Raw genomic sequence first — 57671 nt, 5'->3', positions numbered from 1 at the left:
GCAACTGCGCGCCGAACTGGAAGCAAGCATGGCCGACGTGCTGGAAGTGCGCGGCATCGGCTATGAACAGACTGACGACGACCTGCTCGCGCATGAAATCGGCCACTACCTGACGAAATTACAGGAGAAATTCATGCCGCATGGCCTGCATGTATTCGGCAAGGATTGGTCGGAAGAGTCGCTGGCACTGATGCTGGACTCCATGGCTCGCGGCCATGAGCAAGGTGTCAGCGTAGAGACCCGCGACAAGCTGGCGGCTTCACCACGCCTGGAAATGCAGAGCCTGCTGCATGCGCTCGACGGTGGCTTCGTACCGCCCGGCAAAGGCAACGACCCCTTGCGCTCACCTGATTCGCTGCCCACAGGACGCAACTTCCATGCACTGGACGGTGACGTGTTGCCGACCCGTCTCGGCTTCCAGATCGGGGAGAAAATGGCGGCCAAAGTGCGCGAGCGCGACAGCGTGCAGGATAGCGAAGGCGTGATTCTCTGGGCCTCGGATGCCGTGCGCGACGAGGGCGTGATGGTGAGCTTCATCCTCAGCCTGATGGGCATAGAGCCGGAATGGAACGCACGCGGCATCGTACAACGCATGCAGCTCAAGCCAGGAATTGCACGACATGACGTAATCGTCACCACCTCCGGCCTGTTCCGTGACCTCTACCCCAACCTCATGCAATGGATAGACACTGGCGGTCGCCTCGCGCTCGCCGCCTCCGCCAAGACCATCCGGGCGCAATATCCTGCCCTGCAGCCTGCATTGGATGAAGCCCTGTTGCCGTTGGGCGCAAGCCTGGAAGAAGGCAGCGAAGTGCTGACAGAGAATGGTGTCGCCATGCAATGGATACGCCGCACTCAATCCATCCGGCAACAGGGCCAGCCACTGCCACAAGCAGGTCGAGAAGCCGCCTGGCGCATTTTTGGCGATGCACCAGGCGCTTACGGCACCGGCGTCAACCGCCTCACGGAGCGTTCAGGCACCTGGAAGGACCGCAACGAACTAGGCCAGGCCTACCTCACGCGCATGGGGCATGCCTACGGGCTGGATGCCCAGGGCCAGCCTGCGCAGGCTATATTCAGGACTGCGCTCACCAGCATCGCCAACACCTATCACGGCCGAGCTTCCAATCTCTATGGCCTGATGGACAACAACGATGCCTTTGATTACCTTGGCGGCCTGTCGCTTGCGACGGAAACTGTGACTGGCAAGCGGCCCACTGCACGCATCCTCAACCACACCGACCCGGATAACCTCAGCGACGATCCACTGGAAACCGCACTGCTGATGGAACTGCGCGGACGCTACCTGAACCCGGCATGGATACGCCCGCTGATGCAGCATGGCTATGCAGGCGCGCGCACCATGGGACAGGAATTCATGGAAAACCTCTGGGGCTGGCAAGTCACCCGCCCCGACATCATCAAGGATTGGGCCTGGGATGAAGTGAAAAAGGTTTACATGGACGACAGCCTGCAACTGGGCCTCAAACCCTTCCTTGAGCACCAACACAATGCCCAGGTGAAGGCGCACATGCTCGCCATCATGATGGTGGCGGCGGAAAAAGGCTTCTGGCATACGGATGAGCAGACCCTGCACCAACTGGGCGGCGATCTGGCAAAGCTGGTCAACAAGAACGGCCTGCCCGGCAGCGGACATACCTCGCCCAACCATCCGATGTGGCAATGGCTGGGCCAATACCTCGACGACGACTCCGCCGCCGCATTGCAGCAAACACTGGCCAAGGCACGTGGCGATGCAACGCCAGACTATGCTGCTGTCGATGCTGTGGAACAAACTGCTATCGAGAGAGAAGAGGCAACACCTGCGCCGGAAGAAACTGCTCCAGCACAACAAGCCAGACCTGTTGCACAGCCTGAACCAAAACCCGAGCCTGCCCAGCCACAGGCAGCACCAAGCACCGTGCCGCAGCGCGCCTTTGAGGTCGCCATCAAGTCGGTGCAGGAATACTGGTATTGGTGGCTGGCATTGCTGCCAATATTCGCTGCCGGGCTTTGGTTCGGCACACGCAAGCCCAAGCTCTAACCTGACACAGGACGGAATATCATCATGTCATTTGAACTCGACACCCTGCATCACGCGATCACCTGGTTATTGAAGCCTGTCATCATCATCCTGGCGGTCTCCGTCATCCTTGCCGTGCTGGAAGCCGGTCTGGCTGTGGGGGAGCGTCTGTTCGGCCTCAGGGCCATGCGCAATTCGGGCAATGCCGATGCCGTAGTCAAACTGGCCCGCCACCGGCTGGAACGTGCCGACCTGCTTTCGCGCATTCCTCCCATGCTCGGCCTGATGGCCACCATCATCCCGCTCGGGCCGGGGCTGGCTGCACTCGGGCAGGGCAATCCTGCGCAATTGGCGCAAGCCGTCACTACTGCGTTCGACGCCACGGTGCTGGGGTTGATCGCCGGTATCTTCGGCCTGGTAATCGGCAAGCTGCGCCGCCGCTGGTATGAAGATGTACTGGAAACGCTGGAAGACCAGTCGCTGGGAACCCAATCATGAGCAAGCTGCGCCTCAAAAGCCGCTTCGACCACGAGGATGAAGACCCACGCGCCAGCCTGGTCAACCTAGTGGACGTAATGCTGGTATTCGCCTGCGGCCTGCTCGCTGCCTTGAGCGCCGGGGGACAAGCCATGCTGGTCGAACCCAAGGAGATCAAGCAAGGCAAGGAAATCGAGGCGCCGGAAACCACCAGCAACAATGCCACCGGCAGCGGCTACCAGGCTGTCGGGCAGGTTTACCGTGACCCCAAAACCGGCAAACTGATCCTGATCGAACAACAACCTTCTGCTCGCCCATAAAAACCTGCACCAACTCTGGTTGATAGAGATAGGCAATCCTCTTCTTTCATGCCGGATTTGATCCGATTATCCTCTAGTACTCCCGTATCACTGATGCTATCCCGGCCCGAAGGTTGGGATGAACAAAGCATTTGATTCCATATTGGGTTTGAGCAGGATTTGACGTAATTCAGGCTATAATGCGCAGCAATTGTCAGGTGCCCGACCACACACTGAAAAGTCTGTGTACAAGGTGAAACTGGGAAGCAGGTGCGCTTTCAATATTGAAGCAATGCCTGCGCTGCCCCCGCAACGGTAAGCGAGTAATATCTGCCATGATGCCACTGTGATGAATCCCGATTCATCATGGGAAGGCGGCAAATATCTGAGCTATCTCAACTCGTAAGCCCGGAGACCGGCCTGACAAAAAGCTGGAAAACCGCGGGGTGACGGTCTTTAATTCCTGGCAATTCCACTGCCTGGCATCATCGTCATCTCATGATTTGGTTTCCCTTAATTTTGTCCTGCATGCGGGGTCGCATGCAATTCAAGGAAACACCATGAAACAACTCACCATCGCGAGCCTGGTCAGTCTCGCTTTTCCTGCCATGGTATGGGCAGAACCTCTGATCACACTGGATGACGATGTCGTCGTCACTGCCAGCCGCATTCCACAAGAACGTAAAACCGTGATTGGCGATGTCAGCGTAATCGAAACCGCCGATATCGAGCGTGCCGGCCAGAGCACGTTGCTGGAGCTACTGCAAACTCAGCCAGGCATTGAAGTCATGCATAACGGCGGTGCTGGCAAGACCAGTGCCTTGTTCATGCGCGGAACCAATTCCAACCACATCATCGTGCTGGTTGATGGCATGCGCGTCAACTCGGAAACCACGGGCACCACTGCCTTTGAAAATATCCCTACGGCCCAGATCGAACGCGTGGAAATCCTGCGAGGCCCTTCCACCAGCCTGTATGGCCAGGATGCCATTGGCGGTGTAATCCAGATATTCACCAAAAAGGGGAAAGATGGCGCACCGCGCTTTCATGCCTCGGCAGGCTATGGCAGTTATAACACCAGAACAGCAGATGCTGGCATCAGCGGCAGCGTAGGCGATACCAGCTTCTCGCTGAACGCTTCCAGCTACGCGACTGATGGTTTCTCCGCGGTTCGCACTCATAACCGGCTGTACAAGGATGATGACGGTTACCGCAACCTTTCCGTGAGCGGCTCGCTGATTCACCAGATCGTGCCCGGCCATAGTGTAGGCATCCAGTTCTTCTCCAGCGAAGGCCATAACCGCTATGACAATAGCAGTAATGCCACGGACTTCTCCAACCACAACATGGCGCGGCAATTCAGCTATTCGATTTTCAGCCGTAACCAGATCACCGAAAACTGGCACTCAACCATCCGTATCGGCGAAGGTCGCGATGACAGCACGGACTACGCAGAAACCAGCATGTGGTCGCCAGTTTCACGCTCCTATTTCGATACCAAGCAGCGCCAGCTCTCCTGGCAGAATGACATTACTCTGCCTGTCGGCACCTTGACCCTGTTGTATGACAGGCTGGAACAACGCGTGAGTTCCTCGACGCAATATGACAAAACCAGCCGCAACAACGATGGCTATGCCGCGATCTACTCGCTCACCCATGGCGCGCACTCAGCCCAGCTCAGCTATCGCAGCGACCATAACTCACAATATGGCACCAACGACACCGGCAATATCGGCTATGGCTACCAGATCAATGATGCCTGGCAAGTGACTGCCAGCTACGGCAGTGCTTTCCGCGCCCCGACATTCAACCAGCTGTACTACCCAGGCTATAGCACGCCTGACCTGGAGCCGGAGAAGTCAGACAACGTGGAAGCCAGTGTGCGCTATCACAACCAGCAGACCAGCCTGTCTGCCACCGTGTATGAAAACAGGGTGCGCAACCTGATTTCCAGTGACCCAATTACCTGGCTCCCCATCAATGTCAACCGCGCCAAGATTCAAGGCCTGACATTGGCAGGCAGCCAGCAATGGGATGCCTGGACCTTACGCGGCAACGTGGATATTCAATCCCCGCGCAGCGATGACCAAGATGACAATCTGCTGCCTTTACGCGCCAACCGCCATGGCAGCCTGAACCTGGCTTACCAGTGGAACAAGCTGCGCATTGCCGGAGAAATGGTCGGCTCCTCCGCGCGTTATGCCGAACTGGCAAATACCAACCGCATGGGTGGCTATACCTTATTCAACATGGTGGCGGAATACCAGATCACTCCTGAATGGAAACTGCTGGGCCGCGCCAACAATATCTTCGACAAGAAGTACGCCCTGGCCAGGGATTATTCGGGTGAATACTACAACACCGCTGGTTCCAACGTATTCTTCAGCGTCAGCTACTCACCGCAACCTTAACACCTGCGAAACCTGAATCAAGGTTTATCCTGACAGCCTGTCCAGCCTCTGCTGGCAGGCTGTTTTTGTATCCAGCCTGACATTGGCTGTCATCCCGGCCCACACACCGTGATCTTGTGAAGATGCCGAAATGTCACGAGATGCCTGTTAAAGCCTGATATGGCAGATTGTGAAGAGCCTTGACTGGCCGTGTGCCGTCGCCCGTGAAGGTTAGAGCAAGTCGCGTCAGCCTTGAAGTTGCCGGCTCAGGAAGAGATAGAGGGCGGAACCTGATATAACTATCAGAGGCTTCACCAGATACGTTTTACCGCTAGCCTGAAGATCATGGCCGCCTGCTCAGTGTTATCATCACTGCTTTCCAGCCATTTGGATTCTCACCATGAATGTCCAACCCAACCAACATTCCCTGCTGCAACAGAGCGGCATTGCCATCCTGCTGCTTTTTTTCATGCTGCTCACCCGCAGTAGCCATGCGCTGACCAGCGTGGCCTTGCCGGACGCCAGCCTTGCCGTATTCTTGCTGGGCGGCATCCTGCTGCGCCGTGCAGCCTGGTTTGTGCTCTTCTTCCTGGTCGCAGCCACCATTGATTTCGGTGCTGCCGCGTGGAACTCCTACTTTGCCTTCTGCCTGACGGATGCGTATTGGGGCCTGGTCCCGGCTTATGGCGTGATGTGGTTGGGCGGGCGTTGGCTCGCACGGCAGGCTGATGCCTTTGCCCTATCCCGCTACCTGCCGGTCACCCTGCTCACGACATTCCTGGCATTTGTGATTTCCACCCAGACCTATTACCTGTTTTCGGGCCGCTTCCCCAATAATGGCCTGCACGAGACTATCCAGCACGGCTGGAACTATCTGCCAGTCTCCCTGGGTTATCCCATGATGTATTTCGCCATGATCTGGCTGGTAGCGCAGGGTTATCGCCACGTGCGGTCATTGCGCTCCGCCAACTCCTGATAACCTTGGTATCCAGCCTGATATGAACAGGGAGTTTGCCTTTACCGATTGTGAGATTGCCGGCGTCTACCGTGCCATCCAGCAACGGCGCGACATGCGGCATTTCAAGCCAGGCAAGATAGAGCCAGAAATCCTGCATCAACTGCTGGATGCAGCTCATCACGCGCCCAGTGTCGGCCTGATGCAGCCCTGGCGCTTCATCCGCATCACCAGCGACCAGCTCCGGCACGCCATCCATGACCTGGTGCAGGAAGAGCGCATGCAGACAGCCCATGCCCTGGGAGAGCGTGAATCAGAGTTCCTGCGCCTCAAGGTGGAAGGTATCCTGCAATGCGGCGAGTTACTGGTTGCGGGTTTGTGCGACCACCGTGAGCGTTTTATCTTTGGCCGCCGCACACTCCCAGAAATGGATCTGGCTTCCGTGGCCTGCGCCATCCAGAACTTGTGGCTAGCCGCCCGGGCTGAAGGACTGGGCATGGGCTGGGTCTCCATTTTCGACCCGGTCAAGCTGGCTTCCCTGCTTGGCATGCCTGAAGGAGCCAAGCCTGTTGCCATTCTTTGCCTGGGATATGTAGAGGAATTCTACAAACACCCGATGTTGGTAGAAGAAGGCTGGGCAAAAGAACGCCCCTTGTCGGAACTGATGATGGAAAACAGCTGGAGCGCCACTGAGTGAAAGGTCCGCAACGTATTGCCTGCCTGACTGCGGAAACCACAGAAGTGCTTTACCTGCTGGGAGAACAGGAACGCATTGCAGGTATTTCAGGCTTCACCACGCGCCCGGCAATTGCCCGCAAAGCACACCCCAAGATTTCGGGATTCAGCACCGCCAAGGTTGAAAAAATTCTTGCGGTAAAACCAGACCTGGTGTTGGCGTTTTCCAACCTACAGGCAGATATTGCCGCGGAACTGATCCGTGCGGGAGTGGAGGTGCATGTGTTCAACCAGCGTTCAGTGCAGGGCATCCTCGACATGATAGCCACGTTGGGAGCACTCACTTACGCCACAGAGAGTGCGGAAATACTGATTATGGATTTGCGCAACCACATGCAGCGAGCAACTGAAATGGCGAGTCATCTATCGTCCCGGCCCAAGGTATATTTCGAGGAATGGAACGATCCGCTCATCAGTGGCATTCAATGGGTGGCCGAACTGATAGAAATCGCTGGCGGCGTGGATTGCTTTTCCGAACTGTCCATCTGCAAATCAGCCAAAGACCGCATCATTGCGCCAGATGAAGTCATCCGGCGCCAGCCTGACATCATCATCGGCTCATGGTGCGGCAAGAAATTCCAGCCGGAACAAGTACTGGCCCGACCGGAATGGCATACCATTCCTGCCGTGCAATCAGGACAAGTACATGAAATCAAGTCCGCCGACATCCTGCAACCCGGCCCCGCCGCCATCACGCACGGTCTGAAGCAGTTGCAGACAATCATACAACGCTGGGGCGTCCAACAGGCACACAGCAAACATTGGAGTTGAACATGAACGCACACGACCATCACCTGATCCTCGGCGGCGCGCGCTCGGGCAAGAGTGCCCATGCGGAACAGCTCGCCAGCGAAAGCGGACTGGAGGTCGTCTATATCGCCACCGCGCAGGTATATGACAGCGAGTTCGGCCAACGTGTGAGCCACCACCAGCAACGCCGCCCGGCACACTGGCGGACCGTGGAAGTACCGCACAAACTGGCTGATACACTGCGGTCAGAAGCCAGGCCCGGACGCTGCCTGCTCGTGGATTGCCTGACCTTATGGCTGGCGCAATGCATCTGCCCGGAATGCGCACCGCCAGAAGGCGTGGATTGGCAGGCGGAACGCAGCGCCTTGCTGGAAGCATTGCCTGCCCTGCCTGGGAAAATACTGTTCGTGAGCAACGAAGTCGGCATGGGCATCGTGCCGCTGGGGGAAATCAACCGCCAGTTCCAGGATGAAGCCGGACGGCTCAACCAGGCAGTGGCTGCGCTCTGCAACAAAGTCAGCTTTATTGCTGCTGGCTTGCCGTTGGCATTGAAAGAATAAGGCGATGTTTGCCGCCACCTTCATTTTCGAGAAAAAACAATTTGATGAGCGCTTTCATCGGCTGGATGAGGAAATAGCTGCTTTTGCGCGGCAAACCACGAGCTATGTCGGAGAAGAAGCCTGGGAAAACCCGCAGAATGGGCGTATCTGCACCGTATATTACTGGACGGATATGAGCGGGTTGCATGAACTCATGCAGCACCCCAAACACCTTGAAGCCAAAGCCGCGCAGGGCGATTGGCTCAATGGCTACCAGGTGGTTATTGCCCAAGTCCTGCATGCCTACAACGACAACATATTGGAGCACCCACTCAGGGACTGGAGCGCTGATTGACTCAATCAGCGGCGGGAATCTACCCTCCTTCTGCCATGACTTCTTGAATCAACGGCACCAAGGCTTGCGGTAGTTTCACCTGCGTCAGCAAGGCCTGATGCCCTGTAGGTGAGACCTTGCGCAAGGTTTTGCGCAGGATGTCCTTCCATTTCGGCACATCATATTCAGGATGTTGACCGACGAATTCTTCCAGGTAGTGTTCGACAAACACCATCACGATCACATCTTCCAGCATCTGCATCTCGGCATCTGCCAGCGGCGCATCCTTGCTGACCAATGCTGCTACCCTATCCATGGTGTCAGCATCGTAGCCAACTTGCTGCATGATCTCGCGTGCCACCTGGGCGTGGTATTCCTTGAGCTTGCGCCGCCATTGGTGATAACCAGGCTTGGTCATCGGGTAAGCATCACGCGGCAAGGTCCAGCGCTCGATATGCTGGCAACGCGCAGCCAGTTGCACCGCAACTGACGCTTGCGGAGCATAGCGTTGCAGCATCTCCGTCATGCGCCGGGCATAGGCCAGCTCCTTGGGTACCGCAACACCATCGACCAGCGTATGGTTGGAATCTTGCGCATTGCGTGCGTCAAATGCGGCGATTACCTGCGAAAAACGTGATACTGCTTGTGAGAGTTCTTGCATGCCACACACCTTGCATCAATGAATTGGATAATATTTTACGCGAAACCAGGCCCGAGCTCGTTTCTTGACCGAGTAAAACATGGTCTAATCGCAGGCATTCAATCATCACCGGGATCAACCATGGAATTCACGCTGTGCGGCGACTATATCGAGCTTTGCAACCTGCTCAAACTTGTGGGTATTGCCGACTCCGGCGGCCAGGGTAAGACCATGGTGGCCGAAGGGTTAGTGCAAGTGGATGGTCAGCCGGAAATACGCAAGACCGCCAAGATCCGCGCTGGGCAGGTGGTGGAATGCATGGGGCAGACTGTCACGGTGCAGGCACAGGAATGATACGCCACAATCCACAATGGCAATCTGCCCTGCTGACCAGGACATAGAAGCCTACTCGCGCCTAGCCGCGATATTGCTGCAATCCCCTGCAATCAATGGAGTATTGCCGGAGCCTGGCCGGAGCATTACTCCGCTGCTCACGCCATTGGAAGCCACGCAGGCCTGGAACCCCACGCGCGTACTGCGCGGGGTTGCCGTATTGACCAGCACTTCGCGCTGCTCCTCGGTCAAGATCAACGGACCGCGCTCGGAAAGTAACTTGCCATAAGAGGGATAGACACCATATTCCTGATGGAACATTTCCAGTTTGGCCTGTAGCTCTTCCGCAATGCGGTCAGTATCCACATTGCCTTCGGCCCGCTCTTCTTTCTGCTGTTGCAGGATCAGTGTCTCCAAGGCATCCTCTTGCTTGCGTTGCTCCAAGGCTGCCTTGGAAACATAAAAAATACTCACAAGGAAAAACAGCAGCAGCACGGTATAGATCAGGTTGATGATGATAGCCAGAATGGCAAACAAATTGCTGTGTCCCGCGGAACGGGACTTGAAAAAGGCAAGGATACCGACCACGACGCCCATCAAGGGCACACAAAACACTGAAAGCAACAAGGCAATGATGCCAAGTTTCTTGCCTGGGTCTTCATTCTGCACGCTGCTGGTCATTGGAGCTCCTTGATATTGGGTCTGATGCAATTCCGGATTATAACTTGTCCGGCATGGATAAAAAAAAGCACTCCCGAGAGAGTGCTTACATCTGCGATGCCTGCGTTACAGGAATATCAATACTTCCAGCGCAGCATCAACATTGCGTAAACTCACCATCGGTATTGGTGACTATGCTGCCGTGCAGCCTGCGCAGCGCTTGCTGCCGGCAATCAAGTCTCAGGCTAAATATGCAATCAGGCTGCAGTTGCCTCCCGCACTACGGTAGTCCGGCGCCCAGACCATATGCTGTCGGCCGGGCCATGCTGTACACGCCGCGCAGTAGTCCGTGCCATCCAGGCCAGCGCCAGCACACCGAAAAATGCTGTCACATCTACGCCCAGAGCTGTACTGTCGACCCACAGGCTCAGCCCCGGCAGGCATAAGGCCAGCAATGAAGTCAGGGGAATCGCTGCGGTACTCGCAGCTGCCAGCCACAGCAACGGCACGATAGTGCGTGCAGCCCCGCGTATGAATGCCCAGAAAATGCTACCGAAGAAAACCGCGTAATAAATACCCATATGCCATGTGGCCATATCGTCCACCCGGCCGGGCAACCATTTACCTGCGGCAATGGTCAGCGATATCCCGGCCACACAACCCAGGCACACACCGATACTGGCAGATGCCATCAGTGATGTATCGCGGCGCTGTACTGGCATCTCTCCGCCTTTCCGCTGAGCCTTGCGTCGTGATTCCACCCACAGCAGGTTGCCGCTATAAAACAGCCAGGCCCCTGCCAGCCCCAGCAGGAAGTATAACCAGTGCACAGATGTGCCACCAAAAGAAGCCATGTGCAGTGCAAAGAAACTGCTGATGAACAGATTGGCCGTATCCTGCTGGCCAGGCATGAAATCAGTAGTCAGTATTTTTCCACTATAAGGATCAATGGCAGCAAAACCACCTAATGCACGCGGTGAAACAGCTGCCGGGTCCTTGCCCCAGACACGTACCGTAGGCCGCGCGCCTGTCACTTGCACATACTGCAATCCACCAGGAACGAACCCCGGTGCCACATCTTTCGCGATCTTTACCAGTTGTGCAGGCGGCAGCATATCCGCAGGATTGCGCGCAGGCATGTCATCCGGCTTTCCCTGCTGACGACAGCCAGTGACAATGCCAGACCGAGCAACAGCCCGGCCAGCGTTTTGGAGGTCCAATCCGGCCTGACAGGATCTGGCTTCTTGCGCCTGGTAACTTCAGGGGCAGGCATCTCAGCGGGTACGGCGGACATGTAGCAGTGCTCCAAGATAAGGCAATAACACGAATACCAGCATCAGCGTGGTCATGAAAACAAATGCGGCCGTCAATCGCTGCATATCCTGCGCCAGTGCCAACCAGGCCAGCAGCAGCAAGCCAGTCCCTGCAATACGGGCCGGCCACTGCGGCCAGGGTTCAGACCACCAGCGCTGATTGGGCGATGCAGCATAAATGCTGAGGCAACCCAATATGATGGCGGCCAGGCCACCCAAGGTAAAAATCGGCATGAAATAACACTCGCTCCATAAAACAACAAACCCGACCGGACACATACATCCGGCCGGGCAATTCAATCAGGTGCCATTAAAAATCCACTGTTACCGAAGCGGATACAGTGCGTGGCGCGCCAATTGTAGCAATTGCCGCCCCTTCCCTGAAGACACCTGAATAGTAATCCCGGTCAAACAAATTGTAGACATTCAAACGCAGCATGACATTGCGCCCTTGCAGCTTAGTCGCATAGCAAGCGCCCACATCCATCACTCCCCATCCTGGCAGCTTCAACGTATTGTCACTGGTCAGGTACTGGCTGGAGCTGGTCTGGACCCGGCTGATCAGGGTCAGGCCATTGCTGCCTGGCACATCCCACTCCACTCCCAGGTTGCCCTGCCAGCGCGGTGCGCCAGGTGCTGCCAACCCGTTATAGGTACCGTTCTGGGTCTTGGTCTGCTCGCTCTTGGCATAAGCCACACCACCCAACACACGCACACTGTCGCTCAACTCGCCGAAAATATTCCACTCCAGGCCGCGTACGCGCTTTTCCCCATCATCGGTCGCATCCATGCCCGCGCCTGAGGCAAAGGAGATCAGCGTCGGCTGCTCGATTTCATACAGCGCCAGTGTATTGGTAAAGGTGCCCGCATTCCACTTGATGCCGCCTTCCTTCTGTTCGGTCTTATATGGTGCAAACACGTGATTGCGGACATAGCCATTGTCCATGCGGATGCTATTCCCCTGGCTCAAACCCTGCACATAGCTGGCATACAAGGAAATATCCGGACCCCATGGTTTATAGACTACAGCCAATGCAGGCGTCACTGCGTGCTCATCATAGTCAACCTCGCCGCCAACCGCTATGCCTGCTGCCGTAGGATCAACCTTGAAACTTTGGTGGCGCAGGCCCAGCGTCAGGCGCAGGCTGTCATCCAGCATGGACAAGGTATCCACCAGCGCAAGACTGTCGAATGTCTTGTCAGACCATTTGAGCGCCGAGCCAGCCAGGGCAGGCATCGCCACGTTCACTGGGTCGTAGATATTGATGATACCGCTGCTCGAAGTAGCATCATAGCCGTAATCCATTTTCAGGCGCGATACCTGGAGCGTCATTTCATGGCCAACAGTACCGGTCATGAAATTCAGGCGCAGCCCTGCTTCAGTGTTCACATTGTCTTCGTACATGCGTTGACCGGACATGGAAAGCGATGCAGTACCATCAGCTGCCGAGACCCGCGCCCATGACCCGGTGAAAAATCCTGCCACTTTGCCGTGACGTGCACCAATGTTGGCAAAAGCGGTCACATTATCATTAAACGCATATTCAGCACTGAGAAGAGCCGCCTTGTTTTCTGACTCGCCATAGGCATCACGGAACAGGTTTGAGCTGGCATCCGGCGTTTTCAGCACACCCACAGCATTACTGAAGAGAATACCCGCAGGCGTGCCTCCCCTGAATTTCTCCTTACTGTAATAAGTATCAAGCGAAGCCTTGAAGCCATCATTGCGGTAATCCAATGCTGCCGAGAGAAACTGACGTTGTTTGGACTGACCATCCAGCTCGGTATCGCCATCACTGAACGAACCATTCAGGCGTATCCCCCATGCCTTGTCCTCTCCAAAACGGCGGCTCAGATCGAAGCGAGTACCAAACTGCCCTTCTGAAATATAGTCCAGCGTCACGCGGTTGAGCGGCTCCTCACCTGCACGCTTGGGTACCAGGCTGATGGTTCCGCCCAACGCGCCAGCCGGTGCCATACCGGCGAATAAAGCACTCGGGCCACGCAGCAGTTCAACTCGTTCGAACATCTCGATCGGCGTATGGCCATAAGGCGCCAGCCCGTACAGACCATTAATCGTCATTTCGTTCTGGTTGACGGCAAAATTGCGGATGCGGAAATTCTCGAACGGATGACCATCCGATGTGGCATAGCGTACCGAAACATCATTTTTCAACACATCAGCCACAGTACGCGCGCCCTGGTCTTCAATCGTCTTGACCGTGTAGCTGGTGACACTGAATGGCGTGTCCATCACCTCAACATTCCCCATCAGCCCCAGTCGCGCACCCTTGGCAACCTGCCACCCGCATACGCTGAGGGTAAGACTCCAGGCCCTGCCTTCGCCGTTACTTGCACTTCTGGCAGGGTATCAGCACTGCCTGACATCTTCGCCACCGGCCGCAACACATAGCCACCGGTATCCAGCGCCACTGCTTCCAGCCCTGTACCTGACAACAAAGCAGACAAGGCAGCGGGCAAGGTGTATTGACCGGCAATACCAGCCGTTGTTTTTCCCGCGGTCTGCGCATCTGTGAAGGTCAGCAGCACATTGGCACTACTTGCCAGGCTACGCAGCGCAGGCGCCAATTGTCCTGCAGCAATGTCGTAGTGCTGCACGTGCCCAGTTGGACTGGCTTCTGTTGTCGCCCCTGCATACGCAGATGCTGGCAAATAGAAATAACTACCTGCGGACAGCAACATGGCAACCGCATACGCCACAGATTGCCTGCTTATTGTTTCTGATCGTACTGACTGCTCGAGATGGCGTTTCCAGCCTGACATATCGTTTCCCTTGTAATGAATGAATGAATGAAAAATCAACTCTCTTACAAGGTAAGTGCCGCGAAACAAAAAATCGGGCAGACATTTTGCTGAAATAGTTAAGCTGCAATCTCCACACTGACCCAATAACGCGTGCGTGACCGTACACGCACTGGCAGAACCCTGGGTAGCGCGGTCAGGATGCCCGGTATGTCATTCAATGGAAAAACACCGGAGAATCTCAGGTCTGCCGCTTCCGGCTCACAACGCGCAATACCGGGAAGATAACGTGCAAGTTCCGCCATGAAATCCCCGAGCCGCATATTGTCTGCAATGATCTGGCCCTTGAACCAGGCCAGCTGCTGTTCTTCCATGGGTGCAGGCTCGCCAGCAACATCACGGCTGGTAAACAGCAGAGACTGCCCCTGCTTGACGATGATATGCGTCATCGGGCTTTGGGCAGGCACAACCTCTACCGCACTTTGCAAGACCGCCACAGTGGTATGTCCCTGCCACTGCCGTACGCTAAAATGCGTACCCAGCGACTGGATACTTCCCTCCGCAGTCTGCACATACAGTGGTCGCGGATCACTGGTTTGTCCCGCAACATCATGCCTGGTCATCAATGCAATTTCGCCAGATAGCAAATGCACGACCCTGGCATATTCATCAAAGCGCACATCAATGGCAGAAGCCGTGTTCAACGTCACCACGGTGCCATCATCCAAAGTCATGCTGCGTTGCTCCCCCGCTGCAGTCCTGTAATCAGCCGTTGCCAGCTTCCACATATTGCTCCGGCTGGCCAGAGCACCGCTACCCAGCAGCACAACCGCACCAGAAAGTAAGGCTATCGTCTTGCGGCGTCCTGTCGAAATTGGGGCTTTTGATTGCGCATAAGGAGAAAGTGCACCATATGTCACTTGCGCTGGCATATTCCCCAGCCATCCTGTGACAGACTCAATGTGTTGCCAGGCACATTCATTATCTGGGTCAGCTTCGCGCCATTGCTGCCATCGCAACTTGTCTTCCGGCGTTGCCTCCCCAGACATCAGCAAGGTCAGCCACTCGGCAGCCTGGTCTGCGGCTGCAGCGCTGATATGCCTGCCACCAATTAACAGCGAATGTTGGGAATAATGTGTGGATACTGGGATCGACATAAGAACGTCATGCCACCATCAATGCAAACAAGCATTGGCGATTGGCTTTTGTGAGATATTGTTTGACCGAGCTGGCAGACACCTGGAGGCGCTCGGCAATAGCCGCATAGCTCAACCCTTCGAGATGGGCCAGGAGAAAGGCTTCCCTGACTGCTGGCGGCAAACCGTCCAATGCCCGGTCAATCTGCTGCAGCGCTTCCAGCGCCATCAAACGCGCCTCAGGCGCTGGCACCATGGCCTCTGGCAGACCGGCCAGCATTTCAAGATAACTGGTTTCGAGCAATTGCCGACGGTAGCGATGCGCCATCAGGCGACGAGCAATTGTCACCAGGAATGGTCGCGGCTCGCGGATTTCCTGCACTTTATCCGCAGCCATGATGCTAACGAAAGTGTCCTGGGCAAGGTCATCTGCGACAAAAGAATCGCCCAGCTTGCGCCGCAACCAGTCATGCAGCCAGCGATGATGGTGAAGATACAAGCGATGCACTGATTGCGAAGAGTCCATAGCCATGGCACACATTAAAATAAGAATTGTTCTCATTTTAATGTAAATTAAATCAGTATGCATCCCTCCAATAGATGAAATCTCTTTGATTTAACTGATGAATGCCTGGAGCCTGCCCCAATCCAGATGTTCTTCTACCGCATCTGCCAGTCGATCCAGGCTGGATTCTCTCAGCGCAACATAATCGTAATGTGCGATTTCCTCCTGGGTTTGCGCCATCTGGTTGTATCCAGCCCAATCCAGCCATGCCTGGGTTGCTTGCGCATGATCAAATACACCATGAAGGTAAGTACCCGCTATCTGTTTATCCTCTGACATAGCGCCTTCTGCCTGAGTACCTATATACAGCACAGGCCGTTTCAAGGCAGGACCATGGCTCACACCCATATGAATTTCATAACCCGTCACCGTGACATCGGTGAAAGCAAGCCTGCCTTCAACTTCCTTGAGGTGCTTCTTCTTGGTCAATTTGGTTTCCATCTCCAGCCAACCGAAACCATCGCTGGAGCCCGGCTCCCCTTCTACCCCATGAGGATCATGGATTTTCTGCCCCAGCATCTGGAAACCACCGCAGATACCCAGCACCTTGCCGCCATAACGCAAGTGCCGTGCAATCTTTTCCTGCCAGCCATGCGACTTGAGTGCGGCAAGGTCATTACGTACATTCTTGCTGCCAGGCAACACAATCAGGTCCGCTGGCGGCATTGCCTCATTCAGCTCAATGAACTGGAAATCCACATGAGGGTGCATGCGCAATGCATCCATATCCGTGTGATTGCTGACATGCGGCAACACTGGGGCAATAACACGCAGCCAGGTCTGTGGCTTGTCCGGGACTTCATGGATGATGGAATCCTCGGCTTCGAGATGCAGATTGCGCAAATAGGGCAGTACGCCGATCACAGGCTTGCCGGTTTCCTTCTCCAGCCACTCCAGGCCAGGTTGTAACAGGGCAATATCTCCACGGAAGCGATTGATGACAAAACCGACAATACGCTTTCTCTCAGACTCGGACAGCAAGGCCAGTGTGCCAACAATATGCGCGAACACGCCTCCGCGGTCGATATCCGCGATCAGGATAACGGGGCAATCTGCAGCTTCGGCAAACCCCATATTGGCAATATCATTCTGGCGCAGATTGATTTCCGCCGGACTGCCAGCACCCTCGACCATAATGCATGCATATTGCTCACGCAGCCGTTGCCAGGACGCCATCACCGCTTCGCGTGCCTGGGGTTTGTAATCGTGATAGGCCTGTGCCTCCTGATTGCCAACCACTTGGCCATGGATGATTACCTGGCAACCAGTATCGCTATTCGGCTTGAGCAGAACTGGGTTCATGTCGGTATGTGGCGCAAGTCCGCAGGCCTGTGCCTGCACTGCCTGTGCGCGCCCGATCTCGCCACCATCGCTGGTCACGGCAGAATTCAGCGCCATGTTCTGCGGCTTGAACGGCACGACACGCCCCCCCCTGCGGTACAATACCCGGCATAACGCAGCCACCAGCGTGCTTTTGCCCGCATCAGAAGTGGTACCCTGGATCATCAATGTTTTGGCATATGTCATTGGCGCAATTTCCCTTCATTTTTCTTATGACTCCGGCCCTGCTGATTACCGCATTATGGCTGGATAGATTATTGGGTGAACCTGGCCGCTGGCATCCGCTGGTCGGTTTCGGTCACCTCGCCTCACACCTCGAACAACAGCTCAATCATTTTCACGCGCCGTTTACTGCACGTTTACTCGGCATTCTGGCATGGCTGATATTATTGCTGCCAGCATTTGGCATGGCCTGGTGGCTCACCCATCTCACCCATGGCTGGCTATTGGATATTGTACTGCTGTATTTTGCCCTCGGCGCCCGCAGTCTCAAAGAACATGGCTTGCGCGTTTACACGGCCCTCATCCAGCACGATCTGCCCGCTGCCCGGACTGCTGTCGGCATGATGGTCAGCCGCGACACCGCTTCCCTCAACAAAGAAGAAATAGCCACAGCTACTGTGGAATCTGTCCTGGAAAACGGTAATGACGCTATCTTCGGCGCCATATTCTGGTTTGTATTGCTCGGTGGCAGCGGTGCCGTGCTGTTCCGCCTCGCCAATACGCTGGATGCCATGTGGGGTTACCGCACTCCCCGATTCCTGCATTTTGGCTGGGTTGCTGCACGGCTGGACGATCTGCTGAACTTGGTTCCTGCACGGTTGACCGCACTCAGCTACGCGCTGTGCGGCCATACCAGGAGCGGATTACGCTGCTGGCAGCAACAAGCGCATACGTGGTACAGCCCGAATGCAGGGCCTGTCATGGCAGCCGGGGCTGGTGCCTTGCACGTCATGCTCGGCGGAAAAGCGCGTTACCACGGTACAGATAAACTGCGCCCTACCCTGGGATCAGGAGCAGCAGCAACAGCGGCCACTATCCAGGCTGCCGTGCGTTTGGTGGATCGCAGCACAGTGCTCTGGTGCATTGTTATATTGGCGGGAAGCGTACTGGTCGGAGCATGGCATGCTTGAACATGGCGGCAACCTGCATGCAGCCAGCCTGCAATATGGCATCCCCCTGCCAAGTTGGCTTGACCTCTCCACCGGCATCAACCCATATGGCTACCCCATTCCCGATATCCCTGCGGCAGCCTGGCAACGCCTGCCCGAGCCTGACAGGCAGCTAGAACAGGCAGCGTCCAGTTATTATGGTGCCCGCCATCTTCTCGTCACCGCCGGGTCACAGGCTGCCATCCAAACCCTGCCCCGCTTGCGACCTTCATGTCGAGTGACAGTACTCGGCCCCATGTATGCAGAGCATGCACATGCCTGGCGCCAGCATGGCCATATCGTCACTGAAATAGCACACCTCCCTGACCATGCCCTGTTGCAGCGTACGGATGTACTGCTGCTCTGTAACCCCAACAACCCGACCGGCAGGCTGATCGAACCGGATGCGCTGCTGGCATGGCACCAGACCCTTGCCTCCCATGGCGGATGGATGATCGTGGACGAAGCCTTCATGGACAGTACGCCACAGCATAGCCTCGCACCTGCCAGCCACCTGCCCGAGCTGATCATCCTACGTTCACTGGGAAAATTCTTTGGCCTGGCTGGCGCACGTGTGGGATTCCTGCTGGCAGAAACAACATTGCTCGACCAAGCTGCCGAGCTGCTTGGTCCCTGGCCGGTGACAGGGCCTGCGCAATTCGTGGCGCATGCAGCACTCACTGACCAAGTCTGGCAGCACGCCAATATGTCCAGACTGACAGCAGCAAGCCAGCAACTGGCTGCCCTGTTACAACAATATGGATTGCATCCGGTAGGTGGCTGCTCACTGTTCCAATGGCTACATACCAGCCATAGTAAACACTTACATCAAGAACTTGCGCGTCATGGCATCTGGACACGCCATTTCACACAATACAATGGTTTGCGCATCGGCCTGCCGCCGGAAAATGGTTGGGATAGATTTACAGCCGCGCTGGACAAACTGCCTCCGGCCTCTTGACCTGCATCAGCGATTGACGAAACCCACGCTGCTCAACTTCTCCTCAATCACAATCTTGCTGACACTGGCATAATCCACCTGCAGTTTGAAGGTATGCACCAGCGGCAGACCCAGAGCATGGCCAGTCAGGGCACGAATGACACCTGCATGCGTAAAGACAAGCACAGGTTGCTCCGTATGCCGCAAGTCTGCAAGGAATGTCTGTGCCCGCTCTGCAAGCTGCAGATAGGACTCTCCATTTGGCGGCACATGCCGGACATGGTCTTCCGCCCAGACATCCACCAGCCCGCGAGGAATATCATTCCAGGCTTGCATTTCCCAGGCACCGAAATTCAGCTCCATCAACCTGGTATCGAGCTGGACTGATTGTTGCGGATTAAAAATCGCGGCAACCGACTCTGCCAGCTTGACGCATCGCTGCAGCGGGCTGCTATAGATGACAGGTTCCTTCAAATGCTGGAGCTTGGGACACAGGGCAGAAAATTCATCCATGAAACTTGCCGCTACATCCACATCACTTTGTCCATAACAGGTACCCGGTATCACATCCGGTGTCGTGTGACGAATCAAGTAAATTTCCAATTACAAACTCCAGATCAAGATGCCAATATAAAATGCCAATTCCGTCAGTTGCTGCATTGCCCCGAGGCAATCTCCGGTATAACCGCCGAGCCGCCGCTTCAGCCTGCGGCCGAACCACCACCATACCAGGGCAACAGGCAACAATGCCCACCATAAATATACAGGCAGGAACAGTAGGGGTACCAGCCCACCCAACAGGGCGATCACTATATCAGCAGCAGAAAAATTACCCGCCACAGGCCTGGCCTTGCCCTCTTCACGTACGTATTCCTGCTGCACCATCAGCAATACCGCGGCCAGGCGGCTCAATGCATGGGATGCCCACATAACGCATGGCAGGAGCACCAGGGAAATATGCACCAGACTGTGATACTTGAGCAACAGTGCCAATACCAGCGCAATGGCGCCATAGCTGCCAATACGCGAATCCTTCATGATATTCAACACCTGCTGCTTTTCCCATCCGCCGCCAAGCCCGTCAGTCGTATCAGCCAGGCCATCCTCATGAAATGCGCCAGTCACCAAGATTGTGGCGATCATACTCAGGATCACGGCAATTTCCGGTGGCAATACCAGGACAGCAAGATACAGCACCAAGCCCGCAACACCGCCGACAACCCAGCCCACCATTGGAAAATACCGCGCAGCATCATGCAATTCTTCAGCGGCGAAATCCCGGATAGGCGGCAACGGGATACGAGTAAAATAAGCCAATGCAATCAGGAACAAGCGCCACTGCTTCTTCATCAGGACTCCTGGCGGCTGATATGGGCAGAATCAAAAGAAGCCATCTGGTTGAGAAAATTCACGGCCGACTGCAACAGCGGATACGCCAACGCAGCACCTGTGCCTTCGCCAAGGCGTAAACCCAGATTCAATAATGGCCGCGCCTGCAACTGTTCCAATAACACGCCATGCCCCGATTCATCCGAGCAATGGGCGAACACACAGTAATCCAGGATAGCCGGCGCTATCCGGCTGGCTACCAGCAATGCCGCTGTGGCAATAAACCCATCAATCAGCAACACCATACGCTGTTCTGCTGCTCCCAACATGGCTCCCACCATCATGGCGACCTCAAACCCGCCAAAAGTTGCCAGCACTGCCAAAGCATCGTCCGGGTCGACCTCATGCCGATCCATGGCCTGGCGGATCACATGCACCTTATGCTGGACACCGGCATCATCAAGACCAGTGCCACGGCCTGCACACTGCTCTACAGGCAAACCACACAGGATAGCGACCAACGCGGATGCCGAAGTGGTGTTCCCTATCCCCATTTCACCGAATCCGATCACATTGCTGCCAGCACTTGCCTCTGCCCGGGCCAATGCTCTACCGCTTGTAATGGCTTGTGCACACTGCTGCGCCGACATCGCTGGCTCGTGCAGGAAGTTCCTTGTCCCCATCCCCACCTTGGCATCCACCAGCCCGGGGTGGGCGGCAAACACATGATTCACGCCTGCATCCACCACGCGAATCCGCATCTCATGCTGGCGCGCAAACACATTGATACCTGCACCACCAGCCAGAAAATTCATCACCATCTGCTGCGTCACCGCCTGAGGATAGGGACTAACGCCTGCTTCCACAATGCCGTGATCCCCGGCGAACACCAACACGACCGGCTGCTGCAGCACAGGTGAGAAGGTCTGCTGTATTAACCCCACCTGCAAGGCCAGGGATTCCAGCATACCCAGCGCACCCAATGGCTTGGTCTTGTTATCAATAACACTTTGCAATGCCGCACGCAGGGAGGTATCCACAGGGACAATACAAAAATCGGGTTGAATATACTGCATCATGAGAACGCTTTTCTGAATCAGGCCTGTGGAGCATACCCGAGCAGAGGAATTTTTCAAATGCATGGACGAAACACAAAAAATTTCGCATTTCCTCTGGACGAAATACAGAAGTTCGCTATAATGCCGGTCTTGCGTTGATTGACGCAAAGAGTGGCCAGGTAGCTCAGTTGGTAGAGCAGCGGATTGAAAATCCGCGTGTCGACGGTTCGATTCCGCCCCTGGCCACCAACCTGATTCAAAAGGCTGGTTCAGAAATGAACCAGCCTTTTTCATTTGGGCATCCTCACCCGTCTGTCAATGGCCTCATGGATTGTCACCATCTCAAACAACGATGTCCAAGATAAGCCATGATTGCGCTCGGCACCATCATACCCAGCACATACCACACAGCCAGGAAAGGTGCCGCCATTTCAGGACAATGCAGTGCGTAGACGCTCGCACCAGCACCGCCAGCGCACCAGCCCGCAATTGCGCCAGTCAGTACCGGCCTGGTAGGGGCCAGACGACGCAAAGCGAATAGTATTGCAGCCCCCACAGGCAAAGCCAGGAAAGTAATATTCAATATGCAGACTTTCCAGGTTTTACCCCACAATAATTCAGGACGTATACCTGGGTCTGCTGCGGCCCAAGTCCAGATAGCCCAAGCCCATAGTACGGCTACTGGAATAACAAGCGCCCAATAGCCTATGCCGGGACGCTTACCGGGGTGGGCCAGAATGAATATCAACACCAGCCCAATCCCGACACTAGCCAGCGGTACGCCCAGTTTCATCCAGAAAGCAACACTGGTGCTGACTTCCCCAAGATCGGGCCTGATGCCATAGATCATCCACAGCAAAATAAGCGAGATTACGCTACCTGCCAGCAACGCCATGCCAATAAGCTTCTCAGCCATGAGAGACCGGACTGGGGATACGCCCGTTGCAAGCATCTTGATCAACTCATCGGTTTTCATGCCTGCTCCTTCCATATTTTTGCCAACGCCTTCATTCCCCTGTGCACGCCCACTTTGATTGCAGAGACAGACATTCCCGTCATTGCCGCCGCCTCTGCCACAGACATCCCATCCAGCTTTGTATATTGAATGGGTAAACGCTGATGCACAGGCAAAACTTCCAGCATTCTGCCCAGATCCTTCTTGGACTCATACGCTTCCTCATCAGTGGCAGCAAGCCATTCTGCCTCATCATCCAAAGGATCATTCAAAGCCTCATACCGTGACCGACGCCGCAGGCAATCAATCATTTTGTAACGTGCCACTGCATACAGCCACGGCGTCAATGGCTCACTCCTGCGATAGGTATGGCGCTGGGCATGGATAGCCAGCAATGTCTCCTGCAATAAATCCTCTACTTCATCCGGGGCAGCGGTCAGTCGCCGCCTGAAATAAGCCCTTAATAGCGAACTGGCTTGCTGCAGAAAATAGCGGTAAGACTCGGCATTGCCATCCAAAGCCCCCAACATCAATGTACGCAGCTCTTTTTCCATCATGGTTCAAAGAATTCGTTGGGGAAGGAGTAAAGGTTACAGCGATACCAAAAAAAATATCCACATTATTTTTTAGCACCAGTGTAACCATGACTTGAGCAATCACGTATTAGCAATGGGGCATCGTGAATACTCACCATGCAATTCAACCACACAATAGGAGTATCAACATGAATATCAAACACCTGGCTGCACTCGCCACCGCCATCATCGCCACCTCTGCACTAGCCGGTAATCCTGCCGAGAAAAAATGTAGTGCCGGCTCATGCAGCAAGAAAGAGGCATCTGCCGAGAAAAAGGACGCATCCTGTTCCAAGAAAGAAGCTTCTTCCGAACATCAGGATGCATCCAGCGTGAAAAAGGAATCCTCCTGCAGTAAAAAAGAAGCGTCTTGCTCCAAGAAATAAGGAAACAGCAATGACTGGACTAGGCTACCGGGGTGAAATGGCAGGATGGGACATATCGGCAATTCATGCTGATTTTTTTGAAGTTGCGCCGGAGAACTGGATTCGGCGCGACAGGACTCCCCTCTACAAGCTATTGGACTCTGGTCGCCCGGTCAGGTTGCATGGTGTGTCACTCAGTTTGGGCGGGCAAGCGCCCATCCAGCATGACTTTCTCAAAGCAGTACGTGAGCTCATGATAGATATCAGTGCGGAATATTATTCCGACCATCTCGCAGCAAGCGGTGACGCACATCAACTCTACGATCTTTTTCCGATTCCCTTTACTGAGAGTGAAGTCATCCGCGTCAGTGATCGCATCAAGGAAGTCCAAGACGTGCTCGGAACCAGGATTGCGGTAGAAAACACCACTTACTACACCAACACAGGCGACATGAGCGAAGTAGAGTTTCTGATGCGAGTCGTTGAAAGAGCAGACTGCAATATATTGCTGGACATCAACAACATTGCGGTCAATCACAAGAATCACCAGCAGACAGACTTGCACCATTTCGTGACCAAACTGGACCTACATCGGGTCACTTACATGCATGTGGCAGGCCATGAATTCGACCAGCGCTTCAACCTTTACATTGACACTCACAGCCGGCCGGTTGAAGCCACAACCCGAGAAGCGGCGCTCAGGTTACATGAACTTCACAACATCCCCATCCTCCTGGAATGGGATAACGATATTCCATCCATGGTCACAATCAATCAGGAACTATCATGGCTGAAGACTTCTACCTCTACATAAGAGGGGCTACCGAAACCATTCCTCCTGGATATACAGAGTCGGGAATGCGTACTTATCGGCACCTGGTATTTCTCGGGGCCAGCCAAATGATAGAGGCTCACTTCCCCGAGCTGCGGCAACAATTGGGAGAGCCTGCATGGAAAGCATTACTGCAGGCATTCATTCGCCAGTCTGCATGGACCTCACATTATTATGGAGATATGAAAGATGAATTCCTGGCATTCCTTGCACGCGAAAGCGATAGAGAAGATACATGATATCGGGTTGCTGACTCTCCGGATTGGCGCAGCACAAGAGTTCCTGTTTGCCGGCTATACCAAGCTCAGTGGTGGCATTGATGCTCCCGCATGGTTCAGCAGTCTGCAATTTCCCTTCCCCCTGTACTTTCTTGGCTCCAACCTGAACTGGGTCACTGCGGGGGCAGGTGAAATCACATTTGGCTTAATGCTTATGTTCGGCCTTTACAGTCGATTTGCAGCACTCGGCTTGTTGTACGTCACATTCGTCGCTGTATATACCGTCCACTTTGATTTGGGTTGGACAGGATGGAATCAGATTGAAACAGAGGCAGGCCTAGGATTCAAGGTCCCATTGCTGCTGGCCCTGATGTTGTTTGCCATCCTGACTCAAGGAAGCGGACGGTACAGCATTGATGGCATAAACAGAAGTCTATGACCTATCAACCATCGCGAGCATGGAGCTCCTACTCTCCAAACCAGAAGAATTATTAACAAATGTTATCAAGGCAGAATATTCGGGATATTCTCACACCCCAGTCTCCATAAATATCCTGAAGACTAATAGCGAACACCCACACATTAACTCTTCTCTATATAATTGATATTAATCAAATAATCCCGACACTCCCTTCATCATTACCCACTGTACTGACAAGATCAGGATGCGCCTTACACTCTCATGCGATACTCAAAGCAGCTATGAGCTAGGCTTGAGGTTGAACTGATAGAAAATGTAGAATACAAGCCTGTATCAAGCCTGGAAGATGGTTTCAAGTAAGCGTTTGCACTGTCGCATCAAGGGAGGGAGGCAACAGCTCTGCAAAACGGGTACAACTCAATAGATAGCCGTGAGCTAAGTGATAACAATGACGACTGTGTAACAGTACCGCTATAATCACGCAGATAACAATAATAAAAATCTATTACCCTAATAACTAAAATAAATGACCTCCTCCTAACTGCTGCGTTGCAGCATGAGGCTATACACAGCCTTACACTTGATCTTCGAATATTGAAGATCGAACATTGAAAGATCGGGGCGTTGATAAATTAAGGACGGCTTGATGATTCAATCCACTAATAACGACAAACATAGCGATGAAGATGGCAATGCCGCCACTCCAGAAACCGGGTCAGTGACTGCTGACACCCGGCGTTCCGCTCAACCTGTCGCCATTATTGGTATAGCGTTCCGTTTTCCCGGTGACATTGGCGATGAAGCCAGCCTCTGGGAGGCATTAAAGGAAAAGCGCGATCTCGTCACGCAAGTACCAGCCGAACGCTGGGCAACGGACGAACTGCAGCACGCCAAGCGCGCGGAACCGGGCCGCAGTATCACGTTCTCTGCTGGCGTACTGTCCCGTATTGATGAATTTGATGCCGGCTTTTTTGGCATTTCCCCGCGCGAAGCAGCCTGGCTGGACCCTCAGCAGCGCTTGCTGATGGAACTATCCTGGGAAGCCATGGAAAATGCCGGTGTCCCTGCATCCACCATGGCGGGTACCAACTGCGCCGTCTATGTCGGCATTTCCGGTTTTGATTATGGCACTCGCGGCCTGGATGACATTGCTGCAGCCTCATCACATTCCATGACCGGCAATACCTTAAGTATTGCGGCCAATCGGCTGTCTTATATCTTTGATCTGCACGGGCCTTCGCTCGCTGTTGACACGGCTTGCTCATCCTCACTGGTCGCACTGCATCACGCCTGCAACAGCCTGCGTAACGGAGAGGCCTCCACTGCCCTGGTAGGCGGTGTGAACTTGCTACTTCACCCTCATCCGTTTGTCGGTTTCACCAAGGCTTCCATGCTGTCGGCAAGCGGTCGCTGCAAGAGTTTCGATGCTGCCGGCGATGGTTATGTACGTTCCGAAGGCGCAACGGTCTTGCTCCTGAAGCCGCTGGACCAGGCACTGGCAGATGGAAATGAAGTACATGCCGTCATTCTCGCAAGCGGTGTCAATGCAGATGGCTCTCGCAAAACCGGTATCACCATCCCGAGCAGCGACGGCCAATCCGAGCTGATGCGCGAAGTATTGTCCCGCAGCGGCCTGGCTCCGCAGGACATCGACTTCATCGAGGCCCACGGCACAGGCACGGTCGTAGGCGACCCCATAGAATCTGCCGCCATCGGCAAGATTTATGGCCAAGGCCGCGCCAAGCCCCTCCCAATAGGCTCTATCAAAGCCAACCTGGGCCACCTGGAGCCAGCCTCCGGCATGGCCGGGCTCGTCAAGGCAGTACTGGGGCTGAAACATCATGCCCTGCCACCCGCGCTGCACCTGAAAACCCCCAACCCACGGATAGATTTCAAGGGGTTGAACCTTGAACTGGTTCCAAAATACAAATCGCTGACCAGGGAAGATGCCAAGCCACTGGTTGCCGGTATCAATTCTTTTGGTTTTGGCGGTGCCAATGCCCACGTCCTGATCCAGGAGTTCCCGGCCCAATCCGAAAGTGAGCGAACACTTATAACTGACAACCTGCCTCCGCTTGTGCTTTCCGCACGCTCAGAAACAGCCTTGCGTGCGTTGGCCGAGCGCTACGCAGACTTGCTGGCTGATAAATCCGCGCCGGATTTCTACGATATTGCCCATGCCGCTGCCTTCCAACGGGATCGCCTGGAAAAACGGCTCTTCCTGCACGAAGACACAGTGGAATCTGCAATCAGCCTGCTCCAGCAATATGCCGCCGGTGAAAACCCTCCGCAGATATTGACTGAAGACAGCCTGCCACAAGCTGGCAGCATTGCATTTATCTATTCAGGCAACGGTGCGCAGTGGCTTGGCATGGGTCGGGCATTGCTGGCAGAGTCGCCGCGATTTGCTGAAATCCTCACAGAAGTAGATGCTGCCATGCAGCCTGAAGCACAGTTTTCCATCCTTGAGGAAATTCAGGCTAAAGATGAGGACAGCAAGCTGCATGACACTACTGTCGCTCAGCCTTTGATTTTCGCAATCCAGGTCGCCATCACAACATTGCTGGAAGAATCCGGCATCAAGCCGTCAGCAGTAGCCGGCCATAGTGTGGGTGAAATCGCAGCAGCCTGGGCCGCAGGCATATTGACACTGGCACAAGCCATCAGCGTGATCTGCGCCCGTAGCCAGGCACAGGGTCTGACACTGGGCATGGGGCGCATGGCAGCAGTTGGAATGTCAGCCAGTGCAATCAAGGAGGTCATGGATGAGCTGGGCATCACTTCTGAAGTGGAAATTGCCGGCATCAACAGCCCGGACAATGTCACGCTTTCCGGCAACCTGGAAAGCCTGCTGCGTATCCAGGCAATCGTGGAGTCCAAACGGATTTTCTTCAGGCTGCTGGACCTGGATTATGCCTTCCATAGCAAGCAGATGGATTCCATCCGCACCGATCTTGCCAAGCGCCTTGCAAGCCTGCCTGCGCCACAACCTGGGGAAATCACCTTTGTTTCGACTGTCACTGGCAATGTGCTCGATGGCACAGTCCTGGATGCGGATTACTGGTGGCGCAATGTGCGCGAGCCAGTGCGCTTTGCTGATGCCATCACCAGGATAGCTGAACTGGGTTGCCGCCTGTTCGTTGAAATCGGGCCACATGCCATCCTGCAACGCTATGTCACTGAATCACTGAGTGCTGTCAATATCCAGGGACGCTTTATTCCCACACTGCGTCGGAATGATGATGGCCTGCAACGCATTGAAGAAGCAGCGGCGCGACTGCATCTGCTCGCAGAACAATCATTACTGAGCACTTACTTCCCGCATCAGGGCCGCAGGGTGCGCCTGCCCAACTATCCATGGCAAAAGGAACGCCATTGGCATGCCAAGACCAGCGAGAGCCTACACGTTATTGAGCGGCGGCGTGTACACCCGCTGCTAGGCTGGCGCCTGGACGATGCGGAAGCCTCCTGGGAAAACATCCTTGATCACAGCATACTGCCATGGCTGGAAGACCACAAAGTCGGCGGCGCCATTGTCTATCCAGGCGCAGCCTACGTCGAGATGGCGCTGGCAGCCGCGCATGAGTGGCTGGGAAGCGAACACTTCATTGTCGAACAGCTCGATATTGTCTCGCCCATGGTATTCGATGGCGAGCACAGCCGCACCTTGCGCCTGGTGCTGAACCCGCGTGATTGCGGTTTCCAGATCAAAAGCCGCCAGCGCCTGAGCAATGATGAATGGTCGTTGCATGCCACAGGCCGTTTGCTGGAATCCAGCAACAGGGCGCCCGTTGCCCATTTGAGTGCATTAAGTGCACCGAGCCAGCAGCTGGATCAGCAAAAGCATTATCACCTGGCGTCGCTCCTCGGGCTGGATTATGGTCCGGCTTTCCAGGGCTTGCAGAAAGTGGTCGTTGAAGACGACAAACTCGAAGCCTGGATCACATGTCCGGCCAAACTTGAACTGGAAGGTTACTTCCTGCATCCAGCATTGCTGGACGTATGTTTCCAGTCGCTGGTTGATTTCTTCGGTGAAGCCATTGAAGCGAAACAGGGCATTGCCCTGCTTCCCGTCAAGGTGGGCCGCCTCGATCTTTACGCAAACGCGACCATCACCCATTTGCGCGCGCGTCTGCGCCGCCACAGCACGCGCTCGGTCCTGGCTGATTTTGAGCTGTTCGACGCGCATAACAACTTGATTGCCAGCGTTTCCGCATGCCGCTTCCGCGCCGCGCACCTGAAGCAGCGCAATCAAAACAAAGTAGCCAATTGGCGTATTACTCCTTGGCTGGCACCGCACCCACTGGATGGTATGCAGACCGAAACCCCTGCCATTCCGGAGATCACGACCCAGATGCGTGCCCTGCTTGCGGGCATTGAGTACGATCGCGAGAAATGGTTCAAGGAAACCCTGCCGCTCATTGAGGTGCTCACAGTCTCGTTTGTATACGAAGCCTGCCAGCAGCTGGCAGCCCAATACCCTCAACATTGGCAGCAGATGCTGGCCTCCTCGTATGGACAATGGCTGACGACACTCCTCAGCAATGAAGGCCTGCTGGAAGAGCAGGATGGACAATGGGCACTATCAGCCAATTCCCACCTGCCTTCGGCAGAAGAACTCTGGCAGACCATCCTGCGCGACTCCCCGGCCAGCCTGCCACAATTGTCAGTGATCGGTCGCGTTGGCCGCCAGCTGCCTGCATTGCTCAGCGGAACCGTCGACGGCCAGGAATTGCTGCATGAACTGCAGCACTCTCCTATTGCCGAAGCACTGTACGATCATGACCCAGCCTACCTGGGCCTGAGCCAAGCCATTGAAAACACGCTAGGGAAAATGGCGAGTACCTGGCCTGACTCACGGCGCCTGAGAGTGCTGGAAATCAGTGCCGGCCCCAGCGATCTGCCAAAAACGCTGATCGACCTGCTCCCCGAGGATCGTTTCGAATATGTCCTGGCATTGCCAAGTGACATGATGCAATCACGCCAGCAAGCCGAGTTTCACGAGCATGCAAACATCAGCATCAGCACGTTCGACATTGCAAACTGGAAAATCACCAGCGACAAGCCATTGTCCAGCGCATTTGATGTAGTGATCGTCCGTCACACGCTGCACAAGACCAACAGCCCGCTGGCAGCACTTTCTCAGACACAGCGCTGGCTGGCTGCCGGCGGCATCATGTTGCTGGCTGAACGTCACCCGGATTGGAGCGCTGATTTCCTGGAAGGTATCAGCCCGAGTTGGTGGCATACAAATGAAACCAACCCCGATGTCCCTGTGTCGTCCCTGATGTCTCCAGGCGTATGGGAGCAATTGATCGCCGATGCAGGCCTCTCTGATGGCACAACATTCATCGAACCTGCCGCCGAAGAACTTTCCGAAGGCGCTTACCTGCTGCTCGCCAAACGCTCAATAGAAGATATGCCAGTCCTGGAAGAACCGGCCGTCGCATCATGGCTTCTGCTGGCAGACCAGGCCTCCGCATCATTGGCCAGGCATTTGCGCATCCGGTTGGAATCCCAGGGCCAGCAAGTCGTTATCGCAAACCAGCTGCCGCAGGATGCAGACACCGCAGACAATATCGTGCATCTGTCGGGATGGAGCGACACCCCGGATCAAGCTAGCGCAACGCTCGCCAGCCTGACCAGGAATGTCCAGGCGCTGTCCGGGAATCCGGGCAAGGCTCCCCACCTCTGGCTGGTCACCCAAGGTGCAACACTTGCGACCAGCCTGCTGAGCAATGTGCAGCCCAATCCGGCCCAGTCCGCACTATGGGGATTCGGTCGGGTCATCATGAATGAGCAGCCACAGCTGGGTTGTACCCTGATAGACCTGGCTTGCAACCCGCAGGATTTCAACACTCCCGCCCGGTTGGAAAACGAACTGCTGCGCCCCGATGGCGCAACAGAAATCGTACTTTCCTATAGCGCGCGCCATTACCTGGTCATCCAGAAAGACACTGAGCAACGCTCGGCACCGGCAAAACAGAACGCCCGCTTCCGCCTGGATTTCCATGTTCCCGGCCAATTGAGGAACCTGGTCTGGCTACCTGAAGCCGAACAGGTGTTGCATGATGACGACATCGAAGTGCAGACCAAGGCCACAGGCCTCAACTTCCGCGATGTCATGTACCTGATGGGCCTGTTGCCAGATGAAGCGGTTGAGAATGGCTTTGCTGGCGCCAGTCTCGGCCTGGAATTCGCTGGCGTGGTCAGCCGTGTCGGCCCACGCGTGAAGGACATCCGGCCTGGTGATGCGGTCATGGGCTTTGGCGCCTCATGCTTCTCCAGCCATGTGGTCACGCGTGCGGATGCCGTTGCCATCATCCCTGAAGGCTGGTCATTTGAGGCTGCAACCACGGTGCCGACCGTATTCTTCACCGTGTATTACGCCCTCAAGCAACTGGCGGACCTGCAGCCTGGCGAACGTATATTGATTCATGGCGCAGCTGGCGGTGTCGGCATCGCCGCTATCCAACTTGCGCGCCATCTTGGTGCAGAAATCTACGCCACCGCTGGTAGCGATGAGAAGCGCGACTTCGTCGAATTGCTTGGCGCAGACCGTGTGTTCGACTCGCGCAGCCTGGCATTTGCCGATGAGATCTTGGCAGCCACTGCTGGTGAAGGTGTCGATGTCGTACTCAACTCCCTGGCTGGCGAAGCCATGCGCCGCAGCATTGATGTACTCAAGCCATTTGGCCGCTTCCTTGAACTGGGCAAACGTGATTTCTTCGAAAACACCCCCATAGGCCTGCGCCCATTCAAGAGCAATATCAGCTACTTCGGCATAGATGCCGACCAACTGCTGACCGGGCGTCCGAAGCTGGCAGCACGTGTTTTCCGTGAAGTCATGATGCTGTTCCATGAAGATGTGTTGGCACCATTGCCATATCGCACATTCACCGCCGACAAGGTCATAGAAGCCTTCAGGCTGATGCAGCAGGCACGTCATATCGGCAAGATTGTCGTCTCCATGGCAGACGCCAGGCCAGCGATCGAACAATCAGCCCAGCAGGCACCTGCCGTCACATTTGACAAGGATACAACCTGGCTGGTCACTGGCGGCCTCTCTGGTTTTGGCCTGGAATCCGCACGCTGGCTGGCCGCTCGCGGCGTCGGCAACCTGGTACTCGCAGGTCGGCGCGGACTGAAAACGCCAATGGCGCGGGAAATCATCGCAGCATTCGCCGCAGAGGGCGTGAATGTCGTGGCGCAAGCCTGCGATATCAGTGATGCCAAGGCAGTCCGCGACCTGGTGGAGCGGATCAAGCAAACCATGTCGCCGCTCAAGGGAATCTTGCATGCCGCCGCCACGTTTGACGACAAGCTGATAGACAGGTTGGATAACGCAAGCATTGAAAATGTCCTGAGCGCCAAATTACTGGGTGCCTGGAACCTGCACCAGGCCACGCGCAACATCCCGCTCGACCATTTCGTCATGTACTCCTCGGTCACTACCATGATCGGTAACCCCGGCCAGGCCAATTACGTAGCGGCCAACGCCGGGCTTGAAGGCCTGATGTTCCTGCGCCACCACATGGGGTTGCCTGCTGTCTCCATCGGCTGGGGGCCTATCAGCGACGCTGGCTACCTTACCCGCAACGCAGCCATCAAGGACAGCCTGGAGCAACGGCTGGGCAAATCACCTATCTCGGCAGCAACAGCACTGGCACAGCTGGACCGCATACTTGTCAGCGGAACCCGACTGTCCATCCCGGCCAATTTCGAATGGAACACGCTGGCACACCTGTTGCCATCCTCCAGCACCTCACGCTTCAGTATCCTCAACCGTGACCGCAAGGATCAGTCCCAGTCTGGGGATTCGGTCAATATCCGTGACCTGATCGCAGGTAAAACTCCAGAGGAAGTGCAAGAGCTGGTACAAAGTTTGCTTATTCAGGAAGTGGCAGAAATTCTGCGTATCAATCCGGAGCGCATTGATGCAAATCGCTCCCTGCATGATCTGGGTATGGACTCCCTGATGGCAGTTGAGCTTGCCTTGGCCCTGGAACAGCGTTTTGGCATACAATTGCCCGTCATGATGCTGAACGATTCGCCTACTGCCATCAGCGTTACGGCACGTATTGTCGAAAAACTGCTGGGAAATGAAGACCCAAGTGAAGATACCCAGTCTGCGGGGCTAGCCACGGATGTACTACGCCAGCACGGAGAAGGCTTTACTTCAGAGGAAATACAAGAATTGAATGATGATGCACGCAAGCTTGCACAAACAGGAACAAAATTGATTTCATGAGCAAGCCCAATCTCGAGAAAAAAACCAAGGCACAACTGATTAATCGCATTCTTGGCAAGAAAACTGGCGCAACAGCGGCAGCAATGCCTGGATCACGTGTATCAGTACAGGCGTCGATGCCAGAGGCATTTACACGCTTTGACCGCCATCCGGGTTACGAAAAAATGCTGGTTCCCAAGGCTGCCGCCGACCGTTTCGGCGTGGCCAACCCGTTTTTTCGCGTGCATGATGGCGTAGCCGGTGCAACCACACGTATCCAGGCGCGCGAATACATCAACTTCTCCAGCTATAACTACCTGGGGCTGTGCGGCCACCCTGCCGTCAACCGGGCAAGCAAGGATGCCATTGACCGCTATGGCACTTCTGTCTCCGCCAGCCGACTGGTTGCCGGGGAGCGCCCTATCCAGCGTGAGCTGGAAGCTGCGCTCGCAGAAGTCTATGACGTCGAGGACTGCATTGTCATGGTCAGCGGCCATGCCACCAATGTCAGCACCATAGGTTATCTTTTCGGTCCCAAGGATCTGGTAATCCACGACAGCCTCATCCATAACAGCGTATTGCAAGGCATACAACTCTCAGGCGCAACCCGCCGCTCCTTTCCGCACAATGACGTCACGACGCTTGACCAGATACTGTCAGAAATTCGTGGTCAATTTGAAAGAGTGCTGATCGTCGCTGAAGGCTTGTACAGCATGGATGGCGACATTCCCGACCTGCCCGCACTGATTGAGGTCAAGCAACGTCACCAGGCATTCCTCATGATTGACGAGGCACACGCCTTGGGCGTACTGGGCAAAACCGGCAAAGGCGTGCGCGAGCACTTCGGTGTTGCAGGCAAGGACATAGACATCTGGATGGGTACACTCAGCAAAACCTTGGGCAGTTGCGGAGGTTATATTGCAGGAGAGCGTGCACTGATCGAACATCTCAAGTATGCTGCGCCCGGTTTTGTCTACAGCGTAGGCATCGCACCTCCACTCGCCGCTGCCTCACTGGAGGCCCTAAGAGTCATGCAGCGTGAGCCGGAACGTGTTGCCCGGCTGCATGCCCGTGGCCAGAAATTTCTGGAATTGATGCAATCCCTGGGAGCCAATACTGGTTTTGCTGAAGGCTATGCCGTCATTCCACTGATTGTTGGCAGCTCGCTCAAAGCCACCAAGTTATCCAATAAACTTTTTGAAGCTGGTATCAATGTCCAGCCCATCATCTACCCGGGTGTTGAAGAATCAGCCGCCAGGTTAAGATTTTTCGTCTCGGCAATGCATAGTGAGGAGCATTTGCAACTGACTTATGAGACTATAAAGAAATTGATGGGCAAACATTGACGTTTCACACTGAAAAAATCATATGATCATAGAAAAAATGCTTTCCAGAACAGGCCTGTTGCTAGTTGTCGCCTCGCTTTTCATTTCGCTGTCCGGCTGTACCGGGCTAGCCAAGTGGGGAGCAACGAGCGGCCCGAGCAAGAAACAGATCCAGGAACCTGAAGAATCCAAGGAACCACCTCGTATCAAGGGTATTGAGTTGGTGGATGTCAATGACTCCCTGGCCAGAAAGCTGACCGAGAGCAAAAAACTGGGCTTGTTTTCCGATATTTTCCCCACCACCGCCAGTAATAACTACCTGATTGGCCCTGGGGATGTCATCGAAGCATCGGTATGGGAAACGCCGCCTGCCGTCTTGTTTGGCACAACTAATCTTGATCCCGGTGCGGGTTCCTCCACCACCCAGATGGTAACCTTCCCTGAACAAATGGTGACGCCAGATGGCACGATTTCCATCCCCTTTGCCGGACGTATCACAGTCAACGAGCGAACCACACAGGAAATTGAAGAGGATATCGTCAAGCACCTGACAGGCAAGGCCAACCAGCCTCAGGCGCTGGTCCGGGTTATCCAGAACAACACCTCCAAAGTGACCGTAGTTGGCGAAGTGAACAACAGCACCATGATGCCGTTAACACCCAAAGGCGAACGCCTGCTGGATGCCATCGCAGCAGGAGGTGGCGTCAAACAGCCACTCAACAAGGTCGCGATCCAGTACTCCCGCGAGGACGTGACAGCCACCATGGCACTGGATTCCATTATTCGTGATCCAAGACAAAACATCATGCTCAAACCGGGTGATGTCGTCACGGCGCTGTTCCAGCCGCAAAGCTTCTCGGTACTGGGCGCAACTGGCAAGAATGATGAAGTAACATTCGAAGCCCAAGGTATTTCACTGGCACAAGCCCTTTCCCGTGCTGGCGGATTATTGGATAACCGTGCGGATGCTCAGGGCGTCTTCATTTTCCGCTTTGAAGATGCTGACCTGGTGGAACGGAAAAACACAGCACCTGAAGATATTGTCGATGGCAAAGTGCCTGTCATCTACCAGGTGAACCTGCGTGACCCGGCATCCTTCTTCGTGACCCAGAATTTCCCGATGCAGAATCATGACATCATCTACGTCTCCAACGCACCAGGGGCTGAATTCGAGAAATTTGTGCGCTTGTTGTCTGCCGCCGTTTCACCACTCTACCTTTACCGGTTCTTCCAGTAATGATGCGGACTCTTGAAATCCTGCGAGGTGCGCATGATTAAGGCACGTAGCCCGCTTGCCATTACATTAGCAGTGTGGCATGCCATTTTCCTGCGAGAAGCGCTTGGCCGACTATTCGATATGCGCTTCGCATGGTTCTGGCTATTTATGGAACCTACCTGCCATATAGCATTTGTAGCCTATGTCTGGCGCGCACTACGTACACACTCTGTCGGCGGCATGGATATAATAATCTGGGTATTGGTCGGCATGCTGGCGTTCTTCCTGTTCAGGCGCACAGCAGTACAAACTACCTATGCCTGTGACTCCAACCAACCTTTGTTCACCTATCGACAAGTCAAGCCCTTTGATACCGCAATTGTACGTGCAGGTTTGGAAGGTTTTCTCATGATGGTAATCTCCATCATGATACTCATTATTGGTGCATTTTTTGGTCATGACACAGTCCCTGCTGACCCATTAATGGTAATTTGGATATTGATAGGAATATGGCTATTTGGCCTAGGTTATGGTTTGATCGGCTCAGTGCTAATGGCTCTAGTACCAGAAATGGAGCATGTATTAAAACTTATCATGTTACCTCTTTACCTAATATCTGGTGTTATCTGGCCTATATCTTCCGTACCTCAGCCTTACCTTGACCTATTGATGTATAACCCGATGGCACATGCCTTGGAATTAGTCCGGTTAGGCTATTTCCCTTATTATCATGCAGTGCCTGGAGTCAGCATGAGTTATTTATATGGTTGGGCCGGCGCCAGTGTTCTGCTAGGTTTATTGCTCTACCGTCGCTTTGCATTCCAATTGGTAATGAAATGATCATCGTAGACGACGTATATAAACGCTATAAAACCAAACATGGTTTTGGTCCATGGGTGTTGCAAGGGATCAACCTGACTATTCCCAGAAACCACAATATCGCACTGATTGGCCGTAATGGTGCAGGCAAGTCCACACTGCTACGCCTCATCGGTGGAGTGGATCATCCGACCAAGGGATCCGTCGAACGTCAGTGCAATGTATCCTGGCCCATGGGACGTGGCGGCCTGGAGCCAGATTTGACAGGCAGGCAAAACGCAAAATTTGTCTGCCGCGTGCATGGCTTTCATGACCCGGCAGATTTGGCAGACAGACTTGCTTTTGTCCTGGATTTCTCCGATCTGGGGGCGGCTTTTGATGAACCTGTGAACACCTACTCTTCCGGTATGCGCTCACGTCTGCAATTTGCCTTGTCATTGGCATTCGACTTTGATGTCTATATCTCGGATGAAGTGACCGCTGCAGGCGATGCCGCATTTCGCCAGAAGGCAGCAGATGCATTCAAGGCTATGAGTAATAGAGCGGGCTTGATCATGGTGTCGCATGACGAAAGCACGCTCAAGCGCTTTTGTCAGTCTGGCGTATGGGTAAACGGAGGAAAAGCATACTGGTTTGACGATATCGATGATGCATTAAAAGCTTACAAGGATTCTATTAAAAAATGACAGCAACCCATACCCTTCATGAGGACAATCAGCTTCCACGGCATTTACAAAAATCCAGGGAGTCCTTGGCGGCACTTATGTTCAAGTGGCTGATTCGTCTAGTACTCATTTTGTCAGTACTAGTCTCGCTATACTGGATATTCTTTGCCTCTGAACGCTATGTATCAGAAGCCAATCTGGTATTGCGTAAAACCGATTCCATCAGCGCTGCCGGTACAGACCTTGTCTCTGCCCTTCTACCTGGCTCCAGTACCCCTACTCGCCCAGATCAGCTGCTATTACGTGAATACTTGCTGTCCGTTGATATGCTTAAGATGCTGGATGCCAAGCTGGATTTGCGCACCCATTACAGTAACAAAGAACATGACATCATCTCGCGCATGTGGTTCCAGGACGCATCCATGGAATGGTTCTACCTGCATTATCTCTCCAGGGTCAGTGTGGAGTTTGATGATTATGCTGGTGTACTACGTATCAATGTACAAGCCTATGACCCGAAAATGGCTCAGGCCATTGCCAATATGTTGGTACATGAAGGTGAACGCTACATGAATCAGTTGGGTCATGAGTTGGCCTCTGTACAAGTCAATTTCTTTACTCAGCAGGTTACCCAGGCACAGGAACGTTATCAGACAGCCAGCCGTACTTTGCTGAATTACCAGAACAAAAAAGGTATCCTGTCCCCACAAGCCGTTGCCGAAAGCATCAATACCATCATTACTGGCTTGGAAACTCAGCGTACTCAACTCCAGACCAAGCTTGCCTCCCTACCCACCAGCCTGAATGAGAATCACCCTAACATATTGATGCTCAAGCAATCCCTGGCTGCCGTGGATAAACAAATTGCGGAAGAAAAAGCCAAACTGGCAACACCATCTGGCAAAACTTTGAGTAGTTCTGTTGAGGAATTCCAACGCCTGCAGATGCAGGTTACTTTCGCACAGGAATTGTATAGCTCCTCATTGATTGCGTTGGAGAAAGGTCGCTTGGACGCAGCTCGCATGCTGGACAAGGTTTCTATCCTGCAGGCACCCACCCTGGCAGAATTCCCCATGCAGCCTCGCAGGATTTATAACGTTATTGTCACACTGTTGATTGGCCTGATGCTGGCTGGTATTCTCAAATTACTGGAAGCCATTATTCTGGATCACGTAGATTAACTTCAGTCAGTGATGCGGATTCTCACGATTTTCGGCACTCGGCCAGAGGCGATAAAAATGGCGCCAGTGATAACAGCACTGGCTACTGACCCATCCTTGGAAGTCAAGACTTGTGTAACAGCCCAGCATCGCCAGATGCTGGACCAGGTACTGGAGATATTTTCCCTGGTACCTGATTTCGACCTTAACCTGATGAAGCCAGGCCAGGATCTCAGCGATATCACCAGCAATGTGCTGCTCAGCATGCGCCAGGTCTATGCACAGTGGCGCCCTGACCTCATCCTGGTGCATGGCGATACCTCTACCACATTGGCAGCCAGCCTTTCAGCCTATTACGCAAGGATCAGGATCGGGCATATCGAGGCAGGCCTACGCACCTTCGATAAATATTCTCCCTGGCCCGAAGAAATGAATCGTCGATTAACGAGTTCCTTGTCCGATCTCCACTTCGCACCCACAGCACAGGCACGCGAGAACCTGCTGCAAGAAGGTGTGACTGCAGCATCCATCCATGTCACAGGCAATACCGTCATTGATGCTTTGCTGGATATTGTGGAACGTCTGCGCAACGATGCCACTCTAAAAAACCGTTTTGAAGCAGAATTCAGCTTTCTCAATGCCAGTAAGCGCCTGATTCTGGTTACCGGTCATCGGCGGGAAAATTTTGGCAGCGGTTTTGAACAAATCTGCCTGGCTCTACGTGACATTGCCGCACGGGGCGATGTAGAAATTGTATACCCGGTACACTTGAACCCGAATGTGCAGGAGCCAGTACGTCGTTTACTGTCCGATATCCCCAACATTCATCTCATAGAACCCCTGGATTATTTATCCTTTGTCTATCTGATGGACCGCAGCACCCTGATGATTACCGATTCCGGTGGTATACAGGAAGAAGCCCCTTCACTAGGCAAACCTGTGCTGGTCACCCGCGCAGCAACAGAGCGCATGGAAGCCATACAAGCAGGAACTGCCCACCTGGTTGGTTCAGGCACGGAAAGCATCATTCGCGAAACCAATCACCTGCTTGATGACGCTGCAGCCTACGCAGCCATGAGCAATATCCATAACCCGTTTGGCGATGGCAGAGCTGCCAGCCGTATTCACGATATTCTGATACAACAATGCAAAACAAATTTTCAGTAATCGGCCTGGGTTATATCGGCCTACCCACCGCGACCATACTGGCCTCCAGGAAACTGGACGTCATTGGTGTCGATGTCTCTGCATCCATTGTTGATACCATCAACCAGGGCAACACGCATATTGTTGAACCCGACCTGGATGCACTCGTGCATGAAGTAGTCCACAACGGATACCTGAGAGCAACCACCACGCCAGAACCAGCCAGTGTATTCGTAATTGCCGTGCCGACACCTTTCAAGCATGGTCATACACCAGATCTAAGCTATATCCAGTCGGCCGCAGAAATGATTGCTCCAGTGCTAGCCAAGGGGAACCTCATCATCCTGGAATCCACCTCACCGGTTGGCACTACAGAGCAGCTCTCCGGCTGGCTGGCGCAGGCACGTCCCGACCTAAGTTTCCCACACCAGTCTGGCGAGACCTCGGATATCCGTATTGCATACTGCCCGGAGCGAGTCCTGCCTGGGAAAATCATCCACGAGCTGGTCAATAACGATAGAGTCATCGGCGGCATTACACCAAGTTGCTCCCAGGCAGCCATGGCGTTCTACCATCATTTTGTGCAGGGTCAGTGCATAGTCACCAACGCCCGCACTGCCGAAATGTGCAAACTGGCTGAAAACAGCTTTCGGGACGTAAATATTGCTTTTGCCAATGAACTGTCCATGATCTGCGATAGCCAGGACATTAATGTATGGGAGCTCATCCGCCTGGCAAACCTCCACCCCAGGGTCAATATCTTGCAACCAGGTTGTGGCGTGGGAGGGCATTGTATCGCCGTCGATCCCTGGTTCATCGTCAGTGCCAACCCTGATGAAGCAAACCTCATCCGCGCAGCACGTGAAGTCAACGACAGCAAGCCAGGCTGGGTAATCGATAAGGTCGAGCAAGCCATTACAGCACTGACACATCAAGGGATGACACAAAAAGACATCCGCATTGCCTGCCTTGGCCTGAGCTTCAAGCCGGATATTGATGACCTGCGGGAAAGTCCGGCATTGCACATTGCAACGGCCCTGACACAGCGCCATACGGGATCAATATCCATCGTCGAACCACATATCGATGCTTTGCCCGAACAATTGCAATCTGATTCTGTCAACATCAGCAACTTGGAAAGTGCGCTAAATCAAGCTCACATTATCCTGTTGCTTGTGGACCATACATTATTCAAAAATATACAACCATCATTATTAAACAATCAGCTACTTATTGACACGCGTGGCGTCTGGGAAATATAGGCATACATCATCATGAAAAACAATAATAGCTTCCATACTTCAAGTATCAAAAATCTGAAAGCAGAGAACAAGGCTCTCCGTCTACAATTACTGCAAGAGCAAGAAAAAATAAAAATTCTTATCCAGAAGATTCAGACAGAGAAAAATGACAGAATAGAGCATAAAAATACTCTACCATCCAGTCGACTAGACCAATATCAACCCCAAGTAAACATTCAACTTTTACAGGATTCTATTCAGCCCGTACCAGAATTTATTGTTGACAATAAAAATATCCTATCACAATTACATAAAACTCAGGAAGAGCTAGAGAGTCAACAGTTAAATAATCAGAATCAACAAAAAAATTTAAAAAATTGGAGAATAGAAAATCAAGCTTTATTACTACAACTACAAAAAACGCAAGAGCAACTAGAATATCAGCACCTAAACAACCCTAGTCAAACCGTATCAAAGTTGACTACGGATAATAAAGATCTCATCCTACAACTAAATAAGATACAAGAAGAATTAAGGCACTATTCTGACCAAATTTCCCTAATAGAAATTGAACAAGATGAAAATGTTGTTCATGAGAAAAATCTGCTTCTAAGTCAATTATATAAAGCCCAAGAAGAGCTAGAAGACCAACACGCAACTGTAAAAAACTTGAACACTGGGAATCAGTCTTTATTTCTACAACTACAAAAGACACAGGAGCAGCTGGAATACCAATACCTAAGCAGCCATAACCAGACTGTATCAAAACTGACTGCAGATAATAAGGATCTCATTTTACAATTAAATCAAATACAAGAAAAAATACAAACTCAGTATTTAGTGGATGAGAATCACACAGCAATCCCTCAAAACTTTGGAAAAGAAGAATATCTTCTATCTTTATTAGAACAAACTCAATCTGAGCTGAAAGAAACCCAATTAGAACTATTGAGACTGGAAAGAAAACAAAACTTCTCCGACCTTTCCATAAACAACCTCAGCTCGGGTGATGAACTTTATAAATCCTTAGCAGAAATACAACGTCTACAGGCTATCGTAGCAACCCAAGCTACCATTCATCAATTAGAAATTAGATCCTCATTACAAGCACAGCTTGGTAGCATACTGATTAAGGGAATTGACAGTCCAAAAGGATGGTTATCTACTCCAGGACAACTCTTGAATCTCTGGCGCAATTATAAAAATAAACAGCCCCCAGCCAAGCTGGGTGGAAAGAATTTTGACAAAATTATTCAAGCTTACGAACAAAATGGTTTCCCAGAAGTAGAGAATTTACTGCAAGGTATCGTTACGCCAGCAATCATTGGCAACGCCTATACTGCATTAGCACGCCACCTGATTACTCAAGGAAATAAAACACAAGCAACTGACGCTGCCAGACGTGCCTACAATGCAGATCCTCAGTCATATCGACTTAAATGGTTGGCATTTCGCTTGCACGAAAGCAACGCTATTCTTGAGGCAGAGGCCATGCTTGATGTCTTGCCAAAGGGTACATCATTTAGCGAATCAGAATCTCGCCAGGCAAGTCAAATTCGTTATACCGCCTTTCGTATTCGCCTGAACAATGCCCGTAAGAACCATTAATCATGTCAAATAACAATCCTAAAAACTCAATGATGCAGATACGCAATGCTCTCACGCAATCTGCTGAACAGCTTAATCAGCTAATGCAAGCGGATTTTCCTGATCAAACGCATGATGCTCTTGCCGAACAACTTGAATCATTAAGTAAACTACATAATAAAATTGATGCATTGCAAACATCGCAAAAAAATATTGCTAATCGCCTTGGTAAGGAAATTCGCAATGCTTCAAAACAAATTGAAGCTTTCATCAGCGTAGAGAACTACTTCAATACAGGAAACTTGCCTTCCGTTTCCAGTGAGTCCCACGCCTGGCCGATCAGTCCAGATCTTTCACTATTCCTGATAGAGATGCTGGAATCGGAGCATTACGACCTGATCATTGAGTTTGGTTCAGGCTATTCAACTTTATTGATAGCCAGAGTCCTGCAGCAGCAACTACTCAGATCTCCCGACAAACCACAACCATATCAGATAGCTTTCGAACATCTTGAGCATTATCACGAAAAAACCAGAAAACAGCTGGAGCTCCATCAGTTACACGACAAGGTCAACGTCATTCACACTCCATTGAAGAAATGGAAATCAGAGGACGACAATGTTTATCCTTATTACTCTTGTGTATCAGCTTTGAGAAAGGTAAAAAAAACCTTGGGCTCCTCACCGAGGAAAATTCTAGTCTTGGTTGACGGCCCTCCTGGATCCACAGGCAAACACGCCCGTTACCCTGCACTGCCAATAATCAACAGCATATTCCCGCAACAAGCAATTGATTATGTACTGGATGATTACATCCGAGAGGATGAAAAGGAAATTACAAAATTATGGCTTGAATATCTGGAAAGGCATTCTCGCAAGGTATCAGTACAAGAAAGAAAACTGGAAAAAGACGTCTGCGTCATCCGCGTTGACGCTGCTGCATAAGGCAACCAATATAATCACTAACAATAAAAATAATGCAATAAAGAATTGTAGAAAAGAAAGGTAGAAAATGAAAATAGCAATTGCAGGGACCGGGTATGTCGGCTTATCCAACGCAGTCTTATTATCCCAACACCATGAAGTGGTAGCTTTAGATATTATTTCTGAAAAAGTGGAGATGCTGAACCGCAAAGTATCTCCAATTGAGGATAATGAGATCAGTAATTTTCTCAGCAAAAAACAACTCAATTTCCGCGCTACATTGAATAAGGAAGAAGCGTACATTGGTGCTGAATATGTCGTCATTGCAACACCAACGGATTACGATACTGAAACCAATCATTTCAATACCCGCTCGATCGAAGCGGTTATCCGTGATGTCATGGCAATCAATCCTGATGCCATCATGATCATCAAATCGACCGTGCCAGTTGGATACACTGCCCGTATCCGCGAAGAGTTTGGCTGCGATAACCTGATTTTCTCTCCTGAGTTCCTGCGTGAAGGCAAGGCGCTGTATGACAACCTCTATCCTTCTCGGATTGTTGTCGGCGAACGTTCAGACCGCGCCCGCAAGTTTGCAGAATTGTTGCTGGAAGGTGCTATCAAGAAAGAAACCTCGGTGCTGCTGACTGACAGTACTGAGGCTGAAGCTATCAAGTTGTTCGCCAACACCTATCTGGCCATGCGTGTTGCCTACTTCAATGAGCTCGACACATATGCTGCCTGCCACAACCTGGATACTCGCCAGATCATTGAAGGTGTCTGTCTTGATCCACGTATTGGCACACACTACAACAATCCCAGCTTCGGCTATGGCGGATATTGCCTGCCCAAGGACACCAGACAGCTGTTGGCAAACTACCGCGACGTGCCACAAAACATGATTCACGGCATTGTGGAAGCAAACACCACTCGCAAAAACTTCATTGCTGATGACATTATGGAGAAACAACCCAAGGTTGTTGGCATCTACCGATTGGTAATGAAAGCCGGTTCAGATAATTTCCGTGCCTCCAGTATCCAGGGCATCATGAAGCGTATCAAGTCCAGGGGCGTGGAAGTCATTGTCTATGAACCGACACTGAATGAAGAAACATTTTTCAATTCCCGTGTTATCCAGGATCTTGCTGCATTCAAGGAACAATCGGACATCATTGTGGCAAACCGCACAACCGAGAATCTGATCGACGTGCTTCATAAGGTCTATACCCGCGATTTATTCGGTAAAGACTCGTAATACTTGATGCTGCCAACAATCCTTTTCTTCAATATCAATGGCTCCGGCATGGGACACATGAACCGGTGCCTGGCTTATGCACGCCAGTTGCAGGGGCGTGCGCGGCCATTCTTTTTCTCCTTGGCTTCAGCTATTGGGATCATTGAAGAAATGGGATTTGAGGCTGAGTATTTTGTGTCGCACTACTGGTCTGCCAGCTCCACTTTTGCGTGGAACAGTGAGCTGGCTATACGCTTCCGTATGGTGCTCGACCAGGTACGTCCCACTGCTGTTGTGTTTGACGGCACCTGGCCATTCCAGGGCTTTATGACAGCCACACAATCCTACGGCGCTCCTGCGCTGGTCTGGTCGAACCGTGGCCTGATGAAAAGCAGTGTCGGAACTGTACCAGTCGATGAAAATGCATTTGACCTGGTAATACAACCCGGCGAACTAGGTGCCTCGATGCAGGAATCCGTGCTGCCAAGCGGAAACCGTAAGTTACTGGTACCACCCGTGTGCTTGCTGGGAAATGATGAACTGTTATCACGCGAGGCCGCACGGGCAGCATTGGGACTGGCACCTGATGGCCGTTATGCGCTATTTTCACTTGGCCCTGGCAATCTCAAGGATGTTAGCGGGATCGGGCATGGGTTGATCCGTGACTTTGAGGCAGCCGGGTATCAAGTCGCATGGGCATGTGCGCCGATTTCTGTGAAAGACGTTGATTTGCCAGCCGGGGTGAAACCGCTGTCACTCTATCCTCTTGCGCGTTACCTCCACGCATTTGATGTGTTTGTCGGGGCTGCTGGCTATAACGCCTGTTGTGAAGTGGTGCAGGCAGGCATCCCTACCCTGCTGGTTCCCAATGTGGAACTGGCAGATGACCAGATGCGTCGTGCGCAAATGGTAGCCGCCACTATTCCTGCTGTTGTTTCCACTTGCGAAACAGCAGCACAACGCCAAGAGGCCGTATCAGCGTTGCTGGCAAAAGTCAGTGCAGCTGGGCATCAACCACCTGTCATTACCATGAACGGCGCGGCACTGGCTGCTGATGCCATTCTGGAGCTGGCGCGACAAAGGAGTGGACGATGAACACTTGGCAAGAAACCGTTGCCCTGAGACAAAAACTGGCCGCGATGGCTGCCACTCCGGAATGGGAGCTGCTGGCCAGCTGCGACCTGCTGCGCGAAAAACGCTTGCCTACGTTGCAAGGCCGTGCTGTCCGCAAGACGAGGAATCTGCTGAGCACATTGAAAATCACACCGCCCTACGTCACTCCTTATCCGTGGCAAGCGACCCTGAAACATGCTCCCCGTGCTGAGCATGCTCGCCCGTTGTTGATCTGGGCACTGGATTGCACGCATGAGGAATTACGCCAGGCATGTACTGCTTTGCAGCAGAGACTGGCGCACGACAATACGCTCGCGCCAGTGTTAATAACAAATGTGGCCGATTTTGCCTTTTTCTCCCGCCTTGGCTGGTTGGTAGAGTATGTACCCAAACTAGGTGACCAAGGTACCGTTTACCAGGACAGGAAGATACGTTACCTGGCTTGGCGTTATCGGGATGCACTGATAATCCCCATAAGTGCCATTACCTCAACCGATGAGGACTGGAAGCGCATCCTGAAATAACGATCCAGAACTGGATGACAGAAACGCAGGAACAATAAGAGCAGTACCGGTAATACGATTTTTGCAGTCAATAAGGAACGAGTAGTTAATAGATTCCAACAACACATGATAAGAAAAATTACAGTATTCATACTCACCTGGTGGTTGAGCCGTCCGAGAAGAACATCTCCAGCCGGCACGCCTGTGCCTGGCCGTCTATTGTATGTCGCCGCCAATTGCTTGCCTTATCACCTGAGCGGCTATACCACCCGCACTGATGCCGTTGTCAGGGCTATGCGCGATAGCGGGATTGATATCCAGGTCGTTACCCGCCCCGGTTATCCATGGGATCGTAGCGACAGGCGCGCAGACAGCAGTCAGAATGTGACCATTGTCGATGACATGGAATACCGGCATTTCCATTTCCCGCCCAATTACCTACCGGTTGTGGCCTATGCCTTTGTGGCTGCAAGGCCCATCATCGCCCACGCCCGCCGGGAGAAAATTGCTGTCATTCATGCTGCCTCAAACCATGTGAATGCCCTGCCGGCATTACTGGCGGCGCGTAAGCTTGGCATCCCATTCCATTATGAATTACGCGGCATCTGGGAAATTACCCGCATTTCCAGGATGCCGGAATTTGAGGGTTCAGAAGCCTACCTGCAAGGCCTGGCGCTCGAAGGCCTGGTCGCACGCAATGCAGATACGCTGTTTGTGATTTCCGAACAACTGGGCCGCTATGCGCAACAGCATTGGGGCGTTCCTGCGGAACGTATCCGCCTGTTGCCCAACTGCGTGGACCCTGAACGGATTTTCCCTGCAGAGCAGGAGCTGACAGAAGCCAATACCATTGCCTATGCTGGCTCCCTGATGAGTTACGAAGGCCTGGATACTTTGATCGACGCTGTGCATATCCTGGTAAAGAACAATACTCCCGTCCATGTGGATATCATTGGCGACGGCGAGGTCAAAGCCAGTCTGGAAGCCCAAACCCAACAGCTGGGCTTATCAGCGCATATACGCTTCCATGGTAAACTACCTCCTGAAACAACGCGCGCGTTACTAGGCGGTTGTTCCCTGGTCTGCATTCCCCGCAAGCCCTTCAAGGTCTGCGAGATCGTACCTCCTATCAAACTGGTAGAAGCCCTGGCAATGGCGAAACCGGTGATCGTGCCTGATCTCCCGGTATTTCGCGATGAGCTGGGCAACAACCCTGCAGGCTGGCTCTTCAAGGCAGGTGATCCTGTCGATCTGGCCCGCATCATAACTATTGCCCTGGGAAATCCAGAGCAATTAAAGACGTTGTCAGCCCGTGCACGGCAATACGCACAGACACAACGTCGCTGGCAGGACTTCATTGTCAAGCCTGCGGCTACGCTGGCTTCGTTGTCTCAAACGGAGATACAACAATGAAAAATCGTTACGCCCTTCTCACTGTTGATACAGAGGCCTTGCCCAAACGTGCTGCTGAAGACCATGTCACACGCTTGATGTGGGGCCAACACGCTAATGGTCGCGCCGGTGTGCGCGAAATGTCGGAAATCGGCAACGAATTCGGCGCAAAACATATCTTCTTCACCGATCTCTGCGGTGCTTATGACCGCCTGGAAGAAATCAAGGAAGTCATGCGCTGGTTGGATGCCGATGGACAGGATGTGCAATTGCATACGCATCCTGAATACCTGCCGGACAGTTTCTGGCAGGAGCACGGCTTGCCTGTCAAACCAAAGTACATGAACCAGTATCCGGATGATGAGAAATCTGCATTTGTCATCAATCATTTTGGCAAACTGATTTCAGATGTCACAGGCAAACCATTGCTATCGCACCGTGCCGGCTCCTTCCGCTGGAATGCAGCATCCATCCGTGCACTCAAGGCAGCCAATATCCCCTTGTCGTTCAATAACTCCATGCATGCCATGTATTCCAAGCAGTGCGTGTATAGCGAACCCACCAACCTGCCTTACCTCTGGTCCAACGGTACGATTGAAGTGCCAATGACAGAGAAGAAAATCCTGCCAAAAGTCGGCAAGGATGAATGGTGGGCACGACTGACCTATCCTGAATCAAGTTATTTCAGGTTCCGTCCCTGGTGGGGACGCCTACTCTTGAATACTCTTAGTGGCAACCCGGATTTTGCCGTATTCCTACTGCATTCCTGGTCTTTATTATATTGGGATGAAAACGGCCATGGCGTTTACAAGGATGACCAGCGCATCGAGGGTTACAGGAAATTGCTTGCCCGCCTGACCAAGGACTATGACGTTATCACCAGTGAGGATTTTTTGTATCTACACCGCCGCGGCAAGATCCAGATGCCTCACACTGTTGATTTGTCATTGGCAGAATACAAAGCACCACCCCCACGAAAAAAACCACAGAAGAAGAAACCATAAATGGTCGGCAGAGTCATCAGAAAACTGGGATCACTGGTATACAAATATCCGGCAGTGCTGGAGGATACTGAGCAGACAGGGCCATTCGGCACGCTGAAAATTGCGGTCGTGGTGGACTACTTCACCGCTGCCTGCCTGTCTTCCGAAGCACGTATCCGTGTCATGACGCCTTCTAATTATAAAGAGGTCATCACACAATGGAAGCCTGACCTGGTGTTTGTAGAATCAGCTTTCCATGGCACGGACGGCAGCTGGCGCTATGAGCTGGCAAAACAACCACGGCTGTTGCGCCTGACAAAACCTACCGCGATATTCCGCCTGGTTGAGTTTGCCAAGAGCCAAGGTATTCCCACCGTGTTCTGGAACAAGGATGATGGCCCGTTCTTTGATGCCTTTATTGAAGTTGCCAAGGTGTTTGATTACGTTTTCACGACAGACGAGGAATGCGTTGCCAAGTATAAAGAGCAAGTACCCACTCACGTACCAGTAAATACACTGTTGATGCCGTTCCAACCTGCGTATCACAGTTTTACGGGATTCAACTTCACACATAATGAGGCCTGTTTCACTGGCAGTTACTACAAGCGGATATTGAACGAACGCAGGCGCTTCCTGGATATGGTTTTCGATAGCTGTGAAGCAACCGGCATGACGCTCAATGTGTTTGATCGCAACCATGACCGCTTGTCGCGCTATTTTGAATTCAGCTTCCCCACCAATAGCCAGATTCGCATGCATGGGAAAGTGCCGCATCGCGAGACGGCGGATATCTATAAACGCTATCTCGTATCCCTGAATGTCAACTCGGTCACCAACTCTGACACCATGTATTCACGGCGCTTGCTGGAGATACTGGCTTGTGGCGGCATTGTCGTCACCAACCCAAGCCGTGCTGTTGACCGTCATTTCCGCGAATTCTGCCATGTGGTAGACAGCGCCGAAGAAACCAGGGAGCTATTTGCACGCCTGCGCCAAGGCCCCTCCCCCTCAGACCTGGAACGGGCTGCCGCTGGTGCTGCCCACGTGCGCCAGCACTATACCTGGACGCAGCGGTTGCAAGATATTTGCGCCATCACAGGGATTTGATCCAATTGAATACCCTGACCACCCTGTTTTCCTATTTTGCCCAGGTCGTATTCCTGGCTGTGGTGATCTATTTCGCCATTTATGTTGTGCTTGAACTACGAGTACTGCTGATCTCGCGCCAGGTGGAAAAACGCAAACTCACCGAACTGGCACGCACAACAGCACCCGTTGAGGATAATTTCCACCCCTCAGTCAGTGTGCTGCTACCCATCTGCAATGAATCCGCTGTGGTACAGCGCCTGATTGATGCTGTCTGCCGTTTGCAATATCCGGCACAATTCATGGAAATCCTGGTGCTTGATGACTCCTCAGACCACACCTCCAAGCTGGCACAAGCCCGGGTTAACCACTTCGCCCAGCAAGGCGTCAATATCCGCCTGATCCGCCGCAATAAAAGAAAACACTTCAAGGCTGGCAACCTGCTCAATGGCATTCAGGAATCATCCGGTGAATTCTTCGCCATTTTCGATGCCGATTTTGTACCGCCAGAAGATTTCCTGCTTAGAACCATGCCATATTTCAAGGACCCGGCACTGGGCTTCCTGCAGACCGGCATTGATTACGAGAACCGCGATGTGTCCTTCCTGACCCGGTTCCAGGCCATGGAAATGGGCCATCAGCAATATGTCACCGTCGGCCTGAGCGAAGATGGAAACATGGCCTCCCTGAGCGGCAGCTCATGCGTATGGCGCAAGACCTGTGTCGAGGCGCTGGGCGGCTGGAATGCCACCACTGCCACCGAGGACGTGGATCTCGGTTACCGCGCCCAGTTCGGTCATTGGAAATATGCTTACCTGCCTGATGTCATTTCCATGTCCATGTTGCCTGAGAGCATCAGTGCCTTCCGCACCCAACGCGAACGATGGGGGCGCGGCCTGATCCACAGCGCCTTCAAGCATGCCCTGGAAATGTTCCAGCAATCTATGCCATTGATGAAGCGGCTGCATGCCATTTCCATGATGTTTTCTGCGCCATTATTGGCTTCGATCTATGTCTTGATCCTGCTCAGCCTGCCGTTGAGCTTTATCGTGAATCTCGAAAATGCCAACTTCCAATGGATCGCCCTGATCTTCTTCGGCCTGGTCGCCATCTGGGCGCTGAACAATGTGCTGGGCGCGCGCCAAAGCACGCGCATTGATGGTAAAGCCTGCATTTTCCATATTTCATGGGACGGCTACCGCTATGTCTGTATCTTCCTGCCCATGGCCTGGTATTACTTTGCAGGTGGTGTCAGAGCTTTGCTCGGCATTCGTGGAGAATTCCATCGCACGCCAAAAGGGCACGATGAACACCCTGCTTCTGCTCCACTCATCACTCGGGTCTTGATGACCGGAGAGATATTCACTTTTTTCTATTCACTGCTGACTATGCTAGTAGCCTGCCAGCATGGCAATTACTTCCTGGTCCCCATGAATTTCACCGTATGTGTCGGTTTTGGCATGACTCTATTCTGGTCGTGGCAGGAGAAACGTAAGCATGCATGAAATTTATCTACAAAACCGGATATTGATCACCGGGGCTACCAGCGCCATCGGCGCTGCCCTGGCAGAAGCCTATGCTCAGCCTGGCGTGACGCTTTATCTGCATGGTCGCAATGCGGAGAAACTGGCTGAAGTCGCTACGCGCTGCATCAGCAAAGGTGCAGAAGTGCAGTCCCAGCTCCTGGATATACGCGATTTTGCTGCACTGAAAAACTGGCTATCCGCGCTGGGAGCGTTGGATTTGGTGATCATCAATGCTGGAGTAAACACTCACATTGGCCCGCAAGGCCAGGCTGAACCATGGGACGAAGTTGAAGCCCTGCTGGATATCAACCTGAAAGCTGCCATGCTGATTGTGCAGACATTGCTACCACTCATGCGCCAGCAACGGCAGGGACAGATCGCACTGGTCAGCTCCCTGGCTGCCTATTTCGGCCTGCCAGTCACTCCAGCCTATTGCGCCAGCAAAGCCGGGCTCAAGGCGTATGGCGAGGCATTACGCGGCTGGTTGGCACCTGAGAACATACGCGTCAACGTCATCATGCCTGGCTATGTGGAATCTCCCATGTGCCACAACATGCCAGGGCCCAAACCGTTCCTCTGGTCACCAGCACGCGCGGCCGGCGTCATACAACGCGGTTTGCGACGCAACAAGGCACGCATCAGCTTCCCGTTCCCGCTGAACCTGGGTACCTGGTTCCTTGCTGCGTTGCCAGCCAGCCTTTCTACCCGCATTGTGAAATGGATGGGTTATGGTCATTCATAGCGCCTTCTCATCCGTGTTTGCCGCCGCCCTGACTGGCCTGGCGCTATCCGTCATGATTGAAAGCCTGATGACGCCACGCCCCAGCCTGGCGCGCCCGTGGGCAAGCTGGGCTCTGCATGGCGGATTGTGGCTATCCGCCCATGCCGGCATGATCCTGCTGCTAGGCCGCCCGTGGTTTGCTGCAGCGGCAGTTTCCGCTTTCCTGCTAATGGTAGTGCTGGTCAACAACGCCAAATTCAAAGCATTGCGCGAGCCTTTCGTCTACCAGGATTACGAATACTTCACGGATGCCATCCGGCATCCTCGGCTTTATATCCCTTTCCTGGGTTGGTGGAAATTCCTGGGTGCAGCCACTGGCTTTGTGCTGGCCGTATCCCTTGGCTTGTGGGGAGAAGCCACGCCTGAACACCGTCTGGCAATCAATGGACAGCTGGGCGGCGTCCTGGTGACTTTTGCAGGCAGTGTGCTATTACTATGGCTAGGCAACAGGCAGCGCCTTGCCATCCGCTTCGCACCAGCCCATGACAACCGGGCTTTTGGCCTGCTCGCCGGCTTCTGGCACTACTACCAGGCAGAGAAGCTGCCCTGGAGCGCCAAGTCGCCCTTTGGATCGCTTGACTCAAGCACAACACAAAACCCACTGCCGCATCTGGTTGCCGTGCAGAGTGAATCCTTCTTTGATGCCCGCGCACTCTATGGCGGTATACGTCCTGAAGTCCTGTCAGAATTCGACAGACTGAAACAGGATGCGGTCGCGCATGGGAAATTGACTGTCCCCGCCTGGGGCGCCAATACAGTGCGCACTGAGTTCGCCTTCCTGTCAGGTATCCCCGCTGATCAGCTTGGCGTACACCGCTTCAACCCTTATCGCGCCATTGCTGCCGGGCAACCGGTCTCATCTGTGGCATCTCATTTGAAGCGCCTGGGTTACCGTACCATCTGCATCCATCCCTATCCAGCCAGCTTCTACCAGCGTGATCGTGTATACCCGCGCTTGGGCTTTGATGAATTCATTGATATTGCAGCATTTGATGACAGCATGCGCTCCGGCCCCTATATCAGCGACGCTGCTGTTGCAGACAAGGTTGCCGCCCTATTGCAGGACGCCACCGCCCCGCTCTTCATCTTCGCCATCACCATGGAAAACCATGGCCCGCTGCACCTGGAACGCGTCAACCCTGGGGATATTGATGCCTTATACAACATCCCGCCTCCTGCAGGCTGTGATGACCTGACCATTTACCTGCGCCATCTGCGTAATGCCAACAGCATGATCGCCAAGCTGCGCCAGACACTGGAAACATGCCCATCTCCCGCCAGCCTCTGCTGGTACGGTGACCATGTCCCCATCATGCCCGAGGTATACAGCACATTTGGCGAGCCAGATGGAGAAGTGGAGTATGTATTGTGGAGTAATAACCGGCGAAATACTTCATCCGCAAAAAGAAGTGCACACGTAGTTAACAATTTACCTTTAACATGGCTAAAGTCACTAGCCATGATAGATTTACATTAGATAGGAGGCTCAACGAAGATGATCTTCGCAAATAAAGAACGTCTGGAATAAAAACTGAATATCAGCTATGTCACCTCTTGCTATTAGAAATGACAAAACCAAGAGCGCTGTAACTATTGAATAAAAACCGCTGAAAGCCAGACAAAAGTTGAGTAATAAAAATTACTGCAGCAGAAAACAAAATCTCAACTCGAACATATACTTTCATCACAATTAGGAACAATCATGAGTTTAAAAAAGGGTAATGAGTTAAGTAGACAAGGCTTATATGAAGAAGCTATTCTGGAATATAAGAAGGTGGCTCCCGATAGCCCTCTGTACGATCATGCTCAATTCAATATCAAACATATTGAAAGCTTTTCACATATCAAAACCAATGTTGAGAGTCATATAGCAGAGAGCAAACCTTCATCAATCCGTCAACCGCTGTTATCCATTGTAATGCCGGTATTCAATGTAGCTCCATATCTGGATACCAGCATTGTGTCTGCGATCTCACAGCATTACCAAAACTTTGAACTCATTATCATCAATGATGCTTCCACTGATAATGGAAAAAGCATTATTGAAATGCATCTCTCGCAAGATAGTCGCATCAGGTTTATCAACCTTGACCATAACACCCTAGGCGGCGCAGGTATCCCCAGTAACATCGGGATTCGCGCGGCTCGTGGCGAATATATCGCATTTATTGACAGTGATGACTGGGTACTGCCACATGCCTTTGCCAACCTAATGGAACAGGCAGTCACTCACGATGTGGACGTAGCAATCGGCTCTTTCTGCACGTTCAAGGAAGATGAGCGGATAGTTTCTACAGCTTATGACAGTGTTGCATGGACTGCTGTGCCAAAAGGAAAGGTAATTTCGCTTAAGGAATGTCCGGATCTACTGCGGTTATCTCCTGTGCCATGGAGAAAAATCTACAAGAGAGATTTTCTGCTGCAGAACAAAATAGAATACCCAGAAGGTGATTATTTCTACGAAGATAACCCATTGCACTGGTTTGTCATATCCAAGGCGAATCGTATCATCGTTACCGAAGATACAGTCAGTTACCATCGCCTGGCGCGCGAAGGCCAGACAATGAGCTCTGCAAGCTATAAGCTGTCAGCAATCTGCTGCCATCTCAATACTATTCTTAACTACATCAGTCCAATAAAAGGTGAACAGCGCAAGACGGCTTTTACAGAGTTTTATGACTATTGCTATCGTTCTGACTGGATTACTCAAAGACAAACCCAGCCAGCTGCCCAGAATATGATCAAGAAACGTTGGGCACAAATTATCGAAAAAGCTGAGAAAGAGTTCCCTCTAACAACAAACAGGGCACCCTTCCCCAAACGCATCAAAGAGTATTCTGAAGCATATCCCGACCTTGACCTGACAGTCGTAATGCCCGTTTACAATTCAGCTGATTTATTGCGTGACTCACTGGATTCAATCTTGAGCATTAAAGGATTGAAATTCAATATCATTGCAACTGATGATGGCTCAACTGATGAATCCCTGAGCATCTTGCAGGAATATGAGAACAAGCACTCCAATATTCATATTTTCACACAAGGCAATAGAGGCGCTGGGCGTGCACGGAATGCTGTCATCCCATTATGCTCAGGTAATTACACGTTCTTCATGGATGCAGATGACGTTATCAACAGCGAGCATCTTGTCAAAGCTGTGAAAGATGCCAAGAAACACAATAATGATCTATATTTCTTTAAATATCGCATCGAATTCTTTGAAGAGAAAAAATCTCGCGATATGTTCAATGCCGACGAGAAACTCTGGTCGCAGCTTCCAAAGATGAAAACAAATGAGGAACGACAAAAGGTTCTTGCGCAGCTAATCAACTATCCATGGAACCGCATCATCAAGACTGACCTATTACATGATGCCAATATATTCTTCGGCTCAACCGTTGTGCATAACGATATTCCTTACCACTGGCATAGCATTGTAGCTGCCAAGAATATCGGATACTGCGACGATTTTGTCACCACTCACCGTAAATTCAGTGAGCGCAGCCAGATCACTAACGTTTCTGATGCCCGTCGTATGGCAGTGTTGGAAGCATTGCGCTATACATATGAACTGATGACTCACTATCCTCAACAATCTGAAGACCTGTTGGATAGCTGGAAGACATTCGCTACCGACCTATTAAAATGGGCAAAAGACAGGATTCCTGCTGAACTGCAGGAAACATACCACACAAAGAGTCAAGAAATCTTGAGCTCACTTAACAAAGTATAATTTCAACTGGATTTGAAGAAAGAAAAGGATTTACTCAATATGTATGATTATCTCATTGTTGGTGCTGGTGTCTTTGGCTCCACCTTTGCGCGTCTGGCAACCGAAGCTGGCAAGCGTTGTCTTGTAATTGATAAGCGCCCACATGTCGCTGGTAATTGCTATACCGAAAACCAACATGGCATTAATGTCCATGTATTCGGACCGCACATTTTCCATTGTAATGATGATGGCATCTGGAACTTCGTGAACCGCTTTGCGAAATTTAACAACTTCAAGAACAGCCCTATTGCTTTCCACAAGGATAAGGCATATTCCCTTCCCTTCAGTATGTATACCTTTAACCAGATGTGGGGGGTATTGACTCCCGAGGAGGCACAAGCCAAGATCGAGTCACAACGCCTCAAATTGGATCGTGAACCGGCCAACCTGGAAGAACAAGCGCTGACTCTGGTTGGTTCTGATATCTATGAAACACTGATTCGCGACTATACTCGCAAACAATGGCAGAAAGACCCCAAGGAGTTGCCTGCCTCCATTATTAAGCGCCTGCCTGTGCGCCTGACATGGGATAACAATTACTTTAATGACAAATATCAAGGCATTCCCATTGGAGGTTATACCGCTCTCTTCGAGAACATGCTGGAGGGTATAGATGTAGAACTTGGTGTGGACTATCTGGCCGACAGGGATGCCTGGAATGCCAAGGCCAAGAAAGTTGTATTCACCGGCAAGATTGATGAATTTTACGGTTTCCAGTTTGGTGAGCTGGAATACCGTGCACTACGCTTCGAATCTGAAGTAATGAATAAAGTCAATCACCAAGGCAATGCGGTAATCAACTATACCGAAGGCAATGTTCCATGGACTCGCATCATTGAACACAAACATTTTGAGGGTGGAAACAATGAACCTGTCACCATTGTCACCAAAGAAATCCCCGATACTTGGTCCAGGGAGAAAACACCATACTATCCAGTCGGGAATAAAGAAAATACTGACATGTTCAGAAAATACGAAGCACTAGCTGAGACCGAAAATAATGTAATTTTTGGTGGAAGGTTAGCTGAATATAAATACTATGACATGCACCAAGTAATTGGATCCGCTTTCGCTAAATTCAGAAGAGTAGAATAAATATCTTTCGAAGGTAAAATCATTTTATCAGCAGAAGTAACCTGGTCGTGGCGTTGAGCCTAAGCCAGGCACTTCTCATGAGAAACCTCTAGCATGAGGTCTTACAGTTATACTGTTTTGAACGAGATAGTGTACGATAGTTTACAAAAATAACCTTAATCGCTAAGCCTTATTTCATAAACATTCATAACTTCCGAATGGACTGCTGCTACGAATTGATCAAAAGAAGTGCGCGCAACTGCAATATCGACTTGAGGAATAGAAATTTCTAACCTCCCTGCAAACCCTGAAGTTAAAGCCATTTCTCTTTTATCAGCATTGATTGTCATCTCATAGTGCCAATCCTTGCTGATTTTCGCAATCTTAATACGCAATTTTTTATTCTCTAATACTTTGGGAGTCATTAGAAAGTACGGTAACGGATCACTCAAGAAGGCTGAATCGCCCCTACTATTCTAGACAGTCTCCAGCCCCTCGAAATAACGCTTTTCATACTCTACTGGCGATAGGCCATTATTGAAACTGTGTCGACGCCTAGGGTTATAAAACATCTCGATGTAATCAAATACATCTTGGCGGGCGGCTTCTCGATGCTCATAAATCTTCCGACGTATCCTTTCCCGCTTCAGCAATTGAAAGAAGCTTTCTGCGACTGCATTGTCGTGGCAATTTCCTCGTCTGCTCATGCTAGGTTTGAGACGGTGCGCTTTTAAAAATGCCTGCCAATCATAGCTGCTGAACTGACTACCTTGATCTGAGTGGACTAGCACCTCC

Annotated in this window: 54 protein-coding genes, 1 tRNA gene and 1 riboswitch (1 of these 56 running past the window's edge); of the genes, 38 read left to right on the top strand and 17 right to left on the bottom strand. The window is 52.5% G+C overall.

All coding sequences use genetic code 11. The features are described from left to right. From CHB59_RS00270 to CHB59_RS00230, 9 genes are all read left to right on the top strand, one after another. A protein-coding gene (locus tag CHB59_RS00270) for a cobaltochelatase subunit CobN (RefSeq protein ID WP_089374236.1) crosses the window boundary here: on the top strand, positions 1–2044 show its 3' end. The gene continues 2291 nt to the left of window position 1, outside the view; 2044 of the gene's 4335 nt are visible here — the last part of the coding sequence; the start codon falls outside the window, past its left edge; it ends in the stop codon at positions 2042–2044. A gap of 24 nt (positions 2045–2068) precedes the next feature. Beyond that, positions 2069–2521: a MotA/TolQ/ExbB proton channel family protein gene (locus tag CHB59_RS00265; RefSeq protein ID WP_089374235.1), complete on the top strand. Its 453-nt coding sequence runs from the start codon at positions 2069–2071 to the stop codon at positions 2519–2521. Next, positions 2518–2820, top strand: a complete 303-nt coding sequence (locus tag CHB59_RS00260) for a DUF2149 domain-containing protein (RefSeq protein ID WP_089374234.1) — start codon at positions 2518–2520, stop codon at positions 2818–2820. Before CHB59_RS00265 ends, CHB59_RS00260 begins: the two co-directional genes overlap by 4 nt. Positions 2821–2998: 178 nt before the next feature. Continuing rightward, positions 2999–3237, top strand: a riboswitch (cobalamin riboswitch). Positions 3238–3359: 122 nt separating this feature from the next. After that, positions 3360–5210 carry a TonB-dependent receptor domain-containing protein gene (locus tag CHB59_RS00255; RefSeq protein WP_089374233.1) on the top strand — a complete coding sequence of 617 codons (1851 nt, stop codon included), beginning with the start codon at positions 3360–3362 and terminating at the stop codon, positions 5208–5210. Between the two features lie 379 nt (positions 5211–5589). Continuing rightward, complete coding sequence (locus CHB59_RS00250; RefSeq protein WP_089374232.1) at positions 5590–6165, top strand: hypothetical protein; 576 nt, start codon at positions 5590–5592, stop codon at positions 6163–6165. Between the two features lie 22 nt (positions 6166–6187). Further along, complete coding sequence (gene bluB / locus CHB59_RS00245; protein ID WP_089374231.1) at positions 6188–6841, top strand: 5,6-dimethylbenzimidazole synthase; 654 nt, start codon at positions 6188–6190, stop codon at positions 6839–6841. Then, the gene (locus tag CHB59_RS00240; protein WP_089374230.1) at positions 6838–7650 is read left to right on the top strand and encodes a cobalamin-binding protein; all 813 of its coding nucleotides are present in this window, start codon (positions 6838–6840) and stop codon (positions 7648–7650) included. The genes bluB and CHB59_RS00240 overlap by 4 nt, the downstream gene beginning before the upstream one ends. Positions 7651–7652: 2 nt before the next feature. Continuing rightward, positions 7653–8189, top strand: a complete 537-nt coding sequence (gene cobU / locus CHB59_RS00235) for a bifunctional adenosylcobinamide kinase/adenosylcobinamide-phosphate guanylyltransferase (RefSeq protein ID WP_089374229.1) — start codon at positions 7653–7655, stop codon at positions 8187–8189. A 4-nt stretch (positions 8190–8193) separates the two neighbouring features. Further along, positions 8194–8523: an antibiotic biosynthesis monooxygenase gene (locus tag CHB59_RS00230; protein WP_089374228.1), complete on the top strand. Its 330-nt coding sequence runs from the start codon at positions 8194–8196 to the stop codon at positions 8521–8523. A 19-nt stretch (positions 8524–8542) separates the two neighbouring features. On the opposite strand, the gene CHB59_RS00225 is transcribed toward CHB59_RS00230, so the two are convergent. Further along, positions 8543–9163 (bottom strand): DUF4202 domain-containing protein, encoded by a 621-nt coding sequence (locus CHB59_RS00225; RefSeq protein ID WP_089374227.1) that lies wholly within the window; start codon positions 9161–9163, stop codon positions 8543–8545. Between the two features lie 120 nt (positions 9164–9283). Here CHB59_RS00225 and CHB59_RS00220 point away from each other — a divergent pair, with 120 nt between their 5' ends. Continuing rightward, on the top strand, positions 9284–9496 hold the full coding sequence (locus tag CHB59_RS00220; protein WP_089374226.1) for an RNA-binding S4 domain-containing protein: 213 nt from the start codon (positions 9284–9286) through the stop codon (positions 9494–9496). A gap of 51 nt (positions 9497–9547) precedes the next feature. Here the strand turns inward: CHB59_RS00220 and CHB59_RS00215 are convergent, their stop codons facing one another. The 9 genes from CHB59_RS00215 to CHB59_RS00180 all read right to left on the bottom strand — a co-directional run bounded on the left by CHB59_RS00215 (position 9548) and on the right by CHB59_RS00180 (position 17418). Beyond that, on the bottom strand, positions 9548–10156 hold the full coding sequence (locus CHB59_RS00215; protein ID WP_089374225.1) for a hypothetical protein: 609 nt from the start codon (positions 10154–10156) through the stop codon (positions 9548–9550). 236 nt (positions 10157–10392) lie between these two features. Continuing rightward, positions 10393–11274, bottom strand: coding sequence for a PepSY-associated TM helix domain-containing protein (locus tag CHB59_RS00210; RefSeq protein ID WP_089374224.1), 882 nt, complete (start codon positions 11272–11274; stop codon positions 10393–10395). Continuing rightward, a complete protein-coding gene (locus CHB59_RS11615; RefSeq protein ID WP_143738672.1) occupies positions 11226–11429 on the bottom strand; it encodes a hypothetical protein in 204 nt (67 codons plus the stop codon). Before CHB59_RS11615 ends, CHB59_RS00210 begins: the two co-directional genes overlap by 49 nt. Beyond that, the gene (locus tag CHB59_RS00205) at positions 11410–11682 is read right to left on the bottom strand and encodes a hypothetical protein (RefSeq protein WP_089374223.1); all 273 of its coding nucleotides are present in this window, start codon (positions 11680–11682) and stop codon (positions 11410–11412) included. Before CHB59_RS00205 ends, CHB59_RS11615 begins: the two co-directional genes overlap by 20 nt. 76 nt (positions 11683–11758) lie before the next feature. Next, the gene (locus CHB59_RS00200) at positions 11759–13720 is read right to left on the bottom strand and encodes a TonB-dependent receptor (RefSeq protein ID WP_089374222.1); all 1962 of its coding nucleotides are present in this window, start codon (positions 13718–13720) and stop codon (positions 11759–11761) included. Continuing rightward, positions 13720–14232, bottom strand: coding sequence for an STN domain-containing protein (locus CHB59_RS00195; protein ID WP_143738671.1), 513 nt, complete (start codon positions 14230–14232; stop codon positions 13720–13722). The genes CHB59_RS00200 and CHB59_RS00195 overlap by 1 nt, the downstream gene beginning before the upstream one ends. A gap of 98 nt (positions 14233–14330) precedes the next feature. Then, positions 14331–15368: a FecR domain-containing protein gene (locus CHB59_RS00190; RefSeq protein WP_089374220.1), complete on the bottom strand. Its 1038-nt coding sequence runs from the start codon at positions 15366–15368 to the stop codon at positions 14331–14333. Positions 15369–15375: 7 nt separating this feature from the next. Then, entirely contained in the window at positions 15376–15879 is a 504-nt protein-coding gene (locus CHB59_RS00185; protein ID WP_245834977.1) for a sigma-70 family RNA polymerase sigma factor, read from the bottom strand. 84 nt (positions 15880–15963) lie between these two features. Continuing rightward, positions 15964–17418, bottom strand: coding sequence for a cobyric acid synthase (locus CHB59_RS00180; RefSeq protein ID WP_089374579.1), 1455 nt, complete (start codon positions 17416–17418; stop codon positions 15964–15966). A gap of 14 nt (positions 17419–17432) precedes the next feature. Here CHB59_RS00180 and cbiB point away from each other — a divergent pair, with 14 nt between their 5' ends. Together cbiB and cobD are read left to right on the top strand one after the other, a co-directional pair. Continuing rightward, positions 17433–18386, top strand: a complete 954-nt coding sequence (gene cbiB, locus CHB59_RS00175; RefSeq protein WP_089374218.1) for an adenosylcobinamide-phosphate synthase CbiB — start codon at positions 17433–17435, stop codon at positions 18384–18386. Beyond that, positions 18379–19365 (top strand): threonine-phosphate decarboxylase CobD, encoded by a 987-nt coding sequence (cobD, locus tag CHB59_RS00170; protein ID WP_089374217.1) that lies wholly within the window; start codon positions 18379–18381, stop codon positions 19363–19365. Before cbiB ends, cobD begins: the two co-directional genes overlap by 8 nt. Positions 19366–19371: 6 nt before the next feature. Here the strand turns inward: cobD and cobC are convergent, their stop codons facing one another. The 3 genes from cobC to cobT are packed head-to-tail and all read right to left on the bottom strand — an operon-like array spanning position 19372 to position 21752. Continuing rightward, positions 19372–19947 (bottom strand): alpha-ribazole phosphatase, encoded by a 576-nt coding sequence (cobC, locus tag CHB59_RS00165; RefSeq protein ID WP_089374216.1) that lies wholly within the window; start codon positions 19945–19947, stop codon positions 19372–19374. Continuing rightward, positions 19948–20694, bottom strand: coding sequence for an adenosylcobinamide-GDP ribazoletransferase (locus CHB59_RS00160; RefSeq protein WP_089374215.1), 747 nt, complete (start codon positions 20692–20694; stop codon positions 19948–19950). Next, positions 20694–21752, bottom strand: coding sequence for a nicotinate-nucleotide--dimethylbenzimidazole phosphoribosyltransferase (gene cobT / locus CHB59_RS00155; protein WP_179212019.1), 1059 nt, complete (start codon positions 21750–21752; stop codon positions 20694–20696). Before cobT ends, CHB59_RS00160 begins: the two co-directional genes overlap by 1 nt. A 152-nt stretch (positions 21753–21904) precedes the next feature. On the opposite strand from cobT, the gene CHB59_RS00150 reads away from it, so the two are divergent. After that, positions 21905–21980: transfer RNA gene (locus CHB59_RS00150), tRNA-Phe, on the top strand. 85 nt (positions 21981–22065) lie between these two features. Here the strand turns inward: CHB59_RS00150 and CHB59_RS00145 are convergent. Together CHB59_RS00145 and CHB59_RS00140 are read right to left on the bottom strand one after the other, a co-directional pair. After that, positions 22066–22707, bottom strand: coding sequence for an NrsF family protein (locus CHB59_RS00145; RefSeq protein ID WP_179212018.1), 642 nt, complete (start codon positions 22705–22707; stop codon positions 22066–22068). After that, positions 22704–23243, bottom strand: coding sequence for a sigma-70 family RNA polymerase sigma factor (locus tag CHB59_RS00140; protein ID WP_089374212.1), 540 nt, complete (start codon positions 23241–23243; stop codon positions 22704–22706). The genes CHB59_RS00145 and CHB59_RS00140 overlap by 4 nt, the downstream gene beginning before the upstream one ends. 167 nt (positions 23244–23410) lie before the next feature. Here CHB59_RS00140 and CHB59_RS00135 point away from each other — a divergent pair, with 167 nt between their 5' ends. The 25 genes from CHB59_RS00135 to glf all read left to right on the top strand — a co-directional run bounded on the left by CHB59_RS00135 (position 23411) and on the right by glf (position 56897). After that, positions 23411–23647 (top strand): hypothetical protein, encoded by a 237-nt coding sequence (locus CHB59_RS00135; protein WP_089374211.1) that lies wholly within the window; start codon positions 23411–23413, stop codon positions 23645–23647. A gap of 10 nt (positions 23648–23657) precedes the next feature. After that, positions 23658–24440, top strand: a complete 783-nt coding sequence (locus CHB59_RS00130) for an MbnB/TglH/ChrH family RiPP precursor modification enzyme (protein ID WP_089374210.1) — start codon at positions 23658–23660, stop codon at positions 24438–24440. Further along, positions 24413–24697, top strand: a complete 285-nt coding sequence (locus tag CHB59_RS00125; RefSeq protein ID WP_089374209.1) for an HvfC/BufC family peptide modification chaperone — start codon at positions 24413–24415, stop codon at positions 24695–24697. Before CHB59_RS00130 ends, CHB59_RS00125 begins: the two co-directional genes overlap by 28 nt. Further along, positions 24648–25115: a DoxX family protein gene (locus CHB59_RS00120; protein ID WP_089374208.1), complete on the top strand. Its 468-nt coding sequence runs from the start codon at positions 24648–24650 to the stop codon at positions 25113–25115. The genes CHB59_RS00125 and CHB59_RS00120 overlap by 50 nt, the downstream gene beginning before the upstream one ends. A 628-nt stretch (positions 25116–25743) precedes the next feature. Beyond that, on the top strand, positions 25744–33348 hold the full coding sequence (locus CHB59_RS00115; RefSeq protein WP_089374207.1) for a type I polyketide synthase: 7605 nt from the start codon (positions 25744–25746) through the stop codon (positions 33346–33348). After that, positions 33345–34673 carry an aminotransferase class I/II-fold pyridoxal phosphate-dependent enzyme gene (locus tag CHB59_RS00110; protein ID WP_089374206.1) on the top strand — a complete coding sequence of 443 codons (1329 nt, stop codon included), beginning with the start codon at positions 33345–33347 and terminating at the stop codon, positions 34671–34673. Before CHB59_RS00115 ends, CHB59_RS00110 begins: the two co-directional genes overlap by 4 nt. Positions 34674–34695: 22 nt before the next feature. Then, on the top strand, positions 34696–35889 hold the full coding sequence (locus CHB59_RS00105) for a polysaccharide biosynthesis/export family protein (RefSeq protein WP_218816181.1): 1194 nt from the start codon (positions 34696–34698) through the stop codon (positions 35887–35889). 33 nt (positions 35890–35922) lie between these two features. After that, positions 35923–36708: an ABC transporter permease gene (locus tag CHB59_RS00100; protein WP_089374205.1), complete on the top strand. Its 786-nt coding sequence runs from the start codon at positions 35923–35925 to the stop codon at positions 36706–36708. Further along, entirely contained in the window at positions 36705–37373 is a 669-nt protein-coding gene (locus tag CHB59_RS00095) for an ABC transporter ATP-binding protein (RefSeq protein ID WP_089374204.1), read from the top strand. Before CHB59_RS00100 ends, CHB59_RS00095 begins: the two co-directional genes overlap by 4 nt. Beyond that, positions 37370–38533 carry a KpsE/RkpR family capsule polysaccharide export protein gene (locus CHB59_RS00090; RefSeq protein WP_089374203.1) on the top strand — a complete coding sequence of 388 codons (1164 nt, stop codon included), beginning with the start codon at positions 37370–37372 and terminating at the stop codon, positions 38531–38533. The genes CHB59_RS00095 and CHB59_RS00090 overlap by 4 nt, the downstream gene beginning before the upstream one ends. Positions 38534–38545: 12 nt before the next feature. Further along, positions 38546–39679, top strand: a complete 1134-nt coding sequence (gene wecB, locus CHB59_RS00085; RefSeq protein WP_089374202.1) for a non-hydrolyzing UDP-N-acetylglucosamine 2-epimerase — start codon at positions 38546–38548, stop codon at positions 39677–39679. Further along, positions 39658–40920, top strand: a complete 1263-nt coding sequence (wecC, locus tag CHB59_RS00080; RefSeq protein WP_089374201.1) for a UDP-N-acetyl-D-mannosamine dehydrogenase — start codon at positions 39658–39660, stop codon at positions 40918–40920. The genes wecB and wecC overlap by 22 nt, the downstream gene beginning before the upstream one ends. A 12-nt stretch (positions 40921–40932) precedes the next feature. After that, positions 40933–42507 carry a hypothetical protein gene (locus CHB59_RS00075; protein WP_089374200.1) on the top strand — a complete coding sequence of 525 codons (1575 nt, stop codon included), beginning with the start codon at positions 40933–40935 and terminating at the stop codon, positions 42505–42507. 2 nt (positions 42508–42509) lie between these two features. Beyond that, entirely contained in the window at positions 42510–43430 is a 921-nt protein-coding gene (locus tag CHB59_RS00070) for a hypothetical protein (protein WP_143738670.1), read from the top strand. A gap of 67 nt (positions 43431–43497) precedes the next feature. Further along, a complete protein-coding gene (locus CHB59_RS00065; RefSeq protein WP_089374198.1) occupies positions 43498–44667 on the top strand; it encodes a nucleotide sugar dehydrogenase in 1170 nt (389 codons plus the stop codon). A 6-nt stretch (positions 44668–44673) separates the two neighbouring features. Continuing rightward, positions 44674–45741: a glycosyltransferase gene (locus CHB59_RS00060; protein WP_089374197.1), complete on the top strand. Its 1068-nt coding sequence runs from the start codon at positions 44674–44676 to the stop codon at positions 45739–45741. Further along, on the top strand, positions 45738–46283 hold the full coding sequence (locus CHB59_RS00055) for a hypothetical protein (protein WP_089374196.1): 546 nt from the start codon (positions 45738–45740) through the stop codon (positions 46281–46283). The genes CHB59_RS00060 and CHB59_RS00055 overlap by 4 nt, the downstream gene beginning before the upstream one ends. Positions 46284–46388: 105 nt before the next feature. After that, positions 46389–47675, top strand: a complete 1287-nt coding sequence (locus CHB59_RS00050) for a glycosyltransferase family 4 protein (RefSeq protein ID WP_089374195.1) — start codon at positions 46389–46391, stop codon at positions 47673–47675. Further along, entirely contained in the window at positions 47672–48658 is a 987-nt protein-coding gene (locus tag CHB59_RS00045) for a polysaccharide deacetylase family protein (RefSeq protein WP_089374194.1), read from the top strand. Before CHB59_RS00050 ends, CHB59_RS00045 begins: the two co-directional genes overlap by 4 nt. Then, positions 48659–49744, top strand: a complete 1086-nt coding sequence (locus CHB59_RS00040) for a CgeB family protein (RefSeq protein ID WP_089374193.1) — start codon at positions 48659–48661, stop codon at positions 49742–49744. A 5-nt stretch (positions 49745–49749) separates the two neighbouring features. After that, a complete protein-coding gene (locus tag CHB59_RS00035; RefSeq protein ID WP_089374577.1) occupies positions 49750–51228 on the top strand; it encodes a glycosyltransferase in 1479 nt (492 codons plus the stop codon). Then, a complete protein-coding gene (locus CHB59_RS00030) occupies positions 51221–51991 on the top strand; it encodes an SDR family NAD(P)-dependent oxidoreductase (protein WP_089374192.1) in 771 nt (256 codons plus the stop codon). The genes CHB59_RS00035 and CHB59_RS00030 overlap by 8 nt, the downstream gene beginning before the upstream one ends. Then, positions 51978–53507: an LTA synthase family protein gene (locus tag CHB59_RS00025; RefSeq protein WP_089374191.1), complete on the top strand. Its 1530-nt coding sequence runs from the start codon at positions 51978–51980 to the stop codon at positions 53505–53507. The genes CHB59_RS00030 and CHB59_RS00025 overlap by 14 nt, the downstream gene beginning before the upstream one ends. A 225-nt stretch (positions 53508–53732) precedes the next feature. Further along, positions 53733–55763, top strand: coding sequence for a glycosyltransferase family 2 protein (locus CHB59_RS00020; RefSeq protein WP_089374190.1), 2031 nt, complete (start codon positions 53733–53735; stop codon positions 55761–55763). A gap of 39 nt (positions 55764–55802) precedes the next feature. Continuing rightward, positions 55803–56897, top strand: coding sequence for a UDP-galactopyranose mutase (gene glf / locus CHB59_RS00015; protein WP_089374189.1), 1095 nt, complete (start codon positions 55803–55805; stop codon positions 56895–56897). 155 nt (positions 56898–57052) lie between these two features. Here the strand turns inward: glf and CHB59_RS00010 are convergent, their stop codons facing one another. Then, positions 57053–57328: a hypothetical protein gene (locus CHB59_RS00010; RefSeq protein WP_143738669.1), complete on the bottom strand. Its 276-nt coding sequence runs from the start codon at positions 57326–57328 to the stop codon at positions 57053–57055. Positions 57329–57352: 24 nt separating this feature from the next. Beyond that, a partial coding sequence (locus CHB59_RS00005; RefSeq protein WP_143738668.1) for an IS3 family transposase occupies positions 57353–57671 on the bottom strand: 319 nt, incomplete at its 5' end.

It is taken from the genome of Methylobacillus rhizosphaerae, assembly GCF_900187985.1.
GTDB classification, from domain to species: Bacteria; Pseudomonadota; Gammaproteobacteria; order Burkholderiales; family Methylophilaceae; genus Methylobacillus; species Methylobacillus rhizosphaerae.
This window is presented reverse-complemented; position numbering and strand designations above follow the sequence as displayed.

What these genes read in the sequence shown, in the direction of transcription:
- CHB59_RS00265 (WP_089374235.1), top strand. Translation starts at nt 2,069, where the DNA reads ATGTCATTTGAACTCGACACCCTGCATCACGCGATCACCTGGTTATTG.
- CHB59_RS00260 (WP_089374234.1), top strand. Translation starts at nt 2,518, where the DNA reads ATGAGCAAGCTGCGCCTCAAAAGCCGCTTCGACCACGAGGATGAAGAC.
- CHB59_RS00255 (WP_089374233.1), top strand. Translation starts at nt 3,360, where the DNA reads ATGAAACAACTCACCATCGCGAGCCTGGTCAGTCTCGCTTTTCCTGCC.
- CHB59_RS00250 (WP_089374232.1), top strand. Translation starts at nt 5,590, where the DNA reads ATGAATGTCCAACCCAACCAACATTCCCTGCTGCAACAGAGCGGCATT.
- bluB (WP_089374231.1), top strand. Translation starts at nt 6,188, where the DNA reads ATGAACAGGGAGTTTGCCTTTACCGATTGTGAGATTGCCGGCGTCTAC.
- cobU (WP_089374229.1), top strand. Translation starts at nt 7,653, where the DNA reads ATGAACGCACACGACCATCACCTGATCCTCGGCGGCGCGCGCTCGGGC.
- CHB59_RS00230 (WP_089374228.1), top strand. Translation starts at nt 8,194, where the DNA reads ATGTTTGCCGCCACCTTCATTTTCGAGAAAAAACAATTTGATGAGCGC.
- CHB59_RS00225 (WP_089374227.1), bottom strand. Translation starts at nt 9,163, where the DNA reads ATGCAAGAACTCTCACAAGCAGTATCACGTTTTTCGCAGGTAATCGCC.
- CHB59_RS00220 (WP_089374226.1), top strand. Translation starts at nt 9,284, where the DNA reads ATGGAATTCACGCTGTGCGGCGACTATATCGAGCTTTGCAACCTGCTC.
- CHB59_RS00215 (WP_089374225.1), bottom strand. Translation starts at nt 10,156, where the DNA reads ATGACCAGCAGCGTGCAGAATGAAGACCCAGGCAAGAAACTTGGCATC.
- CHB59_RS00210 (WP_089374224.1), bottom strand. Translation starts at nt 11,274, where the DNA reads ATGCCTGCGCGCAATCCTGCGGATATGCTGCCGCCTGCACAACTGGTA.
- CHB59_RS11615 (WP_143738672.1), bottom strand. Translation starts at nt 11,429, where the DNA reads ATGTCCGCCGTACCCGCTGAGATGCCTGCCCCTGAAGTTACCAGGCGC.
- CHB59_RS00205 (WP_089374223.1), bottom strand. Translation starts at nt 11,682, where the DNA reads ATGCCGATTTTTACCTTGGGTGGCCTGGCCGCCATCATATTGGGTTGC.
- CHB59_RS00200 (WP_089374222.1), bottom strand. Translation starts at nt 13,720, where the DNA reads ATGGGGAATGTTGAGGTGATGGACACGCCATTCAGTGTCACCAGCTAC.
- CHB59_RS00195 (WP_143738671.1), bottom strand. Translation starts at nt 14,232, where the DNA reads ATGTCAGGCTGGAAACGCCATCTCGAGCAGTCAGTACGATCAGAAACA.
- CHB59_RS00190 (WP_089374220.1), bottom strand. Translation starts at nt 15,368, where the DNA reads ATGTCGATCCCAGTATCCACACATTATTCCCAACATTCGCTGTTAATT.
- CHB59_RS00185 (WP_245834977.1), bottom strand. Translation starts at nt 15,879, where the DNA reads ATGGCTATGGACTCTTCGCAATCAGTGCATCGCTTGTATCTTCACCAT.
- CHB59_RS00180 (WP_089374579.1), bottom strand. Translation starts at nt 17,418, where the DNA reads ATGATCCAGGGTACCACTTCTGATGCGGGCAAAAGCACGCTGGTGGCT.
- cbiB (WP_089374218.1), top strand. Translation starts at nt 17,433, where the DNA reads ATGTCATTGGCGCAATTTCCCTTCATTTTTCTTATGACTCCGGCCCTG.
- cobD (WP_089374217.1), top strand. Translation starts at nt 18,379, where the DNA reads ATGCTTGAACATGGCGGCAACCTGCATGCAGCCAGCCTGCAATATGGC.
- CHB59_RS00160 (WP_089374215.1), bottom strand. Translation starts at nt 20,694, where the DNA reads ATGAAGAAGCAGTGGCGCTTGTTCCTGATTGCATTGGCTTATTTTACT.
- cobT (WP_179212019.1), bottom strand. Translation starts at nt 21,752, where the DNA reads ATGATGCAGTATATTCAACCCGATTTTTGTATTGTCCCTGTGGATACC.
- CHB59_RS00145 (WP_179212018.1), bottom strand. Translation starts at nt 22,707, where the DNA reads ATGAAAACCGATGAGTTGATCAAGATGCTTGCAACGGGCGTATCCCCA.
- CHB59_RS00140 (WP_089374212.1), bottom strand. Translation starts at nt 23,243, where the DNA reads ATGATGGAAAAAGAGCTGCGTACATTGATGTTGGGGGCTTTGGATGGC.
- CHB59_RS00135 (WP_089374211.1), top strand. Translation starts at nt 23,411, where the DNA reads ATGAATATCAAACACCTGGCTGCACTCGCCACCGCCATCATCGCCACC.
- CHB59_RS00130 (WP_089374210.1), top strand. Translation starts at nt 23,658, where the DNA reads ATGACTGGACTAGGCTACCGGGGTGAAATGGCAGGATGGGACATATCG.
- CHB59_RS00125 (WP_089374209.1), top strand. Translation starts at nt 24,413, where the DNA reads ATGGCTGAAGACTTCTACCTCTACATAAGAGGGGCTACCGAAACCATT.
- CHB59_RS00120 (WP_089374208.1), top strand. Translation starts at nt 24,648, where the DNA reads ATGAATTCCTGGCATTCCTTGCACGCGAAAGCGATAGAGAAGATACAT.
- CHB59_RS00115 (WP_089374207.1), top strand. Translation starts at nt 25,744, where the DNA reads ATGATTCAATCCACTAATAACGACAAACATAGCGATGAAGATGGCAAT.
- CHB59_RS00110 (WP_089374206.1), top strand. Translation starts at nt 33,345, where the DNA reads ATGAGCAAGCCCAATCTCGAGAAAAAAACCAAGGCACAACTGATTAAT.
- CHB59_RS00105 (WP_218816181.1), top strand. Translation starts at nt 34,696, where the DNA reads ATGATCATAGAAAAAATGCTTTCCAGAACAGGCCTGTTGCTAGTTGTC.
- CHB59_RS00100 (WP_089374205.1), top strand. Translation starts at nt 35,923, where the DNA reads ATGATTAAGGCACGTAGCCCGCTTGCCATTACATTAGCAGTGTGGCAT.
- CHB59_RS00095 (WP_089374204.1), top strand. Translation starts at nt 36,705, where the DNA reads ATGATCATCGTAGACGACGTATATAAACGCTATAAAACCAAACATGGT.
- CHB59_RS00090 (WP_089374203.1), top strand. Translation starts at nt 37,370, where the DNA reads ATGACAGCAACCCATACCCTTCATGAGGACAATCAGCTTCCACGGCAT.
- wecB (WP_089374202.1), top strand. Translation starts at nt 38,546, where the DNA reads ATGCGGATTCTCACGATTTTCGGCACTCGGCCAGAGGCGATAAAAATG.
- wecC (WP_089374201.1), top strand. Translation starts at nt 39,658, where the DNA reads ATGCAAAACAAATTTTCAGTAATCGGCCTGGGTTATATCGGCCTACCC.
- CHB59_RS00075 (WP_089374200.1), top strand. Translation starts at nt 40,933, where the DNA reads ATGAAAAACAATAATAGCTTCCATACTTCAAGTATCAAAAATCTGAAA.
- CHB59_RS00070 (WP_143738670.1), top strand. Translation starts at nt 42,510, where the DNA reads ATGTCAAATAACAATCCTAAAAACTCAATGATGCAGATACGCAATGCT.
- CHB59_RS00065 (WP_089374198.1), top strand. Translation starts at nt 43,498, where the DNA reads ATGAAAATAGCAATTGCAGGGACCGGGTATGTCGGCTTATCCAACGCA.
- CHB59_RS00060 (WP_089374197.1), top strand. Translation starts at nt 44,674, where the DNA reads ATGCTGCCAACAATCCTTTTCTTCAATATCAATGGCTCCGGCATGGGA.
- CHB59_RS00055 (WP_089374196.1), top strand. Translation starts at nt 45,738, where the DNA reads ATGAACACTTGGCAAGAAACCGTTGCCCTGAGACAAAAACTGGCCGCG.
- CHB59_RS00050 (WP_089374195.1), top strand. Translation starts at nt 46,389, where the DNA reads ATGATAAGAAAAATTACAGTATTCATACTCACCTGGTGGTTGAGCCGT.
- CHB59_RS00045 (WP_089374194.1), top strand. Translation starts at nt 47,672, where the DNA reads ATGAAAAATCGTTACGCCCTTCTCACTGTTGATACAGAGGCCTTGCCC.
- CHB59_RS00040 (WP_089374193.1), top strand. Translation starts at nt 48,659, where the DNA reads ATGGTCGGCAGAGTCATCAGAAAACTGGGATCACTGGTATACAAATAT.
- CHB59_RS00030 (WP_089374192.1), top strand. Translation starts at nt 51,221, where the DNA reads ATGCATGAAATTTATCTACAAAACCGGATATTGATCACCGGGGCTACC.
- CHB59_RS00025 (WP_089374191.1), top strand. Translation starts at nt 51,978, where the DNA reads ATGGTCATTCATAGCGCCTTCTCATCCGTGTTTGCCGCCGCCCTGACT.
- CHB59_RS00020 (WP_089374190.1), top strand. Translation starts at nt 53,733, where the DNA reads ATGAGTTTAAAAAAGGGTAATGAGTTAAGTAGACAAGGCTTATATGAA.
- glf (WP_089374189.1), top strand. Translation starts at nt 55,803, where the DNA reads ATGTATGATTATCTCATTGTTGGTGCTGGTGTCTTTGGCTCCACCTTT.